Annotated in this window: 52 protein-coding genes; 16 read left to right on the forward strand and 36 right to left on the reverse strand. The window is 66.3% G+C overall.

The window, feature by feature from the left end:
* Both H261_RS23775 and H261_RS05150 read left to right on the forward strand, forming a co-directional pair.
* A partial coding sequence (locus H261_RS23775) for a 2-oxo acid dehydrogenase subunit E2 (protein ID WP_008615113.1) occupies positions 1-133 on the forward strand: 133 nt, incomplete at its 5' end.
* Between the two features lie 11 nt (positions 134-144).
* Positions 145-699, forward strand: coding sequence for a nitroreductase family protein (locus H261_RS05150; protein WP_008615121.1), 555 nt, complete (start codon positions 145-147; stop codon positions 697-699).
* Here the strand turns inward: H261_RS05150 and H261_RS05155 are convergent.
* Positions 696-1,109: an acyl-CoA thioesterase gene (locus tag H261_RS05155; RefSeq protein ID WP_008615123.1), complete on the reverse strand. Its 414-nt coding sequence runs from the start codon at positions 1,107-1,109 to the stop codon at positions 696-698. The two genes, H261_RS05150 and H261_RS05155, sit on opposite strands and share 4 nt — an antisense overlap.
* Positions 1,110-1,133: 24 nt before the next feature.
* On the reverse strand, positions 1,134-1,307 hold the full coding sequence (locus tag H261_RS25730) for a hypothetical protein (RefSeq protein WP_008615125.1): 174 nt from the start codon (positions 1,305-1,307) through the stop codon (positions 1,134-1,136).
* Positions 1,308-1,732: 425 nt separating this feature from the next.
* Here H261_RS25730 and H261_RS05160 point away from each other — a divergent pair, with 425 nt between their 5' ends.
* From H261_RS05160 to arsA, 8 genes are all read left to right on the forward strand, one after another.
* The gene (locus H261_RS05160; protein WP_008615128.1) at positions 1,733-3,874 is read left to right on the forward strand and encodes a molybdopterin-containing oxidoreductase family protein; all 2,142 of its coding nucleotides are present in this window, start codon (positions 1,733-1,735) and stop codon (positions 3,872-3,874) included.
* 23 nt (positions 3,875-3,897) lie between these two features.
* On the forward strand, positions 3,898-5,100 hold the full coding sequence (locus H261_RS05165) for an ABC transporter substrate-binding protein (RefSeq protein ID WP_081608858.1): 1,203 nt from the start codon (positions 3,898-3,900) through the stop codon (positions 5,098-5,100).
* Positions 5,101-5,177: 77 nt separating this feature from the next.
* Positions 5,178-6,407 (forward strand): MFS transporter, encoded by a 1,230-nt coding sequence (locus H261_RS05170; RefSeq protein WP_161625005.1) that lies wholly within the window; start codon positions 5,178-5,180, stop codon positions 6,405-6,407.
* A gap of 81 nt (positions 6,408-6,488) precedes the next feature.
* The gene (locus tag H261_RS05175) at positions 6,489-6,905 is read left to right on the forward strand and encodes an ArsR/SmtB family transcription factor (protein WP_008615131.1); all 417 of its coding nucleotides are present in this window, start codon (positions 6,489-6,491) and stop codon (positions 6,903-6,905) included.
* Positions 6,902-7,348: an arsenate reductase ArsC gene (locus H261_RS05180; RefSeq protein ID WP_008615132.1), complete on the forward strand. Its 447-nt coding sequence runs from the start codon at positions 6,902-6,904 to the stop codon at positions 7,346-7,348. Before H261_RS05175 ends, H261_RS05180 begins: the two co-directional genes overlap by 4 nt.
* A gap of 1 nt (position 7,349) precedes the next feature.
* Positions 7,350-8,369, forward strand: a complete 1,020-nt coding sequence (gene arsB, locus H261_RS05185) for an ACR3 family arsenite efflux transporter (RefSeq protein ID WP_008615134.1) — start codon at positions 7,350-7,352, stop codon at positions 8,367-8,369.
* Entirely contained in the window at positions 8,366-8,740 is a 375-nt protein-coding gene (gene arsD / locus H261_RS05190) for an arsenite efflux transporter metallochaperone ArsD (RefSeq protein ID WP_008615136.1), read from the forward strand. Before arsB ends, arsD begins: the two co-directional genes overlap by 4 nt.
* 1 nt (position 8,741) lies before the next feature.
* Positions 8,742-10,481: an arsenical pump-driving ATPase gene (gene arsA / locus H261_RS05195; protein ID WP_008615138.1), complete on the forward strand. Its 1,740-nt coding sequence runs from the start codon at positions 8,742-8,744 to the stop codon at positions 10,479-10,481.
* A 28-nt stretch (positions 10,482-10,509) separates the two neighbouring features.
* Here the strand turns inward: arsA and H261_RS05200 are convergent, their stop codons facing one another.
* Positions 10,510-12,720: a methyl-accepting chemotaxis protein gene (locus tag H261_RS05200; protein WP_152426716.1), complete on the reverse strand. Its 2,211-nt coding sequence runs from the start codon at positions 12,718-12,720 to the stop codon at positions 10,510-10,512.
* Between the two features lie 225 nt (positions 12,721-12,945).
* On the opposite strand from H261_RS05200, the gene H261_RS05205 reads away from it, so the two are divergent.
* Positions 12,946-14,112 (forward strand): MFS transporter, encoded by a 1,167-nt coding sequence (locus H261_RS05205; RefSeq protein ID WP_008615140.1) that lies wholly within the window; start codon positions 12,946-12,948, stop codon positions 14,110-14,112.
* A gap of 71 nt (positions 14,113-14,183) precedes the next feature.
* Positions 14,184-14,534: a zinc ribbon domain-containing protein YjdM gene (locus tag H261_RS05210; protein WP_008615141.1), complete on the forward strand. Its 351-nt coding sequence runs from the start codon at positions 14,184-14,186 to the stop codon at positions 14,532-14,534.
* A gap of 40 nt (positions 14,535-14,574) precedes the next feature.
* Here the strand turns inward: H261_RS05210 and H261_RS25960 are convergent, their stop codons facing one another.
* From H261_RS25960 to H261_RS05245, 8 genes are all read right to left on the reverse strand, one after another.
* Entirely contained in the window at positions 14,575-14,736 is a 162-nt protein-coding gene (locus tag H261_RS25960; RefSeq protein ID WP_235062872.1) for a type II toxin-antitoxin system PemK/MazF family toxin, read from the reverse strand.
* The gene (locus H261_RS05220) at positions 14,733-14,939 is read right to left on the reverse strand and encodes an antitoxin MazE family protein (RefSeq protein ID WP_008615143.1); all 207 of its coding nucleotides are present in this window, start codon (positions 14,937-14,939) and stop codon (positions 14,733-14,735) included. Before H261_RS05220 ends, H261_RS25960 begins: the two co-directional genes overlap by 4 nt.
* Before the next feature lie 214 nt (positions 14,940-15,153).
* Entirely contained in the window at positions 15,154-15,345 is a 192-nt protein-coding gene (locus H261_RS26700; protein ID WP_081608861.1) for a HepT-like ribonuclease domain-containing protein, read from the reverse strand.
* Entirely contained in the window at positions 15,342-16,382 is a 1,041-nt protein-coding gene (locus tag H261_RS05225; protein ID WP_008615144.1) for a hypothetical protein, read from the reverse strand. Before H261_RS05225 ends, H261_RS26700 begins: the two co-directional genes overlap by 4 nt.
* On the reverse strand, positions 16,379-17,635 hold the full coding sequence (locus H261_RS05230) for a hypothetical protein (protein WP_152426718.1): 1,257 nt from the start codon (positions 17,633-17,635) through the stop codon (positions 16,379-16,381). Before H261_RS05230 ends, H261_RS05225 begins: the two co-directional genes overlap by 4 nt.
* Positions 17,575-22,083 (reverse strand): AAA family ATPase, encoded by a 4,509-nt coding sequence (locus tag H261_RS05235; RefSeq protein ID WP_040475734.1) that lies wholly within the window; start codon positions 22,081-22,083, stop codon positions 17,575-17,577. The genes H261_RS05230 and H261_RS05235 overlap by 61 nt, the downstream gene beginning before the upstream one ends.
* Positions 22,080-28,127 (reverse strand): DEAD/DEAH box helicase, encoded by a 6,048-nt coding sequence (locus H261_RS05240; RefSeq protein WP_008615145.1) that lies wholly within the window; start codon positions 28,125-28,127, stop codon positions 22,080-22,082. The genes H261_RS05235 and H261_RS05240 overlap by 4 nt, the downstream gene beginning before the upstream one ends.
* The gene (locus tag H261_RS05245; RefSeq protein ID WP_040475735.1) at positions 28,124-31,282 is read right to left on the reverse strand and encodes an STY4851/ECs_5259 family protein; all 3,159 of its coding nucleotides are present in this window, start codon (positions 31,280-31,282) and stop codon (positions 28,124-28,126) included. The genes H261_RS05240 and H261_RS05245 overlap by 4 nt, the downstream gene beginning before the upstream one ends.
* A gap of 364 nt (positions 31,283-31,646) precedes the next feature.
* On the opposite strand from H261_RS05245, the gene H261_RS05250 reads away from it, so the two are divergent.
* From H261_RS05250 to H261_RS05265, 4 genes are all read left to right on the forward strand, one after another.
* Entirely contained in the window at positions 31,647-31,925 is a 279-nt protein-coding gene (locus tag H261_RS05250) for a helix-turn-helix domain-containing protein (RefSeq protein WP_008615146.1), read from the forward strand.
* Positions 31,926-32,042: 117 nt separating this feature from the next.
* The gene (locus H261_RS05255; RefSeq protein WP_268743945.1) at positions 32,043-33,608 is read left to right on the forward strand and encodes a recombinase family protein; all 1,566 of its coding nucleotides are present in this window, start codon (positions 32,043-32,045) and stop codon (positions 33,606-33,608) included.
* On the forward strand, positions 33,605-34,486 hold the full coding sequence (locus H261_RS05260; protein ID WP_008615149.1) for a plasmid partitioning protein RepB C-terminal domain-containing protein: 882 nt from the start codon (positions 33,605-33,607) through the stop codon (positions 34,484-34,486). The genes H261_RS05255 and H261_RS05260 overlap by 4 nt, the downstream gene beginning before the upstream one ends.
* Positions 34,470-35,387, forward strand: a complete 918-nt coding sequence (locus H261_RS05265) for a plasmid partitioning protein RepB C-terminal domain-containing protein (protein WP_008615151.1) — start codon at positions 34,470-34,472, stop codon at positions 35,385-35,387. Before H261_RS05260 ends, H261_RS05265 begins: the two co-directional genes overlap by 17 nt.
* A gap of 216 nt (positions 35,388-35,603) precedes the next feature.
* Here the strand turns inward: H261_RS05265 and H261_RS05270 are convergent, their stop codons facing one another.
* The 25 genes from H261_RS05270 to H261_RS05385 all read right to left on the reverse strand — a co-directional run bounded on the left by H261_RS05270 (position 35,604) and on the right by H261_RS05385 (position 57,327).
* On the reverse strand, positions 35,604-36,206 hold the full coding sequence (locus H261_RS05270) for a hypothetical protein (RefSeq protein WP_008615154.1): 603 nt from the start codon (positions 36,204-36,206) through the stop codon (positions 35,604-35,606).
* Complete coding sequence (locus tag H261_RS05275; RefSeq protein ID WP_008615156.1) at positions 36,193-36,822, reverse strand: glycoside hydrolase family 19 protein; 630 nt, start codon at positions 36,820-36,822, stop codon at positions 36,193-36,195. The genes H261_RS05270 and H261_RS05275 overlap by 14 nt, the downstream gene beginning before the upstream one ends.
* Positions 36,823-36,829: 7 nt before the next feature.
* Positions 36,830-39,133 (reverse strand): host specificity factor TipJ family phage tail protein, encoded by a 2,304-nt coding sequence (locus H261_RS05280; RefSeq protein ID WP_008615158.1) that lies wholly within the window; start codon positions 39,131-39,133, stop codon positions 36,830-36,832.
* A complete protein-coding gene (locus tag H261_RS05285; protein WP_008615159.1) occupies positions 39,130-39,525 on the reverse strand; it encodes an NlpC/P60 family protein in 396 nt (131 codons plus the stop codon). The genes H261_RS05280 and H261_RS05285 overlap by 4 nt, the downstream gene beginning before the upstream one ends.
* 68 nt (positions 39,526-39,593) lie before the next feature.
* Positions 39,594-40,118: a DUF1833 family protein gene (locus H261_RS05290; RefSeq protein ID WP_008615160.1), complete on the reverse strand. Its 525-nt coding sequence runs from the start codon at positions 40,116-40,118 to the stop codon at positions 39,594-39,596.
* Positions 40,111-40,446 (reverse strand): hypothetical protein, encoded by a 336-nt coding sequence (locus H261_RS05295; protein ID WP_008615161.1) that lies wholly within the window; start codon positions 40,444-40,446, stop codon positions 40,111-40,113. Before H261_RS05295 ends, H261_RS05290 begins: the two co-directional genes overlap by 8 nt.
* A 6-nt stretch (positions 40,447-40,452) precedes the next feature.
* On the reverse strand, positions 40,453-40,722 hold the full coding sequence (locus H261_RS05300; protein ID WP_008615162.1) for a hypothetical protein: 270 nt from the start codon (positions 40,720-40,722) through the stop codon (positions 40,453-40,455).
* 15 nt (positions 40,723-40,737) lie between these two features.
* Positions 40,738-42,954, reverse strand: a complete 2,217-nt coding sequence (locus tag H261_RS05305; protein WP_008615163.1) for an RCC1 domain-containing protein — start codon at positions 42,952-42,954, stop codon at positions 40,738-40,740.
* A 24-nt stretch (positions 42,955-42,978) separates the two neighbouring features.
* Positions 42,979-43,296 (reverse strand): hypothetical protein, encoded by a 318-nt coding sequence (locus tag H261_RS05310; protein WP_008615164.1) that lies wholly within the window; start codon positions 43,294-43,296, stop codon positions 42,979-42,981.
* Between the two features lie 5 nt (positions 43,297-43,301).
* A complete protein-coding gene (locus H261_RS23235; RefSeq protein WP_008615165.1) occupies positions 43,302-44,339 on the reverse strand; it encodes a hypothetical protein in 1,038 nt (345 codons plus the stop codon).
* A gap of 7 nt (positions 44,340-44,346) precedes the next feature.
* Complete coding sequence (locus H261_RS05320) at positions 44,347-44,844, reverse strand: hypothetical protein (RefSeq protein ID WP_008615166.1); 498 nt, start codon at positions 44,842-44,844, stop codon at positions 44,347-44,349.
* Positions 44,841-47,402, reverse strand: a complete 2,562-nt coding sequence (locus H261_RS05325; protein WP_008615173.1) for a phage tail tape measure C-terminal domain-containing protein — start codon at positions 47,400-47,402, stop codon at positions 44,841-44,843. The genes H261_RS05320 and H261_RS05325 overlap by 4 nt, the downstream gene beginning before the upstream one ends.
* 94 nt (positions 47,403-47,496) lie before the next feature.
* Positions 47,497-47,643: a DUF7697 family protein gene (locus H261_RS25350; RefSeq protein ID WP_156521137.1), complete on the reverse strand. Its 147-nt coding sequence runs from the start codon at positions 47,641-47,643 to the stop codon at positions 47,497-47,499.
* Positions 47,644-47,687: 44 nt separating this feature from the next.
* Positions 47,688-48,212 carry a hypothetical protein gene (locus H261_RS05330; protein WP_040475742.1) on the reverse strand — a complete coding sequence of 175 codons (525 nt, stop codon included), beginning with the start codon at positions 48,210-48,212 and terminating at the stop codon, positions 47,688-47,690.
* An 11-nt stretch (positions 48,213-48,223) separates the two neighbouring features.
* Entirely contained in the window at positions 48,224-49,183 is a 960-nt protein-coding gene (locus H261_RS05335) for a phage tail tube protein (RefSeq protein WP_008615178.1), read from the reverse strand.
* Positions 49,184-49,205: 22 nt separating this feature from the next.
* Positions 49,206-49,640, reverse strand: a complete 435-nt coding sequence (locus tag H261_RS05340) for a hypothetical protein (protein ID WP_008615179.1) — start codon at positions 49,638-49,640, stop codon at positions 49,206-49,208.
* Positions 49,633-50,265, reverse strand: a complete 633-nt coding sequence (locus tag H261_RS05345) for a DUF6441 family protein (protein ID WP_008615180.1) — start codon at positions 50,263-50,265, stop codon at positions 49,633-49,635. The genes H261_RS05340 and H261_RS05345 overlap by 8 nt, the downstream gene beginning before the upstream one ends.
* Positions 50,262-50,558: a head-tail joining protein gene (locus H261_RS05350; protein WP_008615181.1), complete on the reverse strand. Its 297-nt coding sequence runs from the start codon at positions 50,556-50,558 to the stop codon at positions 50,262-50,264. Before H261_RS05350 ends, H261_RS05345 begins: the two co-directional genes overlap by 4 nt.
* Complete coding sequence (locus H261_RS05355; RefSeq protein WP_008615182.1) at positions 50,558-51,580, reverse strand: major capsid protein; 1,023 nt, start codon at positions 51,578-51,580, stop codon at positions 50,558-50,560. Before H261_RS05355 ends, H261_RS05350 begins: the two co-directional genes overlap by 1 nt.
* Positions 51,581-51,594: 14 nt before the next feature.
* Positions 51,595-51,984, reverse strand: a complete 390-nt coding sequence (locus tag H261_RS05360; protein ID WP_008615183.1) for a head decoration protein — start codon at positions 51,982-51,984, stop codon at positions 51,595-51,597.
* 12 nt (positions 51,985-51,996) lie between these two features.
* Positions 51,997-53,205 carry a S49 family peptidase gene (locus tag H261_RS05365; RefSeq protein WP_008615184.1) on the reverse strand — a complete coding sequence of 403 codons (1,209 nt, stop codon included), beginning with the start codon at positions 53,203-53,205 and terminating at the stop codon, positions 51,997-51,999.
* Positions 53,206-53,213: 8 nt separating this feature from the next.
* Positions 53,214-54,644, reverse strand: a complete 1,431-nt coding sequence (locus H261_RS05370) for a phage portal protein (RefSeq protein ID WP_040475744.1) — start codon at positions 54,642-54,644, stop codon at positions 53,214-53,216.
* A gap of 2 nt (positions 54,645-54,646) precedes the next feature.
* Positions 54,647-54,856 (reverse strand): phage head-tail joining protein, encoded by a 210-nt coding sequence (locus H261_RS05375; RefSeq protein ID WP_008615188.1) that lies wholly within the window; start codon positions 54,854-54,856, stop codon positions 54,647-54,649.
* A 1-nt stretch (position 54,857) separates the two neighbouring features.
* Positions 54,858-56,732 (reverse strand): phage terminase large subunit family protein, encoded by a 1,875-nt coding sequence (locus H261_RS05380; protein WP_008615190.1) that lies wholly within the window; start codon positions 56,730-56,732, stop codon positions 54,858-54,860.
* A gap of 52 nt (positions 56,733-56,784) precedes the next feature.
* Positions 56,785-57,327, reverse strand: a complete 543-nt coding sequence (locus tag H261_RS05385; RefSeq protein ID WP_040475747.1) for a hypothetical protein — start codon at positions 57,325-57,327, stop codon at positions 56,785-56,787.
* Positions 57,328-57,419: the final 92 nt, after the last annotated feature.

Here is a 57,419-nt window from a genome sequence, read left to right on the forward strand (position 1 = left end):
CGCCTTAGGCATCGCCACGGTGATGACCTGCACCCTGTCGGTGGATCACCGGGTGGTCGACGGCGCGGTGGGGGCCGAGTTCCTGGCCGCCTTCAAGACGCTGATCGAAGACCCGCTGTCCATGTTGCTGTAGAAAGAGGTGTCATGATGCCCAACCTCGATCGCCTTTTTAGCCAGCGGCGCAGCCTGCGGTCGTTCAGCGAGCGGCCCATCGAACGCCCGGCGCTGCACGGGATGTTCGAGGCGGCGCGCTGGGCCGCCTCGGCCTTCAACGAGCAGCCGTGGAGCTATGTGGTGCTGGATGATCCGGCGTCCGACGTCCGGGCTCGCGTGCTGGACAGCATGGAGCCGCACAACCGGGCTTGGGCGGAAAAGGCCCCGGTGATCCTGGCCTCGGTGGCGCAGCTGGGATTTCGTGGCCGCGACGGCGCCAACCGCCATGCCTATCACGATGTCGGCCAGGCCAACGCCCATCTGGCGCTTCGGGCCGCCGAACTGGGGCTGACCGTGCACATGATCGGCGGCTTCAAGTATCAGGCGGCCGGCGAGGCCCTGGGCCTTGCCGCCGGCTTCGAGGTGGTGGCGCTGATGGCCGTCGCCTATCCCGGCCCCGCCGAGGCGCTGCCCGAGCCCTTGCGCCTCAGGGAGACGGCGCCGCGCGTCCGCCGCGAGGTCGGCGAGTTCGTCCGTTTCGGCTAGACGGAGAAGGCGGCGATGACCGGGGGCGGCAGCGGCGCCGCCTTGATCCGCCCCTTCTCGGCGTCGAACACGGTCCACACCCGGGTTTCCGAGCACTCGACCGCCACCACGTCGCCGTTGCGGACGATGTGCTGGATCTCGAAGGCGCTGCGGTGGAGCGCCACGATCCGGCTCTCGATGATCAGGTCGTCGCCCCAGCGGCACGGCGCCTTGAACTGCGCCTTGTTGTCGACCAGCGGGATGCCGTCGATGCCGAATTCCGCGATCAGGGATTTCAGGGACAATCCCGCCCGGCCCAGCAGGGCGTGCACCGAGAAATCGAACCAGACGAAGTAATTGGGGTTGAAGACGATGCCGGACGGATCGCAATGGCCGAATTCGACATGGACGGAGCGGGAGTTGGACAGCATCGGACGTCTTTCGCCGGCAAGGGGTTATCGGGTTTGAAATCGTGAAAGGATCAGGCCCAGGCTGCAAGCGATCTCTGGGCAGCTCTCCATCAGCCGGCCGGCCAGTTCGCAGGCCTTGCCGGTGTTGACCGAATCCCCCGCCGCTTCCGCTTCCAGGATCTCGGTCAGCTGGTCGATCTCGTCCCAACTATGGTCCATGGTGATCTCCGGGGAAGGGATTCGGGGAAAAAGGGGCCGGACGAATGAACGTCCGGCCAAGAGAGGGTATAGCGGCTCGGCATCCCGGTCACGAGTGGGGAGACAATATCCAGGCCTGCCGGCATGGTTCAGAGGAACCGTAACCATGATAACGGCCAGTGACGAGGGGAATGGTTGCCAATTAATATTTTAGCGTTTTGATTTTCAGAACGCCCGGCATGGTGTTCTGAAATTATTCCATCGCAGATGGTGATCACGCTGTCGCCGCGTCATGGGGCGGTATCGTTCGATTTCTGCGAACGCTCTCCGACGATATTAAATCAAGGACCGAAACATCCCCGGCATACAGTGATGTGACCATCGCTGTCGTGCCGTATGGCCACGGCGCGTTGCCTTTGCGGTTGTTGATTCGAGGAGGAAGCGTGATGACGTCAGCCGAAGTATCCGTTGAAGCGACCGATGGCGAGACGACCATCCTGAAGAGCGTCTGCCGGTCCTGTCACGGCGGCTGCGGCACGCTGCTCCATGTGCGCGGCGGAGAGCTGATCAAGGTGGAGGGCGACCCGGACTCTCCCCTGAACCGGGGCCGCCTGTGCCCCATCGGCACCGTCACCCGCGACCTGGTCTACCATCCCGACCGGCTGAAATACCCCATGCGCCGGGTGGGCAAGCGCGGCTCGGGCCAGTGGGACCGCATCACCTGGGACGAGGCGCTGGACGAGATCGCCACCCGGCTGGGCAGGATCAAGGAAGAATACGGGCCGGAGTCCATCGCGCTCGGCACCGGCACCGGCCGGCACCACATCCGCTGGGTGTCGCGCTTCGGCCATGCGCTGGGCACCCCCAACTGGGCCGAGCCGGGCTTCGCCCAGTGCTTCCACCCGCGGGTCAACACCTGCATCCTGACCATGGGCGAGTATCCGGTCTGCGACTTCACCGGCGACGTCCCGGCCGAAACCATCATGTACTGGGGCCACAACCCGGTGAATTCCGGGCCGGACGGCGAGACCCGCTTCAACGCGCGCGATTCGCTGGCTCAGGCCAAGAACATCATCGTGGTCGACCCGCGCGAGACCGAGCTGGCCAAGCGGGCCGACATCTGGCTGCAGGTGCGGCCCGGCGCCGACGACGCGCTGGGTCTGGCCATGCTCAACGTCATCATCGGCGAGAAGCTCTACGACGAGGATTTCGTCAGCCGCTGGACCCACGGCTTCGACGCCCTGGCGGCGCATGTGGGGCAGTATTCGCCGGAATGGGCCGAACCCATCACCTGGGTCGCGGCCGGCAAGATCCGGGCGGCGGCCCGGTTGTTCGCCAAGACCAAGCCGGCCCTGCTGGAATGGGGCTGCGCCATCGAGCATACGCCCAAATGCATCCAGACCATCCGCGCCCTGTCGATGCTTCCGGTGCTGACCGGCAATATCGAGATTCCCGGCGGCTGGGTGTTCGGCATGAAGGGCATCGGCCGCTTTCCCAGCCTGATCGAGCTGCTGAGCCCGGAAGCCAACGCCAAGCGCCTGGGTGGCCAGCAGTTCAAGCTGCTGGGCGGCGAGGGGGCCGATCTGCCGGCCGCCCACATCCCGACCCTGCTGCAGGCCATGCGGGAAGGCAAACCCTATCCGGTCAAGGCGTTCCTGGTGTTCGGCAACAACACGCTCACCACCTACGCCAATTCGTCGCTGGTCTACGAATCTCTGATGAAGCTGGACTTCATGGTCAATGCCGACCTGTTCATGACGCCGACCGCCGAGCTGGCCGACATCGTCCTGCCCGCCGCGTCGTGGCCGGAACTGGACCAGATCGCCGGCCTGCCGACCATCGCCGCCAACGTGGTGTTGGGCCAGCAGAAATCGGTGCGGGTGCACGAGTGCAAGGCCGACGAGGAGATCTTCACCGAACTGGCGCGGCGCATGAACTTGCCCGGCTGCACCGAACCGGTGCGCGACGTGCTGGACTCCCAGTTGAAGGGCCTGGGGATCACCTTCGAGGAACTGACCAAAAAGGGCTTCGTCAAGGTGCCGTTCAAGTACGGCAAGCACGAGGAGAAGGGCTTCAAGACGCCGACCGGCAAGATCGAGCTGTATTCCACCCGGCTGGAGCAGATGGGCTACGCCCCGCTGCCCTATTACGAGGAACCGCCGGAAAGCCCGATCTCCGCTCCTGAAACCGCCAAGGACTTCCCCCTGGTCCTGACCACCGGCGGGCGCATTCCTTTCTACTTCAACTCGGAACACCGCCAGCTGCCCAAGCTGCGCAAGGCGCGGCGCGACCCGCAGGCCGAGATCCATCCCGACACCGCCGCCCGCTTCGGCATCGAAAGCGGCGACTGGATGTGGATCGAGACCAAGCGCGGCCGCATGAAGCAGAAGGCCAAGCTCACCACCGGCATCGACGCCCGCGTGATCAACGCCGAGCACGCCTGGTGGTTCCCCGACGAGGAGGGGCCTGAGTACGGAGTCTGGAAGTCCAACGTCAACCTGCTGACCAACAGCGAGCCGCCTTACGACCCGGCAATGGGGACCTATCAGCTCCGTGCATTGCTGTGCCGGATCGGCAAGGCGGAATAATCACCAAGAGGGAGGTTTGAGGCATGTCTGAACTATTCTGGAAGACTGCACGGGCTGCGGTCATCGGCGGTGTGGGGCTGGCGGCCATGGCGGCGTTTCCCGCCGGAGCCGAAACCGTCAAGGTCGGAGTGATCCTGACCTATTCGGGGCGCGATGCCGCCCTGGGCGAACAGATCGACCGGGCCATCAATCTCTACGTCAAGACCCACAGCGCCAGCCTGCCGGCGGGGGTCAACGTCGAACTGGTGCGGCGCGACGATACCGGCCCCAATCCCGACGTGGCCAAGCGTCTGGCCCAGGAACTGATCCTGCGCGAGAAGGTCCAGATGCTGACCGGCGGCCAGTGGACGCCCAACGCCACGGCGGTGGCGGCGCTCTCCAAGGAAGCCAAGATCCCCTTCGTGGTGATGACCGCCGGCGGCTCGGCGGTGACCGAACAGTCGCCCTACGTCATCCGTACCGGCTGGACTCTGTGGCAGACCAGCTATCCGCTCGGCCAGTGGGCGGCCAAGCAGGGCATGAAGAAGGCCTATACCGTGGTCAGCGACTTTGCCCCCGGCCATGACGGCGAGACCGCCTTCATCAAGGGCTTCTCCGAGAATGGCGGCGAGGTAGTGGGCTCGGTCCGCATCCCGCTGAAGACCAGCGATTACCTGCCCTACCTGCAGAAGGTCAAGGAGGCCAATCCCGAGACCGTCTACGTCTTCAATCCCGGCGGTCCCCAGGCCACCGCCTTCATGAAGGCCTTCGACGATATCGGGCTGACCCGCTCCAAGGTGAAGATCATCGGGCCGGGCGACATCACCAGCGACGACGAGCTTCCCAACATGGGCAAGGCGGCGCTGGGCGTCACCACCCTGCTGCAGTATTCCCCGTCGGGCGACCGGCCGGAGAACAAGGAGTTCGTGGCGGCCTGGAAGAAGGAATACGGCGAGGCCTCGGTTCCCACCTTTTTTGCCGTGGCCGGCTGGGACGGTATGAAGGCGGTGTTCGACGCCATCATCTCCCAGAAGGGCAAGATGGACGCCGACAAGACCATCGCCTTCCTGTCCAACTGGTCCAATCCCAAGAGCCCGCGCGGCCCGATCAAGATCGATCCGGCCACCCGCGACATCGTCCAGAACCAGTATATCCGCCGGGTCGAGGACGTGGGCGGCAAGCTGGTCAACATCGAGATCGAGACCATTCCCCAGGTCTCCGATCCCTGGAAGGCCATGAAGAAGTAGTCGCTGTTCCGGCGGGGCCGGGTTTCCGGCCCCGTCACAGCATGTTCACGCACAGGGCCGGCCGGAGAGCGTCGATCATGGGGATACAAGGCACGACGCGGTGGTCGGTGGTCGGCGTCTCGATCCTGGCCGGCGTGGTGGCCGCCGCCCATATCGGCAAGGCGCCCCCGGTCATTCCCGTCCTGCGCCACGATCTCGGCCTCGGCCTGATTGCCGCCGGCTGGGTGGTTTCCATGTTCAACGCCCTGGGTTCGGTCTGCGGCATCGTCCAGGGCAGCATCGGCGATGCTCTCGGCCATCGCCGCTCGGCGCTGCTCGGCCTGGTGATGCTGGCGGCGGGCGGCGGATTGGGGGCGGTGGCCTCGGACCAGACGCTGCTGCTGGTCGGGCGCTGCCTCGAGGGCGTCGGCTTCATCTCCGTGGTGGTGTCCTGCCCCGGCCTGATCCTGGCGGCGACGGCCCCCCGCGACCTGCGGCTGACCTTCGGGCTCCTGGGGGTCTACATGCCCACCGGCGTGGCCCTGGCCCTGGCCGCCGCGCCGTTCGCCGAGGCGGCGGTGGGCTGGCGCGGGCTGTGGCTGCTGCTGGCGCTGGTTTGTCTCGGCATGATGGTCCTGTTGGGCTGGATCACCCGCCACCTGCCCCGCAACGAGGCCGCCCACGGCCCCCTCAACCTGCGGGATATCGCCGGCGACCTGATGGCGACGCTGCGGCGGCCTGGCCTGTGGTGGCTGGCCATCGCCTTCGCCGCCTATACCGCGCAATGGTCGTCCCTGCTGGTGTGGCTGCCCAGCTTCCTCATGGAGACGCGGCAGACCGACGCGGTCAGCGCCGCCGCCGTCACCGCGCTGATCGCCGCCGCCAATGCGCCCGGTGGCGTGATGGGGGCCTGGCTGCTGCACCGCCGCGTGCCGCGCGGCGCCCTGGTGGTCGGCGCCAATCTGGCCATGGGGCTGTGCTCCATCGGCATCTTCTCCCCCGAACTTTCCGATGCGACGCGCTTCGTCCTGTGCCTGCTGTTCTCGGGGCTGGGCGGCATCCTGCCGTCGGCGGTGCTGGGCGGTACCGCCGTGCACGCCTCGGCGCCGCGCCAGATCGGCGCGGCCAACGGCATGGTGATCCAGGGCTCCAATCTCGGCCAGCTGGTCGGCCCCCTGACGGCGGCGGCCCTGGTCAGCCTGACCGGTGGCTGGGACCGCGTCCTGTGGTTCCTGCTGGCGGCGGCGCTGCTGGGGGCGGCCGGCGGGCTGTTCGTCGAGCGGTTCGAACGCCGCCTGTCCCTGTCCATTCCCCGGCGTTCCCCGTAGAAGATCCGGCAATCGGCTTGAATCGGCGCTGTCACAGGACTATCATTTTCGTAGATATCGAAATGATGGCAGTATACGCCCATGATCGAAACCTTCGAAACCGTGGCCAAGGCCGTCGCCGATCCCAGCCGGGTGCGCATCCTCAAGCTGCTGGAGGGCGGTGAGCTGTGCGTCTGCCAGATCACCACGATTCTCGGCCTGGCGACCGCCACCATCTCCAAGCATCTGGCGGCCCTGAAGGTCGCCGGGCTGCTGCAACAGCGCCGCGACGGCAAGTGGGTCCATTACCGGCTGGCCCAGCGCGGGCTCAATCCCTACGCGCCGCAATTCCTGGCCATGGTGGCGGCCTCGCTGGCCGATGACCCCACCATCGCCGAGGACCGCCGGCTGCTGGCCATGGTCAATCAGGTTCCGGTCCAGGTGCTGTGCGATCAGGGCCGCGCCGCCCTGCCCGGCGGCGCGGTCACCAACTCTTCCTGCTGCGAGGCTTCTCCATGATCAACGTCCTGGTTCTCTGCACCGGCAATTCCGCCCGTTCCGTCCTGGGCGAAGCCCTGATCAACCATCTGGGCGGCGGCAAGTGGCGGGCGTTCAGCGCCGGCAGCAATCCCACCGGCAAGGTCAATCCCCTGTCGCTGGAGGTGCTGGCCGAGAAGGGCCTGCCGGCCGGGGGCTACCGCTCCAAGTCGTGGGACGAATTCGCCCTGCCCGATGCGCCGAAAATGGATCTGGTCATCACCGTCTGCGACAACGCCGCCGGCGAAATCTGTCCCGTCTGGCCGGGCCATCCCGCCAAGGTGCACATGGGCTTTCCCGATCCGGCGGCGGCCGAGGGCAGCCACGAGGAGCGTCTGGCCGAATTCCGCAAGGTCTATGCCATGATCGAGGCCAAGGTGAAGCGCCTCATCGAACTCGGCCCGGAGCGGGCCGGGGAGGTCTAGCATGAACCTGTTCGAACGCTATCTGACCCTCTGGGTGGCCTTGTGCATCGTGGCCGGCGTGGCGCTCGGCCACTGGCTGCCGGGGCCGTTCCAGGCCATCGGGCGCATGGAACTGGCCCAGGTCAACCTGCCGGTGGCGGTGCTGGTCTGGCTGATGATCATCCCCATGCTGCTGAAGATCGATTTCGGGGCGCTGCATCAGGTCAGGGAGCACTGGAAGGGTATCGGCGTCACCCTGTTCATCAACTGGGCGGTCAAGCCGTTCTCCATGGCGCTGCTGGGCTGGATCTTCGTCAGCCATCTGTTCCGGCCCTATCTGCCGCCCGGGCAGATCGAGTCCTACATCGCCGGGCTGATCCTGCTGGCCGCCGCGCCGTGCACCGCCATGGTCTTCGTGTGGTCCAACCTGACCAACGGCGAACCCCATTTCACCCTGTCCCAGGTGGCGGTCAACGATCTGATCATGGTGGTGGCCTTCGCCCCCATCGTCGGGCTGCTGCTGGGCCTGTCGGCCATCACCGTGCCGTGGGACACCCTGTTCCTGTCGGTGGTGCTCTACATCGTGGTGCCGGTGATCATCGCTCAAGCCTGGCGCAAGGCGCTGCTGAAGAGCGGCGCCCTGGCTGCCACGTTGACCCGGCTGGGGCCGTTGTCGCTGGTGGCGCTGCTCACCACCCTGGTGCTGCTGTTCGGCTTCCAGGGCGAGCAGATCATCAATCAGCCGCTGGTCATCCTCATGCTGGCGGTGCCCATCACCATCCAGGTCTATTTCAATTCCGGGTTGGCCTACCTGCTGAACAAGAAGCTGGGGGTGGCCCATTGCGTCGCCGGACCCTCGGCCCTGATCGGCGCCTCCAATTTCTTCGAACTGGCGGTGGCCGCCGCCATCTCCCTGTTCGGCTTCCAGTCGGGTGCCGCCCTGGCCACCGTGGTCGGGGTGCTGATCGAGGTGCCGGTGATGCTGTCCGTCGTCAAGATCGTCAATTCCAGCAAGGGCTGGTACGAGAGGAGGACATCATGAAGAAGCTCGAAGTCTACGATCCCGCCATGTGCTGCTCCACCGGCGTGTGCGGGCCCGAGGTCGATCCCATGCTGGTCACCTTCGCCGCCGATCTGGCCTGGGCGGCCGAACAGGGCGTCGAGGTGCGGCGCTACAATCTGGGCTCCGAGCCCCAGGCCTTCGCCGCCAATCCGGCCGTGATCAAGGAGATGGAGGCGGGCATGGATCGCCTGCCGATCATCGCCGTGGACGGCCATATCGTCTCCACCGGCGTGCATCTGTCGCGCGACCAGCTGGCGGCCAAGCTCGGCCTTGGCCAGCCCAAGCCCCGCATCACCGTCAAGGCCGACGGCTCTTCGTCCTGCTGCCCGCCCAAACCGGGCTGCTGCTGACATGGACCACACCCGCACCCTGTTCTTCACCGGCAAGGGCGGCGTGGGCAAGACCTCGCTGTCCTGCGCCACCGGGCTGGCCCTGGCCGAGGCGGGCAGGCGGGTGCTGATCGTCAGTACCGACCCGGCCTCCAACCTGGACGAGGTGCTGGGCACCGAACTGGGCCAGAGCCCCACCCCCGTGGCCGGAGCGCCCGGCCTGTTCGCGCTCAACATCGACCCGGAGGCGGCGGCCCATGACTATCGGGAACGCATGGTCGGCCCCTATCGCGGCATCCTGCCCGCCGCCGCCATCGCCAGCATGGAGGAGCAGTTCTCCGGCGCCTGCACCGTGGAGATCGCCGCCTTCGACGAATTCGCCAAGCTGCTGGGCGACCCGGCGGCGACAGCGGATTTCGACCACGTCATCTTCGATACCGCACCCACCGGCCATACGTTGCGGCTGCTGACCCTGCCCTCGGCCTGGACCGATTTCATCGCGTCCGCCACCGGCGGCGCCTCCTGCCTGGGGCCGCTGGCCGGCCTCGAGACGCAGAAGGCGCTGTACGCCGCCACCGTGGCGCAGTTGGCCGACCCCGCCACCACCACCGTGGTGCTGGTGGCGCGGCCCGAAACCGCCGCCCTGCGCGAGGCCGAGCGCACAAGGCGCGAGCTGGCCGAACTGGGGGTCGGCAATCTCCGCCTCGCCCTCAACGGCGTGTTCACGGCCGGGGACAGTGACGATTCCGTGGCAAAGGCCATGGAGTGGCGTGGGACGGAGGCGCTGGCCGCCATGCCGGGCGGTCTGGCCTCCCTGCCGCGCCAGCAGATTGCCTTCCTGCCGCGCGGTACGGTCGGCCTGGAGGCGCTGCGGTTGATGTTCGGCGCGCCGGAGGAAACGGTGGAGGCGGTTTCCCTCCCCGTGGGGACGCTGCCCCCCGGTCTGGCGCCGCTGATCGACGGGCTGGAGGCCATGGGGCACGGCGTGGTGATGACCATGGGCAAGGGCGGGGTCGGCAAGACCACCCTGGCCGCCGCCATCGCCGTGGCGCTGGCGGCGCGCGGCCACGCGGTGACGCTGTCCACCACCGATCCCGCCGCCCATGTGGTCTCGACGCTGGAAGGGCGCATCGCCGGCCTCGACGTGGCCCGAATCGACCCCGAGGCCGAGGTGGAGGCTTATCGCGGCGAGGTCCTGGCCAAGGCGGGCGCCGGTCTGGATGCCGCCGGCCACGCCATGCTGGAAGAGGATCTGCGTTCGCCCTGCACCGAGGAGATCGCGGTGTTCCGCGCCTTCGCCCGCACGGTGGAGGAGGGGCGCGACCGCTTCGTCATCCTCGACACCGCGCCCACCGGCCACACCATCCTGCTGCTGGACGCCGCCGAGGCCTATCACCGCGAGGTGATGCGCACCCAGGCCGACATGCCGGAATCGGTGCGGCAATTGCTGCCCCGGCTGCGCGATCCCGCCTTCACCCGCATCGTCATCGTCACCCTGGCCGAGGCCACCCCGGTGCACGAGGCCGAGCGGCTGGGCAGCGATCTGGCCCGCGCCGGCATCGCGCCCCATGCCTGGGTGATCAACCAGAGCCTGCTGGCCAGCGGCACCACCCATCCCGTCCTGGCCCGGCGCGGCCGCTACGAACTGCCGTTCATCCGCAGGGTGGCCGACAGTCTGGCGCCGCGTGTCGCCCTGGTGCCCTGGCAGGCGGAGGCGCCGGTGGGACGGCGGGGATTGCTGTCGCTTCTCGGCGGCGGGTAATCCCCCCCGTCATCCCGACGCCCCATGGCTACACGGCGTAGCCCATGCGCAAGGCGCCCCAATGGCGGCCGCGGATCACGATGGGCGACGACACGTCGATCATCAGCACGCTCTTGTCGCCGGTCTGGCGGCGGTAGGTCTGCACCAGCGACGGCTTGGCGGTGTTGCGGGCGGCGGCCAGACCGGTGGGATCGGTGAACATCCGGCGGTTGCGGCAATTGGCGTCGTTCCACACCGGGTCGCTGCCCTGAGGCTTGGAGAACTTGGCGTTGTGGGTGGGCAGGTAGCCGTTGCGGTCCACGGCGGCGCAGAACACCGCCTTGGGGAACTGGCCCAGGGCCTTTTCCTGGATTTCGGGGAACAACCGGTCGGTGAGTTCGGTGAAGCGGGTCGAAACCTGCTGCGGCGTGGTGCCGGGGATGGGCTGGTACGATTCGTCGAACAGCTGGTCGAAGGCGATGTCGCCGCGCTCCACCGCCTCTTCCAGCCGGCGGCCGAGGTCGGCGGCGCCGCTTCGGACGAATTCGGCGAAGGCCAGATCCTCTGAATGGCTGAACTTCTCCTCGTCCTTGATGGCGGCCAGGAAGGAATCGACCTCGTGATGCAGCAGGTCGGCCTTGGTCGCCAACTGGCGGGCGGATTGCAGCACGTCGGTGGCGATCTGGCCGCTGGACGAGGTGGCGGCGCTCACCGACTGGATGCTGTCGGTCACCGTCAGGGCGCCCATGGCCGCCTGCTGGACGTTGCGGGCGATCTCCTGGGTGGCGGCGTCCTGCTGGTCCACCGCCTGGGCGATCTCGGCGGCGACGGTGTCGATCTCGGTGATGGTGCCGCTGATATGGGCGATGGCCTCCACCGCCGCGTTGGTGCGTTGCTGCACCACGCCGATCTGTCCGGCGATCTCCTCGGTGGCCCGGGCGGTCTGGGTGGCCAGGGTCTTGACCTCGCCGGCCACCACGGCGAAGCCCTTGCCCGCTTCGCCGGCCCGCGCCGCCTCGATGGTGGCGTTCAAGGCCAGCAGGTTGGTCTGGGCGGCGATGGAGTTGATCAGGTCCACCACTTCACCGATGCGATGGGTGGCCTCGGCCAGGCCGCGCACGATGTCGTTGGCCTCCTCGGACTCGCGCGCCGCGGTGCGCGCCATGGTGCTGGAATGGCTGACCCGGCGGCCGATCTCCTTGATGGAGGCGGAAAGCTCCTCGGCGCCCGCCGCCACCGAATTGACGTTGTCCGAGGCCTGGGCGGCGGCGTCGGACACCGCCTGGGACTGCAGCTTGACCGTCTCGGAGGTCGAGGCCATGTCGCCGGCCGTCCTCTGCATCTGGCCGCTGGCGGTGACCACCGCCTCCAGGGTGTCGGTGACGCTGGCCTCGAAGCGGGCGGCCTGCTGCTCCAGGGCGATGCGCCGCTGTTCCTTGGCCTCCTGGTCGGCCCGCTGGGCCTGTTCCAGTTCCACGGCGCGGCGCTTGTTGGCCTTGAACACCTCGACGGCGGCGGCCATCTCGGCGATCTCGTCGCCACGGTCGAGGAACGGCACCTCGACATCGAGGTCGTCGCCGGCCAGCTTGCCCATCACCCGGGTGATCTCGGCCACCGGCTGCGCGATCATGCGGCCCATGGCGAAGGTGACCAGCGCTCCGATCAGCAGGAAGATGGCCAGGACCAGGGCGTATTCCACCTCGGTGGAGGCGGCCAGCGCCGCCGTATCGCGATAGTCGGCGGCGGCGCGCGAGGCGGCCTTGGTGGTCAGTCCCTGCAGGTCGGCGCGCAGGCCGTCATATTCCAACTCGGTGGCGCCCATCATGGACAGGGCGGTGATGTGGTCGCTCTCGTACATGCCGAGCACGTCGCCGACCGCCAGGACGTAGTCCTTGACGTGCTTGGCCACCGCCGGGTCCGCCGCCATGGCCTTGAGCAGTTCGTTGGCCTTATCGCCGAACACCTTGACGTCGGCACGCAGTTCCTTGTCCAGAAGGGTGATCTTGTCCTTGTCCTCCTTGGCCGCCTTCCAGCCCAGGATGCGGTAGAGGTTGGATTCGATGGTGGCCGCCATGCCGTCCAGCTCGGCGGCGGCGCGGCTGTTGGCGAAGGAGGTGTTGACCATGCTGTCCATGGCCGCGTTCTGCCGCGCCATGGCGAAGTGGAACACCACGCCCAGGACCAGCATGGAGATGATCAGGATGATGGGGGCAACGAATACCTTGATGAGAATCCGGGTGTTGGCGATCATCGCAAGCATTCATTTCCCTCCCTGTTCATCGGCGATCCATGGTGCCCCCTTCTCTTCGGGGAAGGCCGCATGCGGGCAACCAGGATGATCCACGGCGAGGGTACATCTTTCACCAGGGCATCGCCATAGCGGCAAATGCCGATTCGGACGTAGCCAAGCCGGACGCGTTGCCTCACCATCGGCCGGCATCATCCATTGATCGGGCCGATAAGCGTGACTGCGACGAAACACCCGGTGAGGAACGTCATCCTCCTGAGCGGCTGTCAGGCCTTGTCCATGAGCGGCTCGGTGATGGTGTTCGCGGTCGTCGCCCTGGCGGGGGCCATGCTGGCCCCGTCGCCGGAACTGGCCACCCTTCCCCTGGGCATCCACTTCGTCTCCATGATGGCGGCGACCATCCCGGCCTCCCTGCTGATGGGCCGGCTGGGGCGGCGCATCGGTTTCTCGGTGGGGCAGGCCATCGGCCTGTGCGGGGCGGTGCTGTCGGTGTGGGCCCTGCTGACCGGGTCGTTCTGGGGCTTCGTCGCCGCGGCGGCCCCCATCGGCGTTCACAACGGCTTCTTCCAGTATCTGCGCTTCGCCGCCGCCGACGTGGCCAGCCCGGCCTTCCGGCCCAAGGCGATCTCCTGGGTCATGGCGGGGGGCATCGTCGCCGGCTTCCTGGGACCGGAACTGGCCAAGCGCACCGCCGATCTTTTCGCTCCGGTGCTGTTCGCCGGCCCCTATGCCGTGCTGGCCGGGCTGTGCCTGCTCAACATCATCACCTTGCAGGCGGTGCGGATTCCCCGGCCGCCGCAACTGGCCCGGCACGAAACCGGCCGCCGGCTCGGGGAGATCGGCATCCAGCCGACCTTCGTGGTCGCCGCCCTGTCGGCCATGATCGGCTATGGCGTTATGAATCTGGTGATGGTGGCGACGCCGCTGGCCATGGTCGGATGCGGCTTCGCCTTCTCGGATTCCACCGAGATCATCCGCTGGCATGTGCTGGGCATGTTCGTGCCGAGCTTTTTCACCGGCGGATTGATCCGCCGTTACGGCGTGCTGCGGATCATCGCCACCGGCGCGGTGCTGCTGGCGGTCAGTCTGGCCTGCAACCTGGCGGGAACGGCCTTCGTCAATTTCTGGGTCGGGCTGGTCCTGCTGGGCATCGGCTGGAACTTCATGTTCATCGGCGGCACCACCCTGCTGTCCGAGGCCCATGCCTCCGAGGAACGTGCCAAGGCCCAGGCCCTCAACGACTTCCTGGTGTTCAGCACCACGGCGGTCACCAGCTTCGCCTCGGGCGCGGTGCAAAGCGCCCTGGGGTGGCAGGCGGTCAACGCCCTGTCGCTGGTTCCGGTCGTCCTGGCGTTCGGCGCGGTGCTGTGGCTGGCCCGCCGCCGCCGGCCGGCCGCGGCCTGAGCCCCGGAAACGCCCCCTGGCGCATGGATGGGCTGGTGCATTAGGATCGCGCACCAGCAACGAGGTAGACAATGACCAGCGGAATGACGTGCCCCAAGTGCAACTCTGAAAACGTTTATCATGACGGCAGCCTGTGGGTTTGCCCCGACTGCGCCCATGAATGGAACCCGGATACCGAGTCCGGCGATGCCGGCGGGGACGGTTCCGAGGTCCGGGACGCCAACGGAAACGTGCTCGCCGACGGCGACAGCGTGACGGTGATCAAGGACCTGAAGGTCAAGGGATCGTCCCTGGTGGTCAAGGGCGGGACCAAGGTCAAGGGCATCCGTCTGGTGGATGCGAGCGATGGACACAACATCTCCTGCAAGATCGACGGCATCGGGGCCATGAACCTGAAGTCGGAGTTCGTCAAGAAGGCCTAGGAACAGGCTTCGGATCCGCCGGCCCGCTCCCTGGCTTGCTTCAGGAAGGGTCGGCGCCCGTGCCAAGAACCGCGCAGGGATTTAGCGGTAAGACGGTCATGGTGGGGTGAGCGTCGAACTGATCCGACTGGATGACCAGGGTGGGGTGGGGCTTGCCGAAATCGCCCTGCAGGACGATGGTGACGAGGTCGCCGCGCCTCACGCCGTCCACCCGTCCGTGTCGGCCAGGGCGTCATCCAGGAGGGTCCGCAACTCGGTGTCGGCGGCCTCGGCCTCGGCGGCCAGCAATGACTGCCGGTGACAGTCCTCGGCAAAGCCGGGGCGTCTTGTGTCCGGAACCCAGATTTGCAGGGGGCGCAGTCCCACCGCCCGGAGATTGCTCCGCTTTGCGGTGCTCGATGCCATGACGGAATCTCCAAGATCGTTACATGTAACATAGCCCCTTGGGCCCGGCTTAACAAGGGAGGGGGGATATGGTGTAGCGCTATTGTCCCACGGAAAAATGGGAGCGCGCGTGATCACGGGTGTTATCCCGTGATCTAGAATGCTCGTAACTGATTGCTTTTAAAGCCGGTGGCGGAGGGAAGGAGGCTGGGGACGAACCTTCTCTCGTTGGAAATCAATGAGATGACGGGCCGTTGAAAGCCGATTTGAGCGCGCTTTCCAGCGGATCGAAATCGTCTTGGATTACATCCCAGATACGTCGGGTATTGGTACGGAAATACTCGTGAACGATACGGTCGCGGAGTCCGGCGATGGCGCGCCAGGGGATGTCCGGACGCCCGAATGGTTCAGCGAAGAACCATTTTATTCGAACAAGTCACAATCCCTTAATGCGGTTTGGATATCGCCTGGAAAGGCCGGGTTGCGGTGAGCCAGATTGTTCCTTATCCGCGCAAGGCATTTTAAGTAGGCCGCAGCCTGCTGCGTGACTTTCCCCTCCAGTTGCCATGCAAGCGCTCCGAGTTCAATTTCCTCGACGCAATCCACTCCCAGCATGCGGAGATGGTTATCAACGTGAAGCCATTTCCGATACTGATCGACCAATCCCTGGCGCCGCTCTTCCAGCCATGGGAAAATCGCGGCGACATGGGCGCGCCAGATCCGGCGATCGAGTTCCTTGCAGTGCCCCTCTTTCAGAAGCAGGATTGGACATCCCAAAGTCTGACTGCCGAACCGCCGAACCCCGGCGATCGGTGGGCTATCCTGGCGTTCGAGCCAGCCAATGGGGTCGAACAGATCCTGTTTTCCGGCCTGGGCGATGGAGGCAGCGAGATCCAGCCGCCAGGCGCAGAGATCGACGGCAAGCGCGGTGGCGAGCGAGGCCAACAGTTCGGGACGGTCGATAGGGGCATGCATATCCGCCCAGATCGTCACGTCGAGGCGCCGCACGCGGTCGCCCCAGACGAGCAACGGAAGATCAGGCGCAACGGCCCAGCCCTTTGGTATCCCCATAATAATCAGGGCAAGACCGCCCGATAAGGTCGCCCGCCGCTCGATAAAGCGCTTCAAGAAAACACGCCACGCGTCCTGGTCTGAACTGGATAGTCGACTGACATCAATGACTGCCACATGTTCATACAAACTGCTTGTCAGCAACCCGTCGAGATTTGCCGCCGCACCGAATGCTTCTCCAAGAGCTTTGGCGGGTGCTGCGTTGTGAACCGGGCGGACGGTCTCGACGATCCAGTCGCGCGCGCGCAATCTGGCGCGCAATCCCTCGTCGAAGCCATACGGCATCGAGTCGTCATTGGCGAGAACGGCAAGTCCGCAGTCCAGGGCGGCCTCCGCCTCGTCGAGGAAGGCCGCCGCCGACGGCAAGCGCCAGGGATCGGTGAACAAGTTCATCCGGCGACAAGCTTGCCCAGCGGCGTCACCCGCAGCCCGCCGTGCCCGAACGGCATGGCAAGCCCCAAAGAAGCCAACGTTGCCGCGACCTTAGGGCTTGCGATCGCTTCCAAGTCATCCGAATCCTCGATGTCGCCCAATTCCACAAGATCCGAGAGATAGGGAACCAGATCGGCCGGAAGGCCAACATCTTCCGGCTTGAGCCTGTTCCGGCCTGCCCATTCGGAAAGTCGTTGCAAGCGCCGGTCCGGCGTCTCGGTTGTGAGTTGCTGCAACAGATCAATCAGCGCCGACAGCCGGGCGGGCGCGCCCCCGGAGACGGCAAGGATTGCCGCCCGCGTCTGCCGGTCGTCAAGCGACGTCAGTCCTTGATCCCATAGCCAGTGGCGCACCATGGTCTCGGCCCATGGGTCGGCGCGGAAGACCTGGACGCCCTCCATTGCCGGCACGGGAACACGGACAATGTCCGCGCTCGGCGGGAGCACCCAGACCGGAAGCGTCCGACCGGACTTGACGGCGTCCTGCCGGCCGAGCCATTCGGCTACGGCGTCATCCCACGCACCACCGGTGAACACGATGTGACGTCCTTTGCGCGCCCGATCAACAACCGCACGCAACTCGCCGGGCGATCCCAAATGACGATGAACTTCCGGGGCCTCGTCTCCGCTGGTCCAATTTTCCGCCAACGTCGCCAGCCGCTCTCCGATGTCGGCTCCGATCACCGACGTCGCCCCGACCACGATGCGGATGCCTGGTTCCCGCGGGCTGAAAAGGCGATCGACCATCCGGTCGGACAGGGGCGATCGTGCATTCGCATCGGAAGGCCGCACACGCCGGCAGAACGTCGTCGCGTCATAGTCCGCTGCGGGCTCGCGTTCGGAAAGGGCCAGAATGTCCCGCTCGATCTCGGTCCGCTGGCCCAGCAATTGGGCGATATGGGCATTGCGCAATCCGAAGCGGCCTTTGGAAAATTGGCCGAGCACACCGAGATCGACCATTTCCTCCAGCAATTCGCACAAATCGTCCGAGCGCAGGCGTTCCTGCCCGGCCGGCCACCAATGCAGGACGAGTTCGCCGATGTCCTGCACAGTCAGCCCATTGCGCAGGACAGCGGCATACCCGTCGCTGTCGTCAAAGCGATGCAAAGCCATGCATTTGGCGATCAGGTCGTAGCGTGGGTCGAGATTCAGGGTTAACTGGAAGCGTTCGCGAATTTCGTCCGCGATTTTCTGTGCGGCCTGCCCCTCGAACAACGTCTCGCGTCCCAGTTCCCACCGCGGCCCCCCCCCGTCCCGCGTGAATGACCGCTCACCGTCTCGATCACCGACTTGCAGAAGACTTGGACAAGGGATGGATAATGATTGACTCTGGCTAACATATCCCAGGCGAGCGACGAGGGATCGTAGTCAAAACCCGCCGCACGCATGGGGGCGACGGCAAGCCGGCGGACCTCCGCCTGATTTTCCGGCGTCGCGTTCATCGGGCCGATGCAGATCGGATGTCCCAAATGCGGCAGCGGAGAATTGGGCGCCTGCGCCATCCGGCGAACCTTGTGCAGGCCGGCGAAGACAACCTTGAAGCGCCAATGCGTCGCCTCCATCAACGACTTGAGCCGCTGCAAGTTTGGGTAGCCCTTGCCATGTTCACCGCTCAGGAAATTGTCGGCCTCGTCCAGCATCACCAGCAATCGCCGATGGGCTTCGGCGTTAAGCCAGGTCTCGATCGCCACGCAGAGTTCCTTCGAGAGTTCCTTCGAGCCGGCGGCGGGCGCGGCGATTATGCCGTGCTTGTTCAATTCGTGGGCAAGCTCGTTCCACAGGCGCTCGGACGGAGTCGTAGCGTCGCCGATCACCTTGATTTCCAGATAGATGGCGATCTCGCCATGCTTCGGGCGATGCTGCTTTCGACGCACATGGTTCAGCAGGGCCGACTTGCCGAGTTGCCGGCCGCCGTAGATCAGGCATCCGCCACTGGCTCGGGCGACGATCTTTGCCATATCCTCCTGCCGGCCGAAAAACATTTCGGGCGGAATACTGCCGGCATTCGTCGTATAGGGCTGAGTCCAGGCGAAGGGCGTGGCGCAGCTGAAGATCTTTTCCATCAGTGCGCCGCGTGACCTGGCGAGGTAGAGAATCTGTGTCTCATCAATGAGGAGGGCGACCTGCCGATCACGGCGCAGAACGCGCGCCAGTTCCTCCCGCCGCCGCCGGCTCAGGCGGCCAAAGATGAAGAGGAGACAGGCCTTTTCCCGGCCAATGCGACCAAGTTCGGTTGACAACTGGTCCGGCGTCACTTCCTGATTGGCAAGAAGGACGGGGTAGCTGCCGCGCGCCTCGCTGCCGAAGGCCGGAGGCAGGAACCAGCGGCCCGCCTCGGGGATATCGCAAGTCAGTTGCAGGGTGCGCAGCCGGCCTGAAACAAGCTCGCGGTCCGATCCGAGGCTGACGCTGGTGAAGCCGATCAATCCGGACAGATCCGCGATGGCAGCCCGCAGATTTTTCAGGGAATTGTTCTTCAAGCCGAGGCTCGCCTTATACCAAGCCTCCATCAACCGTTCCGCAGCGAGCGCGTCATGCTCATCATGATGGGAGAAATCAAGCGGGCCATGCCGCGATCGATCCGTGATCGCCGCATTGATCCGGCCGCGGTTCAACTCCTCCGCTGTATCGACATCCTCCACGAATTTCGGGAAGAACCGGGTGAAATCGTCCTCACGGTTCTCGTCGAGCAAAAGGGCTGTCCGTCCGGCTTGCAGGTCGGCGATGACGTCGTCGATCGTCACTGGATCGAGGTCTTCCAGTCGGTCGAGAATCTCCGCCGCCGCGCCCGCTGTGGTGGGCTGATTGGCAAGAGCCTCCAGGCGCTCCCGCTGTTCCCGCGCGATCCGCTGACGCAACTCGTCCCGGAACGCCTCGATCCGCTCCAGTCCGCCGTCCAATTCGGGAAAGTCGGGCGGCACATCGGGTCGTCGCGCTCCGTCCAGCGCGGGCAGCATGACTCCGTTCGCTCCGGAATTGCTGTCCAGGGATTGGGCGATCGCGGCTATCCGCTCCAGCTTGTCCCGGACATCGGCCGGTGTGCTGAGATCCAGATTGGCCAGCGTTGCCAGGTCCTGGCGCAAATGCTCGACCCGGTCACGCGCCTTGCCGCGCGCGAAGTCCAGAGCATCACCCAGCGCCTGTTGCATATCGTCTTGTTGCGAGGCCGGCAAGCCTTGCGCCTTAAGGACGTCGAACACCCTGGTCGCCGCGAGGATGGCATGTTCGCCCAGACGCTGGCCGTATGCATCGGAAAGCTGGGGTGAAATGTCGGTGGGCCGTTGAAGCGCCTGCAGCAGGCGCTCCTCCTGCGCCATGCGCTCGGAGACGAAGGCGTCCTCTTCCCCGCAGTACGACTGGCATCCTCCGGGAAGACGGAGGAGCGGTGTTTCGAGAAGCCAACGCGGTTTTGGGGCGGGACCGTCCGGGATGCGCCCCGCCAGCAAAGCGTCCAGATCGATCAGGGTTCGCGCCACAACGCCGCTGACCGCCCCATCCAGCCCCCCTTCGGCCGCCTGTTCGGGATGAAGCAGCGGCACCAGGAGTTTGCGCAAGCTTCCAACACGCGCCGCGAGACTTTCCCGCCTGCGGTTATTGTTCAGTCCGGCGTCGGCGCGTTGCGCGTCGAGCAGATCGCGCAGGTGCTCGCAGGCTTCTTGCAGCCAATCGCAAATCCAGACGAGAGGTGTGCCTTCGATCCGATCACGACGGGGCCGACCGAGAGCCTTCTCGCTATCGGCGACAAACCGCTCCTGCGCGCCGCGGTTGCACATCAACCGATCAATAAGATCTTGAGCATCGCTGTTGGCCTTTTGCCGGCCGGCGAGGACATCTTCTATGATCTTGCCGATTTGGCCCCCCGGCGCCATTTGCAGGTGCAGGATATAGTAGGTGGGCTGGTGGATAGTCTTCGCCGCGCGCGCGCTGGCGAGCCAGATGCGGCAAGCGGCCTGCGCCGTCGGCAACCTGAGTTTGCGCTGGGCGCCGCTAAGATCGGCTAGGTCGTCCATCGAAATGGGCAGGTCGTAGCCAAGCCCGGAAAGCTCCGATGCAAGACGCCCAAAGAGTGTCAGCGGCCCATCGAGCGACAAACTTGAGAGATACCCGCGGCCGATGTTGCTCATATCGAAGAGAGCCGGACGCAGGAGCGCGGCAAAGGCCATCATGCGTGTCAATTCGTCGCGGTCCGCGGCACCTTCCTCCCCGGCTATCTGGACGGTCGACATCATTTCCGCGAGAACTTCGAGCCGGAAGGGGTCCGCCATGTCCTCCGGCCGACGGAAGGATGGGGCAATAGCCAGGGCCTTGAGCACGGGGGCCGGTATGGGGGGGCGCCCCCCTCGCTTCTCCGACAAGCGAGCCAGATGCCACGCCAAGACCAGTTCGTCGCCCTCAAGATAGTGAGCGAGCAGATCGTCTAAGCCGACGGACTGCGGCCCGACGGCACACTGTGCGTCATCATGATCGGAGGCGTCAGGTTCATCAGCTTGCTCGACAGACGCGGCTGGGGCAGACTTTGGTCGCGGATCGTCCTTGGCCGGCTCCGGCCCATCGACAGTGAGGCCGTCCGATTCTTCGTCGGTCGCATCTTTGCCGGCCGCTGGTTCCGGCTCGTCGATGGCGTCTTCCCTCGCGGCCGAATCGGCGTCCGCGCCGAATTCATCTTCCGCCGAGCTCTCCTCTTGGTCCAGTGCGTCGGCCGTTTCATCCGCCGAATCTTCAAGAAGACGCCTAACAGCATCACGAGCACCGTCGTCATCTCGTTCCGCGGCCTCGAGACGGGTTTTCGCGGAGAGCAGGAGGGGCAGCAGGAGATGTTCCGCTTCAAAATCCTCTGAGTCGGCGGCCGTACGCTTTTCCATGCGCAGCCGGTCGAGTTCGGCCGCTGCGTTTTTGCGTGCCGATCGGCTGTTTTCGGCGGTCACAACGGCTAGTTCAAGGGCTTCCAACCATTCGGGGTCCACGTCGGATGCGGCTTCGCATACCAACGGCGCCAAGTCCGGATCGAGAAACCCGATACACTCCGCCAGCATGATCAACCTGGCGCGCTGGCGTTCAAATGCCTCGTTCTGCCGGGACGCGCTTTCGCATACGTCTCGAAGAACCGTCGCCAGTTCCAGCATCCGTTCAGCCGCTTCCACATCCGGAGCGTCGAGGGCCATGGCCGCGTCGGCAATCTCTGCCGCAATCTCCTTCCAGGACGGCTCAACCATCGTTTCATTGTTCTCCACCGCATTGCACGCATCGCGTTTGGGGCCGCTGATCTGTCTCAGGAACGCGAAGACGGCCGCCTCGACGGAGGGGGTAGAAAAATAATCTTGTGGAAAATCAAACACTGTCTCTTCTGATAGGTCTCCTTTGCCGGCCTGCTGCAAATACCGGATTGCGCGAACGCCAAATGCTTTCTTGATGTATTTGCCGCCTAATCTAATCATCTTCTGATCGTATGATCTAATTACATCAAGATCATCACCAGAAATTATCTTAGTTAGAACTTCGTAGAAAACAGTGTCATCCCTCATCTCATCTCGCGAGATCCACGAAGAAAAAATGCTGCTGTTCTCCCGTCGATCTCTGGGGGCCACGGGAAATATGCGCTGGACGACGTCTGGAGTCAGCGGGGCAAACAGCGTGGCATCGGGTGCGTCCATTTGTACGTTCATGACTGGAACTCCACACTGACGGGAGTGGCAACTTCGGTGGACACCCGGATTCCCACTTGCCGGAGAGAACGTGCCTGATCCTCAGGCCGCGCTTGGAAGTCGTGCCGAGGGGCGCCGCCCGCCCGCCAAGCCCCAAAGCCTTGGTCGATCAACAAACGGAGGCATCGCCCATCGCGTAGAGTTATTTCGAGAGCCCGGTAGTGATGCAAGTCCATTTTGCGCGCGGATAGCGTGACCCTGGCGTCAGGAAGCAGCGCTTCAAGAACCTTTCTCCGTAACGCGTCTGCGGGGAAGCCATGGAAGACGGCCCATCCCGCCGGCTCGCCTCGATCAGCGGGAGCCAACGCCACGGTCACGGTGGCCCCCGCCGCTCCCTGTGCATTCGTAATCACCTCGGCCAGCAAGCCGAGGGCCAAGGGGGTGAGGATATAGCGATCCGAGTATTGGATTTTCGCAACGCCCACAGCCTGCATTGCCGCGATTTCCAGCGGAGCCTGTTGTGCCAGACACCTCCAGAACCGGTTGCCGAACTCCACCAGAGCACCGTCGAGTGACGAATCCAACCATATAACCCTGGCGTTTCCAGTTCCAATTTCCATCAGCGTCATGGCCGACAATGGCTTGGCCTCCACAGGCCCGGGCGATGGACCGGTCAGGACCGGTCCGGCCGCGCCGATTCCCCAGTCACCGCCTGGAGCCGCTTCCGAAACTTCCGAGGCAACGATGGCAGCCGAACCCGCCTTGCCGTCAATCAGCGCCAGAAGTGGCAGTCCCCCGATGATAGGGGCACGTTCGATCATGGCAAGGTCGCAGGTTCCGGCGATGCGGTGCAGCGACAAACGCACCGCAAGGTCGAAACCCGCCATCGTCATGGCCGCGCGCGGGATACCCAAGCGCACCGGGACCTTCGCGTCGGCAAGGCGGGGCAGAATCCGAAGGAGGGGCCAACCGTCGAAATCCCAGTCCTCCGGTGCAGCGTACAAGAAAATTTCGAGCGCTTGAAGCTGTCCGGCGCGCCTGCGATCTTCGATCCAATCGACCACCGGACGGCCCATTAAGCGGGTGTCCGGTCCCAGCACGCGAAGACGTTCGGGCAAGGCAAGACGTTCCGACAGCCAGGTTCCGAGAGCAAGCCCGCCGGACCGGTCGAGGCCGAGGTCACGCAGATTGAGGTCCGGGCGTAGCACGCAGGCCGGACACCCCGCCACGCAGCCTTGCGGACAATCCAGCACTGCGGCGGCGCGCTTGAGCGCGGCCGCGAACATTTCCCCATCGGCGAGCCGCCCGACAAGCCCGGCGCCGCCGGCAGCGCGGTCGTGCAGGAAGATGGAGACCCGACGCCCACCAGCCGGGCCGGCCGAAGACCCGGTGGCTAGACCGATTTCGCGCGCTTCGACGCCCAGACGTTCGGCCAACGCCTCGCGCAGACCGGCCGCGAGAGCGAGGGCCGCTTCCGGCTTCGCATGGTCCGGCAACTGCAGTTCGAACACATCCGTCCGGCACGCATGAACAAGATGGACATGCCGCTGCACCCGATGCGGCTTTGTGTAGCCACCGGGGCAGAAGCCATCACGGGTCATCTCGGTGCCCCGTCCGCGTGCAAGTGGGCGGTGGCGGCGAATTGCCTCGGGAAGAGGCGTCTCGGTGCGACCGTCGCCCGTCGGCATCGGCTCGGCTTTCCCGCATTCGAGACAGACTGCATAACCGCCCCCGGCCGCCCCGCTCGCCATGACCACCACCTGTCCCTCGGCATCGGCACGAAGCCTTCCCGCAGTTGGATCGGGGAGCGCAATCCATGGCGCGCCCGCTGCGGACAGGAGGGGAGCATCATAGGGTAGGTGTGCAAGGCACTCGTAACCCGTATGCGGCTGGCGCCGGCCAAGAAAGCCGACCGGTCGCAGGACCTTGCGCGGCCCCCCTAGCGGGGCACCGCAGTGGGGGCAGGAATGGGGGGCAAGACTGTCAAGACCGAACGCCGCGCAGGTTGGGCACATCCAGAACTCGCGGAAGTCCTCAAGCTTGGAGGCGTCAGCATCTGCTCCCCACGCCGGACGAATGCCTTCGGACAGATGGACGAGTCCGTCCACCACCACTTCGGCTCCCGGCGCATATTCACGAATGGCGATATCCAGGGAGCGGGAGGCGCCTCCGCGCCGATCACCAAAGATGATCGCCCCTGCCTCGGCGTCGTCACGACGCCCCTTGAGGTGGTCGAAACTCACCACATCGGTCGGAAAGCCATAGGCGGGTGTAAAGCCTCGACGGGCCAATTCGGACAGCAGGAATTCGCCACGGAGCCGTTTCGCTCGCAGGGCGAAGGCGTCGCGCACGTCCTTGTCGTCTGCCGCCTCCTGCCTGTCAAGCAACGCGCGATGCTCGGTCCTCCATCGCGTCACTAAGCGTTCCAACGCAACCGCCGCCACCGCGCACAGCACCGCTACCGTCTCGCCCTCCAGCGCCGTGCCGGCAAGCAGGCCCTGCAGCAAGGTGATGCGTTGGTCACTTGCCCCCCAACTGCCCCGCAGATCATCGATGAACAAGTCGGCAGGAGCATCGGGCAATACCTCTTGCGCCATCGTGTCGCCGGCGCCCAGGAAGCCCCCCACGCTCGCTTTTACGTCAAGTCCACCGCGTTCGGCCAGCCAGGAGGCGAGAAGGGCCGCGTTCACATGGCGCTCCACCTGCCTGCGGCTGTCGAGCCAGACCTTTGGTGCGGCAATCGGCCGGGCGAGGAACGTCGCGGGGTCGGTAAAGGTCTGCCAATCGATCGGCAGATCGCGGCAGAAGGTCACGCCGAAGGCCCAGGGTTCGCCGCGCCGTCCGGCCCGGCCCACCCGTTGGCGGTAGTTCGAGACCGAGGGTGGCACGTTCGCATTGACCACCAACCGCACCTGAGGGATGTCCACCCCCATCTCCATCGTGGTCGAGCAATTGAGCAGATTGATCCGCCCCTCCCGGAAGCTCTCCTCATAGGTCTTGAGTACGGCGCGGGGAATTTGTGCAGAATGTTCCTGCGCCCTTAAAAACGGCGGATAGACGGCAATACGGTCGTGCGGATTGGTCCACAGGCCGCGTCGGCGCAGTTCTGCCACATCTGGACTGGACTCACACCAGTGGGCAACCTCCTGGCGCCGGTTCGAGTCAAGCCCCCCCGCATTGGCGTGGGGAAGCCGGGGGAAGGCAATTTCCTCCATGGCGCGGGAGACGTCATAAGGACTGTTGCCTGCGATGGCGTAGCCAAAGGGACGCCTGGTGATGGGACAGAGAAAAGCGCGGTCGAGCTGGACGACGGCGGCGCGCGAAAAGTCGAGGCGCCAAACGCCCTTGCCAACGTCGCGTGCCGCCGTCGAGGTGATCAACGACCACAGGGCGGACAGGACTTCACCGGCGCGATCCTGGTCGATCCGGCACTCGCTGTCGCCGCCGATCAGGCCGTAAACCAGGCGATGCAAGCGCGTCGGGAGTGGCCCCGGCTTCGGTCCGGGCCATTGCTTTGCATTCTTGGGGCGATCCTCGGCCAGCGTGCCATGCGGGACCACGCCGTTGAGGTTCCCGAAGCGGGGGGAAATGAGCGGAACCATCCAATCGGGAACATCGACCGCCAGATTGTTCCGGAACACGAAATCCACCGCAGCCAGCGCCAGCCCCATCCAGCCTGAATGATCGACCCCGGCTTCGCCCAGCGGGCGCGGGACAGCCATTGCGGCGGCTCTTTGCTCAAGCGCCGGAAAGGAAAGACGAAGCAGTCCCAAGGTCTCCGGATTATTCTGGATGCGTGGGCGTCGGAACAGTTCCCGATACAGGAATATTTCGGCCAGCAATGCAGGGTTGTCGCCAATTTCAACCCCAACCAATCGCCGCGGTCGCCAGACATCGCCCGCGAAGTTCTTCAATTCGTCCTGCCCGGAGAATCGACGCACAAGTTCTGTCCAAGGCACCGGGCGCGTCGGGCCGCTCCTAAGCCGCGTGAGTTCCGCCTCGACTTCCTCGATCTTATCCTCGAAATCGTCGGCAAATTTCCTGTAGCGCTCAAGATCCCGTTTAAGTTCGGCGATTTTTTGTGGGATTTCACGGGTGTCACCCTGGTCCTGCACGGCGTGCCACAGGAATGCGCGCGTCAGGGTGCGCTCGGCCTCTTGCTGGAGCTTGGCGGCGAGCCTGGCCACCCCCTGCCGGCTGTCCGAGAAGCTGATAGCCCGCCGTCCGCCCGCCGGAAGGCCGGGTTGGTCCAGCGGCGGCGCCAGATCCTCCAGCAGAAGCGGCAAGCCGTTGCCCATGAAGAACGCCGGGCCGAACCACAAAGGCGCAACCCGCGAGTCGCCAGCGCCGCCGCAGCAACCGCGCATGGTCACGTCATGAATCAGCCGGATGCGAACCGACTCGGCGCCCAGAGGCGGGACGTTGTCGAAAATGCGGCCGGTTTCGACGACAACCCACGCTTCGTCCGCTGCCCCGTTGGCGGGTGCCAGCCAGACTTGTCCCACGTCCTCCGGCGCCGCCCCCTCCTCATTGGGTTCGGCATCCACGGCGAAATCATCGCTCTCTTCCCTTACCAGCGCCTCAAGCCGTGGCTGGGGGCCGCCACGCACGGTGGCGACGAGATGAGGCGTGCCGCATTCGGTACAGGAGACCACCTCAAACACGGGGGCACCGCAGGCGCAACGGCTGCGCGGCAACAGGGAGATGCCGCCATAGCCCCAGCCCGAGTCCTCGGCCGATAGTTCCGGATCACGGGCCGCGCAGTCCGGATTGATGCAAGCCCACAGGCCGCCCTGAGCGCGGTGGAACAGATGCGCCCGCCATGGCAGCAGGCGATGGCCGTCCCGTTCGGCCATGGCGCCAGCGTCGAGCACCGATTGCGCCGCATTACGTAATGCCGGATCGCCAAAGATAATCCGTGCGACATCGCCCAGCCCGATGGCACCCGCGCTCATTTCGCGCCGCAACGTTTGCACGCGGGGGTGCGGGGCGAGCCGGTCCCACAGGGCATCCGCGCCGAGGCCGGCGAGAGCCGTGGCGTTGATGGGGGTATCCGCGCCCGGCTGCGGCATGTCCGGCTCGACCGCCCGTCCCTCGATCACCCGCGCCGCGTCTTCCGGCTGCCCGGCAAGGGCAGCAAGGAAAGCCCGCAGCTTGCCTTGCGCATCCACCTCGCCGCCGATCGTCGCCGACGTCGCCATCAGCGTTACCTGTTGGGACGTGACCCCAAAGGCGGCCCGCACGCGACGCAACAGCAGCGCCATCTCGGCCGCTTGCGAGCCGACGTAGGAATGCGCCTCGTCGAGCACGATCCACCGAAGCGCACCCGCCGATGCTTCAAGGATCGCACGGTCTTGTGCGCGCAACAGCAGGTATTCCAACATGGCGACATTGGTTACCAGGATTTCGGGGGGACATACGCGGATCGACCGGCGGTCACCCACTTCCGCTGGCGACAGGGCACGACCGTTCTGCCGGCGGGTCTCGGGCGTTTCTCCGTTGTAAAGGGCGAACCGCACCCTGCCACCTAGCCCCTCGGCCCAGGCGGAAAGCCGCTCCCGCTGGCTTTCAATCAAGGCATTCAAGGGATAGAGCAGGATCGCCTGCACGCCGCCGCCGCGCCGAGGGTGACGCAGAAGGTCATCCAGCACGGGGATCAGGAAGCATTCCGTCTTGCCCGAACCGGTGCCCGACGTCACGAGCACCGATTGGTCGTGTTCAAGGCTCGCCCGCCAGGCTTCGATCTGGTGGGCATACGGCTTTAGCGTCCGTGGCATGGCATGCTCGCCCGCGCAGTCAAGCGCGGTGACGAGATCGGGATGTAGAAGCGTCCCTGAAAGGTCGCCAAGAGATTGATCGGCGGTCGCCCAAACCCGCGCCGTCTCGAAGACGGGATCGGCCAGCATCGATTCCGCCGTGCCCGGCTGCGCGGCCAGACGCCGCAGCAGGACCGCATTAAGCGCCGTGTTCGCCACGCGGGCGTGCGCGACCACGGCGGCGGCCGAACGACACACCAGCTTGTCGATGGTCTCAACAAGTTCGGAAGAGCCGTGTCGATCCGTCACCGTAATTCCCCCTCCAACACAAGTTCTATCGCAACTGGCAGCGCCTCGTCGAACCAGACGGGATCGGCGAGGCGCAGGGTCAGAATACGCAGAGATTCCGCCAGATCGGGGTGTGCGCGCAAGCGCAACGCGGCCTCCGCCACCACAACCGGACCGTCGAGCAGGGGCCGCACATAGGGGTTAAGGTTCTCACCGATCCTCACCCGCCGCGAGACCACATGGCTGGTGCCGTCGGGCAGGCGGGAAAACCGTCTTGCGGTCTCCTGGGCAAGCGAATCGATCCGCTCGCGCGGCTTGGCGGCACGCAATGGGATCGGCGCACCATCGGCCGGCGGCAGGGCGAAGGGCTGCATTCCCGCGGCCAAGAACGCATGGGCCAGATGGCCTCGAAGCTCCGGTCGCAACGCAAGAATCTGCCCAGCCCGCCGCGCAACCGTCTGTTGTGAAAGCGCTTCCCCCTCCAAGGGGTCAAAGGCGGCCTCATGAAACCGCGAGCGCTGACGGTTGAGATCGACCGACAGGCCCGTCACCCAGTCGGAACAAGTGAGCAGCGGCCACCAGATCGGCGCTGCGTCTTCAAGGGCGAGCGCTTCAGCCAATTCCTCGGACTTGACGCGAAACAGGATAACCACTGCGGCTGCGGGAACCTGCCCGAGCGCCTGGACCTGATCGAGCGCGCCGGCATCACCGCCTTCACGCGCGGCCCTGATCAGCGCCCACTGGCTCCGCCATTCGGGGGCGCAGGGCATGCCCAGCAGTCTTTTCCATTTGTCGGTATAGCCACCAATGCGTTCCTGGCGCGTCGATCTGCGCATGGGGACGGCGGACCAGGGAAATGGGCGCATCACCCCCCCCTGGTCCGACCGCCCTTGAACGAACCAGAGCACGGGGGCCCCGCCCAGCCAGTCGCGCAGGTCGATTTCGCCCTCGGCATGGCGCTGATGGACCACCAGAGGCTCGGACAGAGTGATGGCGTGCAGGTGGGTCCGCCCTGGCCCGAGGCGGCAGCGATCGCCCTCAATTGCGGCGATCCAGTCATAGCGGCCAATCTCAAGTCGCCGTCCCGGATCGCCTCCGGCGATCACGTTCAGATTGACTCGGGCGTCCGGTCCCGCCAGGGCAAGGATCGAGCGAAGCAGTGGTTCGTAGGCGGCGAGCCGCACCTCTCCCTGTACCTGCACTGCGACTGCCGCACCCCCATTGGCGATTCGCATCTGGAGAGCCCCTCCGCTCGAAGGAAGAAAGCCTCGCCAGCCGGCGAGACTCCCCAGGGCGATAGGCCGGTCCCGCTCGAGGCGCTTTCCTTGCGGGTCCACAAGCATGCCGGACCGCGACGGCCAGGGCGCGGCAAGCGATAGGGCGGCGCCCGTGCACGCATCGGACAGCCGCAGATACAGCAAACCGGGCGCCTGTCCCGGCACCGCCAAGTCCAGGGCGACTCGCCCTGTCGAATCCGTAACCGCGCGTGCAGCGCCCCCCTGGGCGGTGAGGGCGACGTGCGAGCCGGGCTCCAGCCCGCCCCCTTCAAGCCGCACTTCGCCGGATCGCGTCTCGAGCAGGTCGAAGGCGAGCGTGTCCGGCAAGGCGACGAGGCGCATCCGGGCGACAACGTCGCCGTCATGCAGCCATTCGGCAAGCCGACCGTGCAGAAGGTGTGGAAGAGGCCGGATCAGAACCTCCTTGCCGAGCCGGCGCAAGACGCCGTCCCCCAGGCTTCCCCAGAACTCCGGTGTTCCGCGGATCACGGTGACACCATTGATCGCCGTCCAGCCGACCAGTCCTTGTCCGAGGGCGAGCAAATGCGCCGCGGCTTCCTCGGTGTCTTCGCCGGTGGCGATCCGCAGTCGCAAACCGCCAATCTCAACCTCGCCCCGACCGCAAAGCGGCCATAGCCATCCCCCGGGCGCGGGCTCGGGCCGCCCGATGGTGACGCCTTGGGGAATGTCCGGCGGGGAGTCCGACGGGCTGAGGAGCCAAACCACGTCCGCCCGCGTCCGCCCGCGGCCAGACAGCGGCACCAGGTGAGCGGCGAACTCGGTGTTCGGGTCAGGGCTACGCCACAGACTGGGAGCCTCTTCCACTGCGGGCATCCCGGCGTCGACGACGGCTTCTCCGACTAATCTCCCGTCCGCATGGGCGGAGAGCACCAGCGGTTGTTCCGGTTCGAGCGGCAACGGAACATTTCCGTGTGCGCCCAGCCGAAGAACCCGCCACCCCCCCACATCCGGAATTCCGAGCAGACTGGTCGTGGCGGCGCCGGTTGACAGTCGTGGGATAAGACGCAGCCTCAGGTCCGGGGAGACCCCATCCAGAAGTCGTTCTGGCAGAAGTCCTCCATCCGCCAGAACGGCAACGCCCGCCCACCCATTCCCGTCGGCGCGCCTGTGCAATTCTCGCCAGGCGAGTAGGCCGCCGGCAGGGGAAACTGCGCCGCGCTCGGCCGCAAGTGCGGGGCGAACGAGCGCAACAAGCGCGGCGGGGGAAAGGCGGAACGGCAACGCGCTTTTCCAGCCCGGGTCGTGGACATCGAGCCATCGCTCCGCGGCTTCAGCGGGAAGATCCTCCGGCAATCTCCGACGGATTCCGACCAGCGCCAGGGCCAGATCGGATAAAAGACGCGCCGTTTCCTCGGTGCGAAAAACCTGGGGCAGTGAGGCGACATGGCGGCACCCGGCCACGTAGGCCACTTGCGGGCCTAGCTCTCTCTCGGCCTCGATGTCGCGCGTTATGGCGACGATGGCCCCCTGATAGCGCCCCGCTTCGGCAACGAGGGCATCGGGCAGCCCACCTTCCGCCATGAGGCTGTAGAGGTACAGGTGGTGTCGCGCCTCGGAAAGCCGCACCTTTCGGCGCCACCACGGGATGCCAAGGTCAACCAACTTCACGGCGACCGCCTGGTTTTCCGTCAGCCGAAGCCCCTCGAACACGAATGCCCAGGTGAGTTGACCGCCCGGATGAAGGCTGCGGATATGTTCCGCCGCCCAGAGCACGAAACCCGACGCAGTGGAGCGGTGCACCTGACCCGACGCAATACGCAGGCGCAGGTCGCGCGATAATCTTACTCTTTCATCCTCTGTGCAGCCGTAGATATGCAGCGGACGACCATCCGGCGCTTCCAGTCCAGATCGTCCGAGGATCTCCTGAACGACTTGCATTCAATTCCTTGCCTGGGAATGACTGTACGTGACACACACTCTTTCGAAGATCCTTACCCAACGTATGATTACTTCGGATGGCGAAATTTGTCCAGATAGCTCCAGCTGGATGGATACATTGAATCGGTTACATTCAGCCGGAAGTTATGGCCCGCTCGGTATGGAGCCGGTGCAGGCGAAGTCGTCGTTGACGGTCGCCGGTCAATCCGTGACCTCCGGTCAGCCTATCGATGGATGGCCGAGCAAATGATAGAGCCGCCGCCATGTCTCGGCGCATTTCCGCTCTGGGCATGGGCCCAGTGGTCCGGGGCCTTATCGAGTCTAGGATTGCGGCGCAATTTTACATAGGGTTAAAATTGGCCCTATGACACGCGACCGCGATCCGGACAATTTGAAGGCGATCGGGGCCCGCCTGCGGGCGGCCCGACTTGCGCTCGGGCTGACGCAGAAGGACCTCTACGAGCCGTTGGGCGTCAAGGCAGCGACCTGGAATCACTGGGAGAGCGGCAAGCGTCTGCCCGATCCTCTTGTGATGGTTAAGTTGAAAGAAATGCACGGTATTACAATAGATTGGATCTATGCGGGAGATGCGTCCTCCCTCCCCTTCTCGCTGGCAAAGGCGGTGCTACAAGCCGCGTCGTGATACTAAAACCGCGCCGCCCCCGATGACGACTCATGGAGCAGCTTGGCCCCTCTTGAAATTATACGCAGCGTAAAAACATGGTAGGGCTCAAGAGCACCCCGAACCCCTGCCGGACAAATGCCGCACCCGCCTTCAGAGCACCCCACCGCCCCACATTCGCGCCCGATCCGCGCGGCCCAGTACGTGCGGATGTCGACCGAGCACCAGCAATACTCGACGGAGAACCAGGAAGAGGCTATCCGCCAGTATGCGACTCGGCGCGGCATCGAAATCGTTCGTACCTACGCCGACGAGGGTAAGAGTGGGCTGAGTCTGGACGGGCGCGATGCTCTGAAACAGCTACTGGAGCACGTTCAGGGCGGGGCCGTCGATTTCTCCCTCATCCTGGTCTACGACGTCAGCCGCTGGGGCCGGTTCCAGGACGCCGACGAGGCCGCCCACAACGAGTTCGTCTGCAGGCGTGCCGGAATCGATGTTCAGTATTGCGCCGAGCCCTTCGAAAACGACGGCAGCTTCGGTTCCGACATCCAGAAAATGCTCAAGCGCAAGATGGCCGGCGAATATAGCCGCGAGCTCTCCGTCAAGGTCTTTGCCGGCCAATGCCGCTTGATCGAGCACGGATATCGGCAGGGAGGCCCGTCCGGCTATGGGCTTCGCCGGGAGCTCATTGACCACACAGGCGCAGCCAAAGGCGAACTGGTACGCGGCGAGCACAAGAGCATCCACACCGACCGCGTGGTTCTGATTCCTGGACCGCCCGAGGAGGTGACCACCGTCCAATGGATGTACCGGGCCTTCGTGGAAGAAGGGATGTCAGAACGGGAGATCGCCTTACTCCTCAACAACCGCGGCATTTCCACGGACCTCGGCCACCCGTGGACACGGGGCACCGTCCATCAAGTGCTGATCAACGAGAAGTACATCGGCAACAATGTCTGGAACCGGATGTCCTTCAAGCTGAAAAAGCGAAGGGTCAGAAACCGTCCGGACTTGTGGGTTCGCGCAGATGGTGCATTCGAACCGATCATTGACCGACATTTGTTTGATGCCGCACAGGCGATCATCTGCCAACGTTCACTTCGATTCTCCGACGAGGAGATGCTAGAAGGATTGAAGCAGTTGGTCTTCGAGCGCGGATACCTCTCGGGCTTGATCATCGACGAAACCGAGCATCTCCCGTCAAGTTCGGCTTATCGCACTCGCTTCGGCAGTCTGCTGCGTGCCTACCAGTTGGTCGGCTACTCGCCCGATCGCGATTACCGATACATCGAGATCAACCGCGTCCTACGGCGAATGCACCCGGATATTCTGGCCGAGGTAATTTCAAGGATCGAGCACCTCGGCGGCAGCGTGCGGTGTGACCCGGCAACCGACATCCTCACGGTGAACGAGGAGTTCACTGCTTCCATTGTGATCGTACGCTGCCTGACGATGCCCGCCGGCTCACTGCGCTGGAAAATGCGCTTCGATGCCGGCCTGCGCCCGGACATCACCCTGGCCGTCCGCATGGATGCCGGGAACGAGCACCCGCTCGACTACTACCTTCTGCCCCGGGTCGACGTGGCGGCCGGAGCCGTCCGGCTGAAGGAAGAGAACAGCATCTATTGGGACGCCTATCGCTTCGATTCCATCGACCACTTCTTCTGGCTGGCCTCCCGCGCAAACATCAGGAGCGTCGCATGAACGAGGACGCAAACCAGCAGATCCATATGATCCCTGTCGACGCCATTACGGTGTTGAACCCGCGTGTCCGCAACAAGCGGATATTTCAGGAACTGGTGACCAGCATCGCCAACCTCGGGCTCAAGAAGCCGATCACCGTCAGCCTGCGAGGCGATGGTTCCGGCTATGACCTGGTGTGCGGCCAGGGCAGGCTGGAGGCGTTCCTCGCGCTGGGGCAGAAAAAGATCCCGGCCGTGGTTGTTCAGGCTACCAAAGATGATTGTTTCGTCATGTCGCTGGTGGAAAACTTGGCCCGCCGGCACCACACGCCCCTCGAACTGCTGGGGGAGATCGGCTCGCTGAAGGAGCGTGGCTATTCGATCAGCGAGATCGCCGCCAAGACCGGATTCAGCAATGAGTACATCTACGCGCTTTGCTTTCTCCTGGACCATGGGGAGAAGCGACTGCTGGCTGCCATCGAGCGTGGCGTGATGCCCTACAGCATTGCCATGGAGATTGCCCGCGCGAAGGATGCCGACGTCCAGCAGGCGCTGGCCGAAGCTTACGAGAACAGGTCACTTCCGGGCAACCAGTTGGTGGCGATCCGGCGGATCATCGAGCAGCGCAACCTCAGCGGCAAACGTATGCAGTCGACCGGCGGCAACCGATCGAAGAAGCAGGTCACGGCCGACGCGCTGGTCCGCGCCTATCGCAAAGAAACGGATCGCCAGAAATTACTGGTGAAGAAGGCAACATTGACTCAGAGCCGTCTGATCTTCGTGGTGAACGCTCTGCGCCGCCTGCTGGATGACGAACACTTCGTGACCCTGCTGCGGGCTGAATCGCTGCACACCATTCCGCGCCCCTTGGCGGAGCGCCTGGGTGGAAGCGGAGGCTGACGTGCCGGAGCCGGTGAAGGCCGCCTTCGAATCTTCCCTTGTCACCGTGCCGGCAGAATCCATACTGCCGTTGCATCAGGTCACCGACGCCCAGAAACAATCCGCCAAGTACAAGCTGATCGCGACCTCCATCGCAGAGGTGGGCATCATCGAGCCATTGGTGGTCGCCCGCCCCAAGAACGGTGACAGCCGCTATCTGTTGTTGGATGGCCACCTTCGCCTCGCGGTACTGGTGGACATGGGGGAGCGCAAGATCCGCTGCCTCATCTCCGACGACGACGAATCCTACACCTACAACAAGCGCATCAACCGGCTGGCGACCATCCAGGAGCACTACATGATCATGCGCGCCCTTGAGCGTGGCGTTCCTGAGGAAAAGATCGCCAAGGCACTGGACGTCGATATCAAGCAGATCAAGCGGCGGCGCAGCCTGTTGGAGGGCATCTGCCCCGAGGTCATCGACCTTCTGAAGGACAAGTCGGTCAATCCCAGGACCCTTGAGACCCTCAAAAAGATGAAGCCGGGCCGCCAGATCGAGGCTGCCGAGCTGATGGCAGCGGCGGGGAATTTCGCATCGAGTTATGCCCAGGCCCTGCTTGCGGCCACGCGCCAGCATGATCTTGTCCACCCGGAGAAGCCAAAGGAGGTGGGAGGAATCACTCCCGAGCAAATGGCCCGCATGGAGCGCGAGATGGAGTCGCTGCAGCGCGATTTCAAAGCCGTGGAGGCCTCGTATGGCGATGACGTGCTGCAATTGGTAATCGCCATAGGCTACCTCACGAAATTGGTGGGCACCCCCGAGGTCACGCGATATCTCGCCGCCTACCATCCCGAATTTCTCGATGAATTCCGGGCGATCATCGCCGCCGCGTCGCTTGACCAAGGAGGAGCGACGACCTGAAAGGTGAAGGAACCGCCCGACCCGGGGACCCGGACCCGAAAGCGCGGGGACCGCAGGAGATGCCGTCGCGAGGGGCGGATCGAGCGCGGGGGTGGGAATGGCGGCGAACCCGTGCGGAGCCCACCGGTGGCCTGCCTTGTTGCAGGCCAAAAACACGAAAAGCGGCCGACCGGGAGAAAGCCTCCCGGTCGGCCGCAGTACTTGAAACGATGCGCTCTATTTCCCGATGATCGGTGGCGCCTGCGCCAGCAGGGTGCGGGTCTGTTCGGAATCCGCCGAGCCGCCGAACTCGAAGTCGAAGGCGGTGGCGAACTTACCTGCCAGCAAGGTGACGACGGAAATGATGCAGCCGCCGACGGCGGTGTTGCCATCGACCTGGCCGAACACCATGAAGGCGATTCCGCCGATGATGCCCATACCGGCGGTGACCAGCAGGACGTTGGCGCGGGTGTTGCTGCGGCCGGCCTTGATGAACTCACTGTCCCTGGCACGGGCGTTCTGACGGTCGGCCAGGGTCGCGGTCAGGGTGGTGAGCGCGCCGGCCATCTGCTGCATCCGCTCCTCGTGGGCGAAGGTCTGGGCCTGGGAGCGAAGCTGGAAGACGAGGTTGGGATCGGCTAGCACTTCGCGGGCCTGGGCGGGATCGTCGGTGCCGGTGATGGCGCGGACGGTGTCGGCCAACTTGCCCACCGCCTTCTCGGCATCGTCACCGAACAGGCCGGCGATGTCGGGGGCGACGTCCAGGGCCACCTTGGCGAGACCGGCGACCGGGTTGGCGGCGATGGCGGCGGCCTCGCCGAGGAGATCAAGCAAGTTCATGGGAGACCTCCAGGGCGGCGCAGGCGTGGGCGTAGTGGGCCTTGCGGTCGTCGAGTCCAGTGAGGCCGCCGTTGATGCGTCGGGTGATGGTTTCGATGTCGCGGGCATCGGCTGGTCGGTTGAGGCCGTTCCTGTGCCAGAACCAAACGGCCGAGCGGGCGGCGGGAGCGGGCTGTTCCAGCAAGTCCGGCTGGGCGATCAGGTCGAGGCCGAGGGCGGTGCCGCAAGCGGCATAGTTCGCCTTGCCGGTGACCTGGATGAGGCCACGGCCGCGATAGCGCCAGCCGTCGCCGGAGGCCTCATCGCCATTGCCCATGCGGTTGGCATAGACTCTGGAACCGATGCGTTGCGGCTGGCGGGCATAGGTAGCGGCCTGGCCCGCGTCGAAGTGGCGAGGAAAGACCCGCAGCAGCGCTTCGGCGGAGTAGTTGAGGTTTTCGGCCAGGGCGCGGAACTGTCCGCTTTCATGGGCGATCTGGGCCAGGAAGGCCGCCTGCCGCAGCGGCGTGTCGATGACCCATTCGGCGCAAGCCTCGGCCAGCGGGGTGGCGAAACGGGCAATATCGGTGGGCCGCGCCGCCGGCAGGGCGGCACGCAGGATGTCTGCGGTCAGCATGGGAACCTCAGTTGACGTGGACGCGGGAATCCTCGGCGACGGCGACAATCTCGACCTGCTCGGCGCGGGGGCGGATGGCCAGTACACGGGCGGATTGCGCCCAGGCTTGGCCGGGGCCGAAGCTGAAATACGTCCTCTCCTCCGAACCGCCGACATAGGGGGTGACGGTCAGGGGATCGAGGACGCGAACCAGGGTGGCATCACCGGGCACCGCCTGGACTCGGAACGGCCCGGCAAGACTGCCGTCGCGGCGACGTAGCGCCAGGTAATGGGTGGCGCCCTCTGTCCATTCCACCGGCTCGGACAGGGCCAGCACGTCGCCCTGGTGCCCGATCACCTCGCCGCCTTGCCCCCAGCGGGGCATGTCGTGGGTTATGGCGACCAGATCGCCGTAGGTGGGGATCATGCCCTCCAACTCGGTGCGGAAGGTGACAAGGCGGCGGCGGTAGCGGTTGTTTGCGGCGATGTAGAGACCTTCCCGCTGGGCGTGGTCCTTGGCGGTGCAGCCGAACAAATTGACCTTGGCTGGGTTGTCGCCCTGGCTGTCGGGCAGCTTCGCCGTGGTCTCGTCGGGCTTCCAGGTACGCGACGAGAAATACTCCACCGTCACCGCGTCGGCGGTGTCGTCGCCGGGCATGACGTATTTGATCTTGAACGAGCCCTTGACGATGTTGCGCGGCCCGAACATGGCCACCGGCATGGTCTGGGGCGCGTCGCGGATGATGCGGACGATGCCGCCCTGCTGGATGGGCACGGCGCGGCCGCAACGGGCGATGCGGGTCAGGGCCTCCCACACCGTCATGCTGGTGTCGAACACCGCGTCGAAGCTGTCGCCACGGGCGGCCCAAACGGCATCCAGAGTGGCCAGCGTCTTGAGGTCGATGCGGGCATCAGCCAGCTTCGCCCCATAGTCCGCTTTGCAGGCATCGGCGAAGGCCCAGGCGATGGAACGAGTCGGTTGCGGTGCCGACCAACCGCCCGCCGCCGACCACACCGGCAGCTTGCGAGTGGCGATGACGTTGATCATGCGGCTGGACCGCTGCGACAGATTGTCGGTAGCCCGCATCTTGACCGCCAACAGGGTGATGGCGCCGAAATCGGGCTGGCCGGTCAAATAGGCGCGCAGGGCTCCCCAGCGAATCTCGTGACCGGCCCGCTCGGCGGTGTCCTTGGTGTCGAGGCGCTTGAGGCGGACCTCGTAGCGCCCGGGCGACACCGCATAGCGGAAGGACAGGCGGATGGCGGTGTTGTTGGCGGCGGAGTGGGATTCGGTTGCCAGCACCGACCAGCCGGCAACGGCCGCGCCGTCGGCATCGATGGCGCGCGCCTCGACCTGCCACTGGACGGTGCGGCTATCGAGGCTGCCGCCGTCATTGGCATAGTAGAGGCCACGCGGCATCACCACGTCGATGCCCAGCGCCCCGGCCGTGGTGTCGACCGGATTGGCGGTGAACGGGCCGATGAAGCCATCGTCGCCGGAGGCCACCAGATTGGGCGCCACCAGCTCCTGGCCGGCGATCTCGGCGGCGGTGACCACGTCCGGCTCGAACAGCGTCACCGGGGAACCGGGCGGGACGATCTCTGTCTGAACCTCCTCGAAGGACGAGATCGGGGTGTCCTCGATGCGGATCTGCTCGACCGCATACTCGCCCTGGCCGATGACGTGGAGCTGATACAGGTACTGCTCGCCGCCGACGTAATCCTGGTAGGGCTCCGAGGCGAGGTCGGGATAGATCAGGTGGCGACCATAGATCACCGGGATCGGCTGCCCCAATCGGCCCTGATTACCCTGGGCCTGGATCGAATAGGTCGGGCTGGGGGCCGGGGCGCTGCCGCTGCCGCCCCAGTTGAGCGACGGCATCGACGGCTTGGGGGCCGGAATCACGGTGTTGATCAGCACCGAGCCGACCATGGCGATGCCGGCGGTGGCCATCGCCGCGGCGGTGCCGGTGGCGGTGTAACCCATGGCCACCGCCGCCATGGGGCCAAGATAGATGGCGGCCACCATCACCGCGATGGTCAGCACGATCCGCATGGGGTTCTTGCCGCCCCCGCCACCTCCGCCCCCGCCGCCCTGGGGCCAGCGAATGACGGTGACGACCTCGCCGTCGCCGATGGCCCGGACGGCATAGATGCCGACCGGCACCGCCATGCCGCCGATCAGGATTTCCGGTCCATCGGGCCAGCAATCCTCGGCAATGCCGCAGTCCAGCAGCAGGGCGCCCACCGTGATCCCGGCTTCCACCGCATGCACCGAGCGGCTGGTCACCGGCTCGAACGGATTGGTGACGATGACGATGGAGGCGGTCATGGCGCAAACCGATAGAAGCCCTCGATGGCCCAGCCGTTGAGGCGAAGGGCGTCGGAGCGCTGGAACACCACGCCGGATTCCTGGCTGCAATGGAGGACGCCGCCACCATCCACGTCGAGCCAGACGCCCACATGAATGGGATGGCGGGACCGACGCAGCAGCACGCAATCGCCTTCCGTAGGCGGGTCAACCTTGGCCCAGCGCCGACGCTCGGGGTGGTCGCGGAAGGTCCGGCCCATGACCAGCATGTCTTCGGGATTGCCGATCTCGGGCAGGATGGGGCCGAAATGGCGGGCCTGCACCATGCGGACGAATTCCCAGCAATTGAACGAGTCCGGCCCGCTGCCGTGGACGGACCACGGCAGGCCGATATAGGCGACAGCCCAATGCATGATGCCCTCGAAGGAATGGGGTCCAGGGACCGAGTCCCTGGCGGGTGCAGGGCAGCGCCCTGCGAAGATCAGCGTGCCAGTCCGGGAAAGCGCTGGGCGGTATAAGTGATGGAGGGGAACGATTTGTTGCCGGCATCCAGCATGCGGGCGCGCCCCGTGACCCTCATCGTGTCGGCCTCGACATCGGTCAGGATCATGGTGATGGGCGGGTCCATATGGGGGCCGTCGAGATCGGTGGAGAGATAGGGCCGCCAGGTGATCTCGATCACCTGCTGGCTGATGGCGGCTCTCTCAAGGGCATCGGTGATGTCGCTGCCGACATTGTCGAGGGTGACGGTGATTTCCGGCACCGGAGCGGTATCCACCGGCGGCGGCGAGAACTCGAAGGCCAACGCGGCAAAGGTCACCAGCTTGCCGCCATCGCGGGGAGCGCTTACCTCCAGCCGGGCGGTGAGATCGGCATGGTCGCGGACCACCCGGATCGGCTCGTCGAAGGTTGGATGCCAGATCTCCAGCGTATCCAGGATCACCGTGCCGCTGGGGGCGGAGGCGAACGCCTCCTTCAGCGCCTGGCTGAGAGCCGGATCAGGCATCCCGCCGGTCCTCGCCATAGGGGCACAGGGTGCGGGCTTCCAGCAGCAGGCGGATCTGGTGGACGATCTCGGACAGGCCTTCGACCGCCGAGCGCAGGGCCTCGGTCTGGCGGGCCTGCTCCTCCACCACATGGGCGAAGGCTTCGACGGGCACGCCAGAGGAGTCCGACGCCCCCTGCTTCCTCGACCATGCCCAGGCGATGATGGCGATGATGATTACCGTGGCGGCGATGGCGGCGACCTGGACCATGGGAGCGGCTTGCCCCCAGGCGCCGACATACTGGGTGGCGATACCCGCCCAGATTTCCGGGGATTGTTCCGCAGCCATGGCCGCCTACTCCAGCACGATGCCGACCTTGGCCGCCTCGGCGGTCAGGTCGGCGCTGCCGCGCCAGCGGAAGAAATAGGGCGCGGTCTCGACCACCTGACGAAGTTCGTCAGACTCGGTGACCGGGCCGAAGCCGATTTCCTCAGGCTGATCGGGGATTTCCGCATCGTCGGGGATGGCGAAGTAATGCTTGCCGCCGCACTGGCCGAGGGATTCGTACTGGGCGGCCGGCAGCCAATGCAGGCCATTGGCGGGGGTGTAGGCGTAAACCTTCATGATCATCTCCTCCGATCAGAATTTCAGCGGCTGCGGGCAGGTGGTGCTGGTGTTCATCCAGTCGCCGAGCGCGTAGTTGCTGGACGGCCCCCAGGCAAAGACGGTGCCGTCCATGGCCAGGGCGTAGGCGTCCTGCTCGGAATTGCCGGTGCCGTCGTGATAGCCCGAGCAGCCGATACGGCGGATGCGGCCATGGTATTTCGGCGGGAACCCGACCATGCGGAACACGGTAGTCGGGTTGGAGGCGTTGGGGGTGCCGATGAACGAACCGCCCCATCCGGCGGTCATGGGATAGCCGCTGCGCCGCGCGATGCGGTCGGCGGCCGAGGCGTGCCGCAGCAGCAGAACGCTGTTGTAGTGGTACTGGGTGGCCTGACTGATGCCGGTGGTCGGCGACACCACCTGGGAAACATGCTCGACGCCGGGCACCAGGACGGGAGCCTGTCGGCTGTTGGTGTCGCCCAGGCCGAGCTGGCCGTTGACGTTGCTGCCCCAGGCCCAGAACTGGCCGTTCTTGGTGAGCGCGAAGCCACCCGCGCCGTAGCGGGCGCCATAGGCCCAAATGTCGATCACCTTGGTCGGGTCGGTCAGCCCGAGATTGCCGACCAGCACCGGGGTGCTGCGGTTGGTGGCGGAATTGTCGCCAAGCTGCCCGCTCTCATTGAAGCCCATGGCGTAGAGCTTGCCGTCGGCCTTGATGTAGAAAGCGAAATTGTGGGAGCCGTAGCCGGTATTGGCGCACTTCACTACCGGCCCCGCGTCGATCAGCACGGGAGCCGGCTTGTTGGCGGTGGTGTTGTCGCCCAGATTGCCATAGCCGTTGTAGCCGCAGCCGAACAGCTTGTTGTCGGTGGTGACGAAGTGGGCGAAGCCGTAGGAACCGCCCGCCGCCACGATGCACTGAACATTGCGTTCGAAGGCGGCAATCTTGGTGGGGATGGTGCGGTTGCCGGTGTCGCCGTGCCCGAGCTGGCCATAGCCGTTGTAGCCCCATGAATAGACGTCGCCGTCCTCCATCAGGGCGTAGAACGCGGCGCTGCTGTCCGGCCCGGTCATGCAGGTCGACACCACGTAGCGGACGGGACCGGCATCGCCGGGAAAGACGATGCGCTGGAAGAAGGATTTGCTCGAGGTGGTGCCGTCGCCCTGCTGGCCATGCCCACCGTAGCCGGTGGCGTACAACTCCCCGTTCTCCAGCAGGATCATGGTGGTGCCGTAATTGCCGTAGACCTGCTTGACCCCGGCATCGGTCAGGTTCTCGGTGACCAGATGTCCTTCGTTGGTGGTGCGGTACAGCGCGGGCTGGAAATGGGGCCAATGCGAGCCGTTGGGATCACCGTTGCGGCCCGAGTTGGAATTGCCCCACACGGAGAGACCGCCGTCCTGGAACACCGCCGCCAGGCCGCGATAGATCGACGTCATGCCGGACTGGCTGTCGGCGTCCCAGATACCCAAATTGGCATGATCGGGAAAGACCACCGCGTCGGTGATCAGGTTGGCCAGGCGCGGCGTGGCGACCAGCGACACCGCATTGCCCCCCGCGACAAGATTGTCGTCGACGTCGCGGGCGATGAAATCGTTGGCGAGATACTTGGCCCGCGAGTTGGTGCGCCCGGGCGGCAACAGCCATTTGGGATCGGTGCCGTCCGAGCCGAGGAACTTGGACGCGGCGCCCAGCGGCAGACGGGCATTGCCGGAACCATTGCGGACATAGAGATCGCCGCGCACCGCCAGGGGCGATGCGGCGGCGGCAATTGCGGCGGTAACATCGAAGACGTGATCGACCATGCCGCCGTCGCAGAACAGCCAGCCCTTACTGCCGGGCGCGACGGAAATCGCAGCCACCGTCTGGATCGCGGTCTTGATCCGTACCGGGAGCGGCAGTTCGTTGTCGATGATGACGGCCCAGCCCCGCGACGGGGCGATCACCACGACCTCAGCAGCGGTGAAGTCCCCCTGGTCCGGGCGCAGCACGACGACATCGCGCGCCACCTGATCCTCGGTCAGCGTCAGGATGGCGGTGCCGGGGGCCGCGACAGTGACGATCTCGGCGGGCTTTCCGGCTTCGTCCAGCAAGCCGAGCAAGGCATCGGCGCCGACCATGGATTCGACCGCCTTGGCCAGATAGACGAGGTCGCGGGCGGACGCCCCGTCCTCGCCGGCTGCTGCGGCCAGGGTTTGGCCTCGGCCCTTGATCGTCTCGATCAGGCCGCGAAGGGATGCGATGGACACGGTATTTCTCCTCTGTGATGGGGGTTACAGGAGATCGATTCCCAACAGCGCCATGTCCTCCAGCAGTTCACCGGCATCGGCGGGCTTGCGCTTGGTCACGGGTGCGGGAAGCAGGGCGTCGAGCGGCGAGAACGGCTCCCAGGCGGCGCCGTCCCAGCGGAACAGGCACTCGGGGTTTTGCACCTTGACCCACAGATTGAGGGCGCGGGCGTCCAGGGGGATGGCGTCGCGGCCGGCGACATCGGGCACAACGAGCATGGCGTCGAGCGCCTGACGCTGGGCGTCGAGATCGGCCAGCGGATCGGCGAAGAAGGCGTCGATGCGGTCCTGCAATGTGGGCATTGGCGTCAGCCTTCGAGGATCGTGGTGAAACGGAGCAGGTCGTCGCGGGCGTCCAGCAGGCGGCGGCGCTCGGCATCGAGGGCGGCGCGGGCCACCTGCTCGATGGGGATTGCGAAGCGGGCGACATGGGCGGCAGCGGCATTGATCTGGCCGGTGGTGGTGACGGCCAGCGCCTGGACCTCGGATTCGAACCCGGCGGCGCTGGCAGCGATGTGATCCTCTGCGGATGAACTGGCGGCGGAGATCTCGGCCAACGCCTGGTCGATGCCCGTCTGGATCTCGTCCGCCAGGGTGCGGAATGTGTCATCGGCCTGGGCCACCACTGCCGCGGCCTCCGTCACGCTGGCGCTGGCGGCGTCGGCGGCCAGAGTGGCTGCCACCATCTGCGCCGCGGCAATGCCCACCTGTCGGGCCGCCTCGTCGGCGCTGGCCTTGGCGGCGGCTTCTGAGCGCCCCGCGTCATCGGCGAAGGCGGAGAACAGCATCAAGGCGTCGCGGGTGCCGGCCAGTTGACGGGCATCGGCAGCCAGGGCGCGGCGGGCGACCGCTTCGATGGGCAGGGCAAAGCGCGCCGCATGGGCACGGGCTTCGGCGGCGGCACCTTCCGCCTCGGCTGCGGCACCGTCGGCGGCGGCAATCCGGGTCTGCACCTGGGCATCGGCCTGGGCGACCATCTCGCCGATGCCGGCCTCGGCGGAGGTGGCCACCGAGCGGATGTCGGCGGCGGCCTGGTCGGCCGCCGCAATGGCCCGGCCGACGGCAGCATCGGCCTCACCGGCCTTCTCTTCGGCGACAGTGGCAAATCCCGCCGCAGCCTCCTTGGCCTCACGGGCGGCGGCGACCGCACTCACCAGATCGCCGGCCTCCTGGTGCAGAATCTCCTCGGCATCGGCCACGGCGCGGGCCACGGTCTTGACGGGACCGCCCTCGGTCGGGACCAGACTCGCGTCTCCGGTCGCCGGGCCGTGAACCACGCTGTGCAGCAGGGCGCTGTCCGCCGTCACTTTCTCGACGGCGGTGGCAAGGTCGGTTTGCAGGGTCATGGAGCGATTACCAGCGATTGGTGACCGGCAGGCCGGCATGCAGGGCGGAATGCAACATGTCGATGGTGGCGAACAGCGCCGGCACGTCCTCTGCCAGCAGGATCTCCAGCGCCCCCTCGTCGAGCATGGGGCGCTCGCGGATTTCCAACACCGAGGTGACGATCCAAATCCCGCCCCGACTGGGCACCGCCTTGTAGGGAGCGTTGCTCTGGCCGAGGAAACGGGCCTCGTGCCCGGTGACGCCGACACCGCCCAGCAGGTCGATCGCAAACCATTCCGCGCCGTCGGCCAGTTTCAGGCGGAACCATGCCTCGAAGGTGGCGAAGTCGGTTTGCGATAGCCGCCAGCGCACCGGGATGCGGGTGGGCGTGCCGGTGAAGCGGCGCCGCTGCCGCGCCGGTCCCGCCTCCATGTCGGTGCGGGAGGTGGCGTCCTGCGGCTCGATGGCATAGCCGTCGAAGGTCGGCAGGGGCAGCCGGACGGGCCAGGAGATGGTGGTGGTCATCGATAGCTTCCCGCCGCCGGGTTCAGCCCATAGCGATGCTCCAGCACCGGGGCCATGCCTTCGCCGCGGCCGATGCGGCGACTCATGCGCCCCTCGATCTCCTCGACGATGATGTCGAGATGGATGCGGCCATCCGCCCCCTGGGATTGCTCGGCGCGGGCCTGGGTGCCGGACGCGTTGTTGTTGACCGTCACCACCACGCCGACCGACGCCGGCTGCGACAAGGCGGCATTCAGGATGCGATCGGCATTGTCCATCTGCCGGGGCGTGAAGACGCCCTCACCGACGCGGGCGACGATGGGGCGCTCTCCGGCCACCAGACCACCGCCGTGGAACTTCGGCGCATTGGCGAAAGCCGAGGGGTTGAACGAACGGATCTCCAGCCGGTCGAGACCAACCAAGCCACCGGTATGGGCGATGGCGAAGGCGCCGGTGTCTGGCACAGGGACAGAGCCGCCGCTACCGGCCCCAGCCGATCCGGTACCGGAGAAGAAGCTTCCGATGCCGGCGATCAGGCCGCCGAATAGTCCACCGCTGGCGCCGCCGAGCAAGGGCGCCACCACCGCCATCCGCCAGGCGGCGCGCAAGGCTTCCTCGGCCAAGGTGTTGAACAGGTCGCCCGCCGCCAGCTTGCCGGTGGTGGCCCATTTGACGAAGGCATCCTCGCTGGACTTCAGCATGCCGGTGACAACACGCTCGGCACCGCGGGCGGCGTCGGACGAATCCTCGACATAGGCCGCCAGGGCGCGCTTGGCACCGTCCGACCATTCCCTGGACGCCGCCAGCTTGCGCTTCTCGGCCGCCTCGATGGCGCGGGCATGGGTGTCGGCATCGAGCGCGCCCTGGGCCAGCAGGTCGTTCAGCTCGCGCAATGTATCGGCGTATTCCTGCTCGGCGGTGCGGTGCTGGCGGGCCAGTTCCTTGCCCCGCGTGCGGGCGTCTGCCTCCTCCTTCAGCGCCCGCTGAAGCTCGTCGAGCGCCTGTTTCTGGTCGAACAGTTCCCCGGCCAGTCGGGCCGCCTCGGCGCGGTCGTTGGCCGACGACTCCTTGGGCAGTCGCGACACCGACTGGTCGATGGCGGCCTGCCGGGGCTGCCACGGGGCGGAAAGCTCGCGCTGGAGATCGTCGAGCACCTTGCGGGTCTGCTCGGCAGCACGGAGGCGGGCCTCGGCCAGCGGCTTCTCGATAGCCTCGACCTTCCGTGCCGCCACCTGCCGCAACAGGGCGATTTCGCGGTCGACATCGCCCGCATCGACCCCCGGCAGCGATGCCTTCTTTCTGGCCGTTTCGATGTCACGGGCCAGTTGGGTCTCGATGGCTGCGATCTTGCCGGCGGCATCGGTGGCCGCCTTGACCTTCTCCTCCTCCAGCGCCTTCAGCCGCACCGACATGGCCTCGGCATTGCGGTCGCGCTCGGTCGCCTGGCGGCCGGACTCGCCTTGGCCACGCTCGGCTTCGAAGGCCGCCACCTCAGTGCGGCCCTTCTCGACCAGGGCGTCGATGTCGCGGCGGAGTAGGTCGGCCTGCCGGCGCAGATCTGCCATGCGGCGGCCGGTGACGCCGATGCTCTGGTATTCGGCGATCCGGCCCTCGACCTCGACCAGTTGCAGGCTCTTGGCCGCCACCTGGGCGGCGATGTCGGGGCCTTTCAGCAGGTCGCGGATGCCATCGACCATGCCGGTGAGGTCGTGCAGCACGCCCTGCGCGCCGCGCCCGACCGTGCTGGTGCGCGCGATCTCCTCCAGCAGGTTGCCCCAGGCGGCGGCGAGATGGTGGGCGGCGCCGGTCAGACCGGCCGCTTCCGCCGCCCCGGCGCCGCCGACCTGTTGCTCCAGGGCGTCGAGCACGATCCTTTGGGCACCGGCGACATCGCCGGTCTCCACCAGCGAGCGGATCACCTCCTTCTGGGTGGCGGAGAACGACACGCCGACCCGCTTCAGCGCCGAGATGCCCTCGATGGGATCCTCCAGCGCCTTGCCCAGTTGGGTGGCCGAAGACGACAGATCCTGGCGGAACACCGCCGACAGGTCCTGGGCCAGGCGGATCGCACGGGTGAACGTCTCGCCCGACACCGAGCGGAAGGTCGCCATGACGGCGGACGCATCCATCACGCCCTCGGCGGTGGCCAGCGTGCCAGTTTCCATCTCGTCGGCCAGCGCGGCCAATTGGCCGGCGGTCAACCCCGAGGCGGCGCCGGTCGCCTTCAGCACCGCCTCCAGCCGGCGCAGCGACTGGTCGGCGGATTCCATCTCGCGCACGCCCTGGACCAGGGCGGCGCCGACGGCTCCCACCGCTGCCGCGGCGATCAGACCGGTGCGCCCGGTGGCCATCAACGCATCGCCGAACAGGCCCATCCGCCCGGCCATGCCCTCGACCACGCCGCGCACTCCCTGGCCGACCTCGTTGATCGCCAGCAGCGCCTTCGACGCCGGCTGTGCCGCCCGCTCGATCCGCTCCAGCGCCCGGCGGCCGTCCTCGCCCAATTGCATCAGGGCGCGGCGGAACACCTCGCCGTCTTCAAGGGCAAGGCGGATGGAGACGGTGCGGGCGGCAGTCATTCGTTGTCCCTCAATCGCCGGGCGCGCGCCTCCGCGCGGCTCCTCCGCTACGCTCCGGGGCGCTCAATGCGCCCGCGCTCGGACTTCGCCTCGCTCATTCACGATGTCTTTCGGCCAGGGCCTCGCGCATTCCCGCTTCCGCGAACGGCAGCAGCAACGCCAGCGCCCGTTCGTCGAAGCCCAGGGCACGGCCGTGGGCGAGCAGGCCGGCGATGTCGAAGCGGGCCGGATCGGCGCGCATCAGCATCTCCCATGCCTGCCAGCCTTCGAGGGTGGCGGGTTCATTCAGGTCGGTGGGGCAGCTTCCGTCACCGGCGCAGGGGGCGCCGTCGTCGCGGCACTGGCGGCAATATCCAGGCCCGCCGCCGAAGTGCCATCGGCTGCGGGCCTGGAGACGTTTCCCTCGGCGAGGACCGCCTCATGGGGCGCGGTGTAGAGGCCGACGAAGGCCTCGGCCACGCCCTGGATCAGCATCAGGTCAGCGACAGTGGTGTCGGACACCGCAGCCGGAGCGCCGTCGGCATCCAGCACGCCTTCCCAGTCCAGGATGGCTGTGCGGGCCAGACTTTGAGCGAACAGCAATTGCGAGAACCCCGCCACCGCATCGTCGTCGCGCAGATCGGGCAGGCCGGAGACATCGCCGCCGACCGCTTTGAGGTCGGCGAACTCGCGGGCGACCGCGCGGGCCTTGCGCCAGCCCTTGATGCGGGCTGCCTCATAGGTGGCGGTGGTCAGCGGGCGGACATGGAGCCGCACGCCGAAGGGCAGATCAAGCCAATACGGCTCCTTGGGCAGGCACAGACGGATCATGGGGCGGGCCTTCAATACGAGGGGACATCGTTGATCAGGGTGACGCGCAGCAGATACCCCGCCACCGGATCGCGGGCAGCGCGCCAGTCGTAAGCCGCCTGGATGCCGCCGGGGCCTTTGATCTCCTGCTTCTTCTTGGGGCAAAACACGCGGGGCAGATGGAACCGCAGGGCATAATCAGTGCCGGGGATGGTGAAGCCGTACTGCATCTCCACCGGGTTTTCGGCGGCGATGGCTGCGGTCAGGGTGGTGTCGGTGCCAAAGCGCACCTCGACCGAGCCCTCGGCGGTGGCCTCGGTCTCATCGACGCCGTCGATCAGACCGTCGGAGCGGATGGTCTCGACCGGCTCCAGGTTGTTGGAGAACGACAGTCGCCCGCCGACCACGTTGGCCAGCGGCTCGCCACCGACCAGGATGCTGCCGCTGCCCTGGCTGAAGCGGCGCAGCGCGAAGCCGGCCGGCGCGGCATCAATGGTGGCGGCAGCTTCGGTCTCGCCTTGGGCGATCACCGCGATGGTGGCGTTGGCGGGTCCGGAGCGGGCCATATCGAAGGCGAGGCTGCCCAGCTTGGCCCCGGTGTGGCGGAAGAATTTGGGCGTCACCAGGGTCGGGTGGCCGATTTCCAGGGCCAGGCTCGGCAGTGAGCCGCCCGAGGCGAAGGCATGGGTGAAGCCGGTGCCGGCATCGCCGCTGGTGGCGGGGGCGCCGAACAATCCCTTCAGCCAGAAGCCGAGACTGCGCAGATCGAGCGGCACACCGAATTCGCCCTCGTCCTTGACCGCCTCGTAATAGGGATCCTGGGCGTCGCGCCCCTGGCCCAGCAGCGGGTCGTAACCCAGCGGCCGCTCGGCGCCCAGGCTGGTTTCCTTGAAGGACAGCCTGGTGTAGCCGTCGGCCGGCATGGTGCCATAGGCCGCCTCGAAGGCGGCCAGCAGGATGCAGTCGGCGCCGTAGGCGCGCGTCTTCGACATGGGACCGGTTCCTTTGTCTGGATCAGCCGAGCGGCGAGCCGGCGGTGTATTCGAGGACGACGAGGACCTTGGCCCCCTTGAGGCCGGCGGCGCCGTCGATCGCCTCGGTGATGAATTCCGGCGGCTCGGCCATCGCCAGATCCACCGTGCCCCCCAGCGTGGGATCGGCCGCCAGCCGGTCGCCAATGGCGGCGAGGATGGCGTCGAGAATCCCGTCGCGGTCTTCCGGGGTGGCGCCCTGCACCACCACCTCGATCTCGGCGCGGCGGCTGTGGATGTAGGCGGGCGGCGACAGCAGCATCTCCGGCTCGCCCCCGCTGCCGTCGAACAAGGTGATCAGCCCGCCCGCCGGGATCTTGGCCGCCAGCGGCTCGTTGCGGCGAACGGTCGCGCCGGGGATCCCGGCCAGCAGCGCCGCCAGTGCCTTCAGGGCGGTCTCGCGGGGAGAATCAGCCATCGTTCTTCCCCAGCGCCGAGACCAGTGTGGTGTAGAGCCGCCGCTCGGCCGCCCCCTTGGCCCGGTTGATGTCGAGGCGCTTGCGCAAGGTCACCTGCGGATAGAGCAGGAACATGATGGCGGTGGCGGCATTGCGCCCGGTCCTGGACCTGGCGAAGCCGCCGCGTTTGCCCTGCCGCGCCCGCATGTCGTCGGCCACCAGCAGCGACGGGCCGCCCCTGCGGTAGACGAAGCGGAGCGGAATGCCGAGCCGCTCCTCGACCAGCCGGGGCGTCGGGCGCTTCTTGCCGATGCGGGCCGGGCAGCCGGGGCCGGGCACCGCCAGCCAGAAGCCGTCGGCCGAGCGGATGGTGGCGCCCTCGTCGAAGGCGCGGATGATATGGGGCGCCTTGCTCCACACCAGCCCGGCCGGGCGCAGGGAAACGCCGGACGCGGGATAGGTCTGCGACCGCCAGGTGTTGGCCAGCCGCTGGCCGAGGCCGGCGCCGGTGACTTGGGCGCGCAGGTCCAGCTTCAGCCCGTTGGTGGCGTCGCGCATGGCGGAACTGGCGACCCGTTCTGTCGCCTTCACCTCATCGGCCATGACACGGGTGAGGTCGCCCCGGATGGCGGCAAGCACCCTCATGCCGGCCTCACGGTGATGGTCCACACCAGCCGTTCGACATCCAGGCGGGGTTCGCCCTGGACGACGAAGCTGTCGCCGTCATGGACGATCACATCCCCCGCCTGGGGTGCCGGAATCTCCCGCCGCTGGACCTCGAACACCGCCGTCCCCGTGTGGACGGTGATGTCCGAGAATTCGATATCGCGGTCGGGCCGCCGTACCAGGGCACGGATGGACCGGCCCTGGTACGTCACCGTGACCGCCATGTTCGGATCGGCGAACAGGTCGTCGATGGCGTCAGTGAAGGCGCTCATCAGTTGCCCGAGAACAGGCGAACCGCCAGACGCGGGCGCTTGTTGACCGGCAGGATGGACGCCTCGGTCTTGACGTCGATGGCGCTGCCGTCCTGGCGGGCAAGCTGGCGGGCGTACATGGGCACGCCCAGGGTGTTGACCGTCTCGATCAGGTTGGCCGGGGCGCCATAGGTGACGAAGGTGTCCATGGTGCCGAGCGGGAAGGCGATGCCCTCGCCCGGCGGGATCAGAGTTTCGGTCTGGCCGGTGGAGAGGGTGACGGTGGCGCTGTATTCCTCGAACACCATGCCGGCGAAGGGGAAGCGGCGCCGCACGTCTTCCCGCAGCGGCTGGGCGCCGGTGGAGGAGAAGTACTGGTAGGCCTGCTCGACCTTGGCATGGCCGATCAGCTTGTCGAAGAATTCCGGGCTGACCAGGGCCAGCACGCTGGTCATGGTCTCTCCCTTCAGTTCCGTCTCCACCTTGCGCAGCACCTCGCGGATCTTGGCCTGGACGTTGGTGGTGGCGGTGCCGAGGGCGAAATCCATCTGCTGGCGGGACAGGTCGAACTCGGCGAAGTAGTCGTACAGCGTGCTGCCGGCGCCGTCGCGGACGATGCCCTTCAGCGCGTTGACCTCCATGAATTCCCGCGTCTGGGCGTGCTTGCTCCGCATGCGGGTCAGCTTGCGCTCCATGACGGTGGCCAGGGGATCGGCTGCGTCGGCGACTCCGAAACCACGCACGCCCTGGACGTCCTGGGGGGTGATGGAATCGTCGTGGGGAATCCACGGCACCGTGAAGGACCGCATGCTCCGGGCATCGCGGTTGGCGACGGTAGCCGGGCCGCCCAGCGGCACGGTGGGCAGTAGGTTGAGGACGCCCTCGGCCTGCTCGATGATGACGCTGCGCTGGGTCACGCCCTCGAAGCGGAACAGCCCCATCTGGCCGAGCCGGGTGTAGAGGTTGGGCAGGATATTGATGGCCTGGGTCATCTCGGCAAGCGAATAGCCGCCCGCGTCGAAGGGGTTGATGATGGCGTTCATGGGAAAGGCTCCGATCAGACGGTGGTGCGGGCGACCAGACCCACGGTGGCAAGCTGGGTGATCTTGGCGGTGCGCTCGGGCGCGCTATCGACCGAGGGGTCGAATACCAGGGCGCCTTCGGCCAGGATGACCGGGCCACGGGCGGCGATCAGGCCGGTGGCCACGCCATCGGTGGCGTCCACGGCTTGCAGCAGCACGGCGAGGGCCACCTCCGCGCCTTCGTCTCCAACCACCTCGGCGGCGGGGGACAGGCGGTATTCACCGCTAGCGGTGATGCGGCCCAGCACGGAGCCGAGGGGATAGGACGTGCCTGCCTTCAAGGTGGCGGTCTCGCGGCAATAGCTGGGATGGCACTCGAATTTCAGCAGGTCGCCCAGGGTGGGCGATGCGGTCAGAACGGCCATGGTGGTCTGTCCTTATTTCCTGGCGGCGGCTTCGCGGGCACGCCGGACGATGGGGCTCTCGGCTTCGGTCTTGGGAGCCGCAGCCGCCGGAGCGGCGGCCACCACGTCGGTGGCGTCGGACCGCTCGGCCAACTGATCCAGCACGGTGCGGCGCAGCGCCTCGGGACGAATGCCCTTGGCCATGGCCTCGGCGGGATCGATGGCCACGCCGAGGCGGGCGGCCTGGGCGGCGATGGCGCTGATCTCGGAATATTCGGCCCGCAGGCGCTGCTCCAAATCGGCGTTGACCTGGGCGGGCGGCTGAGGCACCGCAGCAATCACGGGGATTTCCCCCTGGGGTTCGGACATCGGGACTTCCTTTCGGGCGGCGATGGGGCGAGAAATGGTGGGGCGGGCCAGCGCGGCCCCGAGATCAGCCAGGGCGATACGCAGGGTGCCGACCTTGTCGGCCAGACCGGCGGCCACCGCCTGGTCGCCGCGATAGACCGCAGCCTCGGTGGCCCGCACAGCGTCGGGAGACAGCCGCCGCCGCTCGGCCACCAGGGCGGTGAATTTTCCGTACAAGGCGTCCACGTCGGCCTGGAGGGCGACGCGGGCCGAATCGGACAGCGGCTGATGCGGGTTGCCATCGACCTTCGCCGCCCCGGCATGGACGAAGGTCCAGGCCAACCCCGCCTGAGCGTCGGCCCCGGACTCGTCGCGGTGAACCGCCACCACGCCGATGGAGCCGATTTCGCCGGTCTGGGTAACGTAAAGGCGGTCGGCGGTGCAGGCGATGGCATAGGCCGCCGACAGCGCCGCCTCGTCGGCCACCGCCCAGATAGGCTTGCCACATTGGGCGCGGATGGCCTGAATGTGGTCGACCAGATCGAACAGGCCACCTACCTCGCCACCGGAGGAATCCACGTCCAGCAGAATGGCGCGGATGCCGGGATCGGTGGCTGCCGCCCCGATGGATTCGGCGATGTCCGAATAGGCGGTGAGGCCGCTGGCGGCACCCAGATAGCCCGAGCGGGCCACCAGGGTGCCGATCACCGGCACGATGGCGATGCCGTCGGGGGTGACCGCCATATCGGCACCCGGTGCAGCATCACCGTCGAACGAAACGGCCTGCCCGGCGAGCCTGGGGCCGAGCGCGCCGAGGATGACGTCCAACTTGCTGCGGGCGACCAGCAGCGGCGTCCCGTAGAGTCGGGCCGCGAGATGGGGCAGATCGTGCATGTCGGTCCTTACGGGGTCGGTGAGGGCAGCAAGAGCGGTGACGGATCGGAACCGAAGGTCAGCCCCAGCCGTCGCTCCCGGTCCCGGTCGGCGGCGATCTCGGCATCGACCTGTTCGGCGTCATAGCCACGCTCGGCCAGGGCCTGCGTCCGGCTTTTCAGGCCGGCGCCGATCTGCTCGATCTCGGCCTTGGTGTCCTTCAGTGGATCGACCCAGTCCCATTTCGGCGGCAGCCAGGAGCAGGCGATGAAGGTGGCCCGCTGGCGTTCATAGCCGGGGATGTCGAGCGCCCCGGACAGGACGGCCACGTCCAGCCAGCGCTGCCACACTACCCGGCACATCTGGTGGACCATCACCGAGTGCTGCCATGCCTCGACCCGGCGGCGGAACTCCAGCAGCGCCATGCGCGAGTTGGAGTAGTTGGCCTTCAGCATGTCGTTGGACAGGTAGGCGTAGGGCACCCCGGTGGCGGCGGATATCTGCAGCAGGGTGCGGTATTCGAACGGCTCATACGATCCGCCCACATCGGCGGGGGCGGAGGTCTGGATCTGCTCGCCCGGCTCCAGCGGCACCACCTGGCCCGGTTGGACCTCGACAATACGGTCGCCGGAACCGTCATCGGCGGGCACCACATCGATCACGTCGGCCGGAGCGGGCGAGGTCACGAACATCGCGTACATCGCGGCGATCTTCTTGCGCTCCAGTTCGGCGTCGTCGTACTGGTCGAGCAGAAACAGCTTCACCACCGCCGGGGCCAGCCGCGACACCCCGCGCAACTGGCCTGATTCCACCGGGTCGATGACGTGGATGATCTCGGCGGCCGGCACCCGCACCGTCTCGCCGGCCAGACCGGGATCGGTGAGATCACCGGGATGGCGGCGCAGGAAGTGATAGGCGACGCGGCGGCCAATGCGGTCGAACTCGATCCCCTGGCGGATGACGTTGCCGCCGGGAAGGATCTCGGTTCGGGTCAGCGGCAGCATTTCCGAGGGCAGCATCTGAAGCTGCAACGGCACCGACAGCCCGTCTTCGGGGCGACGGGGGCGCAGGCGGAAGAACACCTCCCCGGCGATGAACACTTCCCTGGCGGCGCGACGCTGCTGGCCGTAGAAATCGGTCAGGGCCTCGGCATCGGATTCGTCGGTCCAGGCCAGCCACAACTGCTGCACCCGGGTCTTCAGATCCTTGTCGGCGATCAGCGAGGACGGCTTGATGCCGGTGCCCACAGCGTTGCCGGTCCAGCTTTCGGCGGCGTTGAGGGCGTAGCCGTTGTTGCGGACCAGATAGCGGGCGCGGGCGGTGATGTCCGAGCCGGCGGCGGCGATCAGGGTGTTGACGTGGGCGCGGCTGGGCTGGAAGCCCTTGAGGCGGCGGCTGCCCTGGGCGGCCTCGAAGCCGCCGATCATGGCGCCGATCCTCCTGCGCAATGCCGACAGCATGGTCACAGCCCCTTGGTGGCGACGGCGAGGATGCGCCGCCGGGGCTTTCTGCCCTCCAACACGGCGATGCGGCGGTCGAGATCGGCCAGGACATGGTTGGCCTGGGTCAGGTCGTACTGGACGGTGCGGTCGCCGACGGTGACGCGGGCCACCAGCGAGTTGCGCCGCGCCAGCACGCGCTCGCGCTCGGCCTTCATTTCGTCGAGAGTCATGTCACTGCATCCCGCTGAACTTGATGATCCGCCGGGGACGGCGGGCGATCCGGCGCACCTGCCCGGCTTGGGGTTCACTGGTGCTGGCGACAACGGCCAGTTGCTCTTCCAGATCCCGCCACTTGGCCTCCGGCCAGCGGTCGGCACCGGCGATCCAGGCGGCGGCGCGGGCATAGACCCGGCAATCCAGCGCCTCGTTGCGTTCCCGCAGCTTCTGCCATTCCAGCTTGGAGAAGCCGCGCCGGTTCTTGACCGTCACCAGCTGCTCGGCGACGAACTGCTTGCACCACTCCGAATCCGCCCACGATGGCAGATGCACCGTTCCGGCGGGGAAACGGAGTCCTTCGGCCAATTCCTCGTCGGTGGGGCGCTCGAGGCGCAGAAACCGGTAGGTTTCCGTCTTGAAGGTGGACACCGCCACGATCCACAGCCGGGCACCGCGGCGGACCTTCTTGCCGCCCTCGGTGGCATCGACCAGGGTGGGGCCGGAGACCGGGCTGGAGCGATTGAAGCCCTCCACGCCCTTGATGGGCGAGACCTGGCCGACGCCCATCCTGCGGCCCCAGGTGTAGACCGCCGAGGATTCGTAGCCGGAGTCGATGGCGAGACGGGCGATCTTCAGGGCCGCGCCGCTGGTATGGGTCCAGGTTTGCCCCAGCACCCGCTCCAGCGCCGCCCAGGTTTCGGCGTGTTCCGGCCCGCCGTCGATGACGACATGGTCGACCAGCCAGCTTTCCAGTCCGCGTCCCCAGGCCCAGACGTCGATCTCGACACGGTCCTTCTGGACGTCGGCCCCGGCGGTGAGGAACAACCCGCCCGCCGGCACGGTGCCGTTGGCCCAAGATTCCCTGCGGTCGTAGAGGCGCTGCCAATCGGGCGCCTCGCCGGATTCGACCCAGGTCTCGCCCAGCACGGTGTTGCGGAACACCCGCAGCGCGTCGTCGGAACCCTGCGTCGCTTCCCACAGGCGGGCGATGCTCTCCCAGGATTGCCAGCCCGGCGGCGAGTAGAGGGCCGAGATGTGGAAGCCGACGGTGCCGGGGTCCTCGGCCACCGCCGTGGCCCGCCAAATTCCTGCCGCCAGCATGGTGGCCTTGGCCGATTCGGTGATCGGCTGGTCGCAGGATTCGCACAGGTAATGGACGGAGGCCGGCTGACCCTTGTCCCATTTCAGCCGCTCGAATTTCAGCCACTGCATTTCGCCGCAATGGGGGCACGGCACGAAGAAACGGCGCTGGTCGCTGGCCTCGAATTCCCGCTCGATCCGCGACAGCCCGCGAATGGTGGGCGTCGAGACCAGGAACGCCTTGGCCCGGTGGGCGAAGGTGGCCATGCGGGCACAGGCCAGCGCCACCGGGTCGCCCTCCTCGTCGGCCGAGGCCGGGTAGGCATCGACCTCGTCGAGGAACAGGTAGCGCGCCGGCATGGAGCGCAAACCAACGGCGCTGTTGGCCCCGGTCATCACCAGGGTGCCGCCGGGAAAGTCCTTCGACAGCATCGTGTTGCCGGCGTCGCGCGAGCGGGCCGGCTTGACCCGTTCCCGCAGGATGGGGCTTTCGTCAATCAGGGTGTCGATGCGCTGGCGCGAGTTGCGCTTGGCCATCTCGACGGTGGGCTGCACCGCCAGCACCGGGCCGGGGGCATGGTGGATGATGAAGCCGAGGAAGTTGTTGCCGGCCTCGGTCGCGCCCACCTGGGCGCCCTTCATGAATACCACCCGCCGGCAGGGATGGGACGGCGACAGGCAATCCATGATCTCGCGTAAGTAAGGCGTGCGGGCGGTGCGGTAGCGGCCCGGCTCGGCCGACGCCCGCGAGGACAGCACCCGGTGCCGATCGGCCCATTCCGACACCGTCAGCAGCGGGTCGGGCCGCAATCCATCCCGCCAAGCCTGGAGCAGGATGTCCGCGCCCCGGAAGCCCAGGGTATCATCGGAAATTCGGCTCGATGGCGGCGAGTTCCCCAAGGTGATCCCTCACATAGGTTTCCAGCAGGGTCTGCATGGTGTGGGCGTCGATCCCGGCCTCCAGCGCCATCTGCGCCGCGACGCGGGCCGGCCAGGTGATCCAGGAATCGCGCTCCTGGCGGGCCAGCTTGAAGACCAGGGCCGAGGCCCGCGCCCGGTCGACCACCTCTTCCTTGAGGCGATCCACCTGCAGCCGCGCCTTCTGCGCCTTGGCCACCTCGTGCATGGTCCGCGCCTGGGCGAAGGTGGCGCCGGAGGATGGCGGTGGCGATGCTGTCGGCTTCGCAACAGGGGCGGCCGGCGGCGGAGCGGCTATTGCCGCCGATACCGGAGCCGCCGGCATTTTCCGGGCCGGATCGGTCCGGGCATCCCAGGCTGCGTCGGCCTTGGCCGGGTCAATGGTGCCGTCGGGCTCCTGCGGAATGCGCCCCGTCTGCACCGCCTTGCGCACGGCGGTATGGCTGACGCCGCGCCTGCGGGCGTATTCCCGGACGGATAATCCCATGGCTGGATGTCGCTCGATAAAGCAATGAAAGAAGACACTTATCCGGTTGATGTGTCCCGCCCGCAGAGTGATTGATGGTCCCACGAACAACG

This window comes from Paramagnetospirillum caucaseum, from assembly GCF_000342045.1.
Classification (GTDB): Bacteria; Pseudomonadota; Alphaproteobacteria; order Rhodospirillales; family Magnetospirillaceae; genus Phaeospirillum; species Phaeospirillum caucaseum.

What these genes read in the sequence shown, in the direction of transcription:
- H261_RS05150 (WP_008615121.1), top strand. Translation starts at nt 145, where the DNA reads ATGATGCCCAACCTCGATCGCCTTTTTAGCCAGCGGCGCAGCCTGCGG.
- H261_RS05155 (WP_008615123.1), bottom strand. Translation starts at nt 1,109, where the DNA reads ATGCTGTCCAACTCCCGCTCCGTCCATGTCGAATTCGGCCATTGCGAT.
- H261_RS25730 (WP_008615125.1), bottom strand. Translation starts at nt 1,307, where the DNA reads ATGGACCATAGTTGGGACGAGATCGACCAGCTGACCGAGATCCTGGAA.
- H261_RS05160 (WP_008615128.1), top strand. Translation starts at nt 1,733, where the DNA reads ATGACGTCAGCCGAAGTATCCGTTGAAGCGACCGATGGCGAGACGACC.
- H261_RS05165 (WP_081608858.1), top strand. Translation starts at nt 3,898, where the DNA reads ATGTCTGAACTATTCTGGAAGACTGCACGGGCTGCGGTCATCGGCGGT.
- H261_RS05170 (WP_161625005.1), top strand. Translation starts at nt 5,178, where the DNA reads ATGGGGATACAAGGCACGACGCGGTGGTCGGTGGTCGGCGTCTCGATC.
- H261_RS05175 (WP_008615131.1), top strand. Translation starts at nt 6,489, where the DNA reads ATGATCGAAACCTTCGAAACCGTGGCCAAGGCCGTCGCCGATCCCAGC.
- H261_RS05180 (WP_008615132.1), top strand. Translation starts at nt 6,902, where the DNA reads ATGATCAACGTCCTGGTTCTCTGCACCGGCAATTCCGCCCGTTCCGTC.
- arsB (WP_008615134.1), top strand. Translation starts at nt 7,350, where the DNA reads ATGAACCTGTTCGAACGCTATCTGACCCTCTGGGTGGCCTTGTGCATC.
- arsD (WP_008615136.1), top strand. Translation starts at nt 8,366, where the DNA reads ATGAAGAAGCTCGAAGTCTACGATCCCGCCATGTGCTGCTCCACCGGC.
- arsA (WP_008615138.1), top strand. Translation starts at nt 8,742, where the DNA reads ATGGACCACACCCGCACCCTGTTCTTCACCGGCAAGGGCGGCGTGGGC.
- H261_RS05200 (WP_152426716.1), bottom strand. Translation starts at nt 12,720, where the DNA reads ATGCTTGCGATGATCGCCAACACCCGGATTCTCATCAAGGTATTCGTT.
- H261_RS05210 (WP_008615141.1), top strand. Translation starts at nt 14,184, where the DNA reads ATGACCAGCGGAATGACGTGCCCCAAGTGCAACTCTGAAAACGTTTAT.
- H261_RS05220 (WP_008615143.1), bottom strand. Translation starts at nt 14,939, where the DNA reads ATGGCATCGAGCACCGCAAAGCGGAGCAATCTCCGGGCGGTGGGACTG.
- H261_RS05225 (WP_008615144.1), bottom strand. Translation starts at nt 16,382, where the DNA reads ATGAACTTGTTCACCGATCCCTGGCGCTTGCCGTCGGCGGCGGCCTTC.
- H261_RS05235 (WP_040475734.1), bottom strand. Translation starts at nt 22,083, where the DNA reads ATGAACGTACAAATGGACGCACCCGATGCCACGCTGTTTGCCCCGCTG.
- H261_RS05245 (WP_040475735.1), bottom strand. Translation starts at nt 31,282, where the DNA reads ATGCAAGTCGTTCAGGAGATCCTCGGACGATCTGGACTGGAAGCGCCG.
- H261_RS05250 (WP_008615146.1), top strand. Translation starts at nt 31,647, where the DNA reads ATGACACGCGACCGCGATCCGGACAATTTGAAGGCGATCGGGGCCCGC.
- H261_RS05255 (WP_268743945.1), top strand. Translation starts at nt 32,043, where the DNA reads ATGCCGCACCCGCCTTCAGAGCACCCCACCGCCCCACATTCGCGCCCG.
- H261_RS05260 (WP_008615149.1), top strand. Translation starts at nt 33,605, where the DNA reads ATGAACGAGGACGCAAACCAGCAGATCCATATGATCCCTGTCGACGCC.
- H261_RS05270 (WP_008615154.1), bottom strand. Translation starts at nt 36,206, where the DNA reads ATGAACTTGCTTGATCTCCTCGGCGAGGCCGCCGCCATCGCCGCCAAC.
- H261_RS05275 (WP_008615156.1), bottom strand. Translation starts at nt 36,822, where the DNA reads ATGCTGACCGCAGACATCCTGCGTGCCGCCCTGCCGGCGGCGCGGCCC.
- H261_RS05280 (WP_008615158.1), bottom strand. Translation starts at nt 39,133, where the DNA reads ATGACCGCCTCCATCGTCATCGTCACCAATCCGTTCGAGCCGGTGACC.
- H261_RS05285 (WP_008615159.1), bottom strand. Translation starts at nt 39,525, where the DNA reads ATGCATTGGGCTGTCGCCTATATCGGCCTGCCGTGGTCCGTCCACGGC.
- H261_RS05290 (WP_008615160.1), bottom strand. Translation starts at nt 40,118, where the DNA reads ATGCCTGATCCGGCTCTCAGCCAGGCGCTGAAGGAGGCGTTCGCCTCC.
- H261_RS05295 (WP_008615161.1), bottom strand. Translation starts at nt 40,446, where the DNA reads ATGGCTGCGGAACAATCCCCGGAAATCTGGGCGGGTATCGCCACCCAG.
- H261_RS05300 (WP_008615162.1), bottom strand. Translation starts at nt 40,722, where the DNA reads ATGAAGGTTTACGCCTACACCCCCGCCAATGGCCTGCATTGGCTGCCG.
- H261_RS05310 (WP_008615164.1), bottom strand. Translation starts at nt 43,296, where the DNA reads ATGCCCACATTGCAGGACCGCATCGACGCCTTCTTCGCCGATCCGCTG.
- H261_RS23235 (WP_008615165.1), bottom strand. Translation starts at nt 44,339, where the DNA reads ATGACCCTGCAAACCGACCTTGCCACCGCCGTCGAGAAAGTGACGGCG.
- H261_RS05320 (WP_008615166.1), bottom strand. Translation starts at nt 44,844, where the DNA reads ATGACCACCACCATCTCCTGGCCCGTCCGGCTGCCCCTGCCGACCTTC.
- H261_RS05325 (WP_008615173.1), bottom strand. Translation starts at nt 47,402, where the DNA reads ATGACTGCCGCCCGCACCGTCTCCATCCGCCTTGCCCTTGAAGACGGC.
- H261_RS25350 (WP_156521137.1), bottom strand. Translation starts at nt 47,643, where the DNA reads ATGCGCGCCGATCCGGCCCGCTTCGACATCGCCGGCCTGCTCGCCCAC.
- H261_RS05330 (WP_040475742.1), bottom strand. Translation starts at nt 48,212, where the DNA reads ATGATCCGTCTGTGCCTGCCCAAGGAGCCGTATTGGCTTGATCTGCCC.
- H261_RS05335 (WP_008615178.1), bottom strand. Translation starts at nt 49,183, where the DNA reads ATGTCGAAGACGCGCGCCTACGGCGCCGACTGCATCCTGCTGGCCGCC.
- H261_RS05340 (WP_008615179.1), bottom strand. Translation starts at nt 49,640, where the DNA reads ATGGCTGATTCTCCCCGCGAGACCGCCCTGAAGGCACTGGCGGCGCTG.
- H261_RS05345 (WP_008615180.1), bottom strand. Translation starts at nt 50,265, where the DNA reads ATGAGGGTGCTTGCCGCCATCCGGGGCGACCTCACCCGTGTCATGGCC.
- H261_RS05350 (WP_008615181.1), bottom strand. Translation starts at nt 50,558, where the DNA reads ATGAGCGCCTTCACTGACGCCATCGACGACCTGTTCGCCGATCCGAAC.
- H261_RS05355 (WP_008615182.1), bottom strand. Translation starts at nt 51,580, where the DNA reads ATGAACGCCATCATCAACCCCTTCGACGCGGGCGGCTATTCGCTTGCC.
- H261_RS05360 (WP_008615183.1), bottom strand. Translation starts at nt 51,984, where the DNA reads ATGGCCGTTCTGACCGCATCGCCCACCCTGGGCGACCTGCTGAAATTC.
- H261_RS05365 (WP_008615184.1), bottom strand. Translation starts at nt 53,205, where the DNA reads ATGCACGATCTGCCCCATCTCGCGGCCCGACTCTACGGGACGCCGCTG.
- H261_RS05370 (WP_040475744.1), bottom strand. Translation starts at nt 54,644, where the DNA reads ATGCTGTCGGCATTGCGCAGGAGGATCGGCGCCATGATCGGCGGCTTC.
- H261_RS05375 (WP_008615188.1), bottom strand. Translation starts at nt 54,856, where the DNA reads ATGACTCTCGACGAAATGAAGGCCGAGCGCGAGCGCGTGCTGGCGCGG.
- H261_RS05385 (WP_040475747.1), bottom strand. Translation starts at nt 57,327, where the DNA reads ATGGGATTATCCGTCCGGGAATACGCCCGCAGGCGCGGCGTCAGCCAT.